The organism is Burkholderia sp. WAC0059 (assembly GCF_002870125.1).
Lineage (GTDB): Bacteria > Pseudomonadota > Gammaproteobacteria > Burkholderiales > Burkholderiaceae > Paraburkholderia.
Window position 1 is genome coordinate 1 of sequence record NZ_PNEO01000013.1, and the last position, 56,650, is coordinate 56,650.

The window sequence follows — 56,650 nt, forward strand, 5'->3', positions numbered from 1 at the left end:
CCACCCCTTCCCATCCCGAACAGGACCGTGAAACGACTCCACGCCGATGATAGTGCGGATCCCCGTGTGAAAGTAGGTAATCGTCAGGCTCCCCCCTCCTCACCAGACCCCGCCGGCCCTCATAAGACCGGCGGGGTTTCGTGTATTAGACCCCAGGATTGCTGATCCCGGGAGAGCAGCAATCCTGGGAGCAACTCAGAAGCAGGCCCGCAGCCTACGTCCGCGACAAAAAACGGGTTGCCAGTTTTACCCAATACGTCGATCCGACGGGCAACAGCGTATCGTTGAAGTCATAGCTCGCGTTGTGCAGCATGCAGGGGCCGGCTCCGTGTCCGGCTTCGCGATGGCCGCCGTCTCCGTTGCCGAGGAATGCGTAGCAGCCTGGGCGGGCCAGCAGCATGAACGAGAAGTCCTCGGCACCCATCGTCGGTTCGACCGAATCGTCGACGCGCTCCGCTCCGACCACCTCATTCATGACCTCGACGGCAAACTGCGTTTCGGCGCTGCTGTTTACAGTCGGAGGGTAATTGCGCAGAAACGTGATCTCGGCGGTGCAGTCATAGGCCGCGACCGTGTTTTCCACGATTTTGCGCATCCGCGTTTCGATCAGATCGAGCGTTTGTACCGTGAACGTCCGCACCGTGCCCGCAAGCCACGCTTCGTCCGGCACCACGTTGACGGCGTCGCCCGCGCGGATCTGCGTGATCGAAAGCACCGCGGTATCCACGGGTTTTTTGTTGCGCGTGATGATGCTCTGAAGGCCGTTGGCGATCTGCACGGCCGTGAACACCGGATCCCGTCCGTTGTGAGGCAGCGCCGCATGGGAGCCGACTCCCCTGATCTTGATCCGGAATTCGTTGCTCGACGCCATGATCGGCCCCTCGGTCACGCCGAAGTGGCCGGCCGGGATGCCCGGCCAGTTATGAATGCCGAAAACGGCATCGACGGGGAATCGCTCGAAAAGGCCGTCTTCGATCATCGATCGCGCGCCCGCTCCGCCTTCCTCCGCCGGCTGGAAAATGAAGACGATGGTGCCGTCGAACTCCCCATGCTTCGCCAGGTGTCGCGCCGCACCGAGCAGCATCGCCGTGTGGCCGTCGTGTCCGCACGCGTGCATCTTGCCGTCGTGGCGGGAACGGTGCTCGAACGTGTTCAGCTCCCGGATCGGCAGCGCGTCCATGTCGGCGCGCAGTCCGATCGAGCGGGTGCCGTTGCCCCGCTTCAGGACGCCGACCAGACCGGTTTTACCGAGCCCTCGATGGACTTCGATGCCCCACTCGGCCAGCTTGGCGGCGACGAGATCGGAGGTCTGTGTTTCTTCGTAGCGCAACTCGGGATGCGCATGGATCGTTCGTCGGAGGGCCTGGATTTCGCCCTGAGCGGCCTGAATTTCCGGAATCAATTTCATGATGGACTGTGCTAGAGCAGGTTTGTACCCGGCGCAGGGCACGGGTCTGGACGATCCATTCTACGCCCAACGTTTTTTTTCCCGGCAAGACGAAAGCGTCAGGCTCGGGAATTGAAGCCGGAACGTAATAAAATCGGGATAGCAATCGAAAGATCCCAGGACGCTCCTGCTCCCCATTTTCCAATGAATGCCCCGACCGAATTCGCCCGCGCCGTCTGCCCGCACGACTGTCCCGACACCTGCATGATGCGCGTGAGCGTCGAGAACGGCCGGGCCGTCAAGGTGACCGGCGACCCCGATCACCCGCCGACCCAGGGCGTGCTCTGTACCAAAGTCAGTCGCTATGCGGAGCGTGTTCATCATGCTCGCCGGCTGACTCAGCCGATGAAGCGCGTCGGGCCCAAGGGCGAGGGCCGTTTCGAGCCGATCGGCTGGGACGAGGCCTGTGCGCTCGCGGCCGGTCGGCTTGGGGAGATCGCGCGCCGCGCGCCGGAGGCGATCGTGCCTTACAGCTATGCCGGGACGATGGGGCTCGTGCAGGGCGACAGCATCGCCCAGCGCTTTTTCCACAAGCTCGGCGCGTCGCGGCTCGATCGGGCCATCTGCGCCTCGGCCGGCGCGGCCGGCCTGCGCTATACGTATGGCGCGAGCATCGGCATGCATACCGAATACTTTGCCGAGAGCGAAGTCATTTTGATCTGGGGCGCCAATCCGATTGCCTCGAACCTGCATTTCTGGACTCGCGCGCAGGAGGCCAGGCGTAACGGCGCAAAACTGATCGCCATCGATCCGTACCGCTCGCTGACGGCGGAAAAGTGCCATCAGCACGTCGCGCTGAAGCCGGGCACCGACGGCGCGCTCGCGCTGGGCATGATGCACGTGCTGATCACCGAAGATCGGCTCGATCACGCCTACATCGCCGCGCATACGTACGGCTTCGAGCAGTTGAAGGCGCGCGCGCTGACTTACACGCCGTCGCGCGTGGCGGCCATCTGCGGCATCGCGGAGCAGACCGTGATCGATCTGGCCCGCCTGTACGCCTCGACGCGCAAGGCCGCCATCCGGATGAACTATGGCCTGCAGCGCGTGCGCGGCGGCGGCAACGCGGTTCGTGCGATTGCCTGTCTGCCGGCGCTGACGGGTGCGTGGCGCGAACGGTCGGGCGGCGTGCTGCTGTCGTCGTCGGGATGGATGCCCGTCGATTCGAACGCGTTGCAGCGTCCGGATCTGATGCCGGGATGGCCCACGCGGTTGCCGCGCGTCGTCAACATGAACCAGATCGGCGACGCGCTCACGCATCCGGGCGGCGGCGCGTTCGGCCCGAAGATCGAGGCCATCGTGGTCTACAACTCCAACCCGGTCGCCGTCGCGCCGGATTCGGAGAAGGTGGCCGCCGGCTTCGCGCGCGAAGATCTGTTCACGATCGTGCTCGAGCAGTTCCAGACCGATACCGCCGACTATGCCGACCTCCTGTTGCCGGCGACGACCCAACTCGAACATCTCGACGTGCACAAGTCGTACGGCCACACGTACGTGATGGCGAATCTGCCCGCGATCGCGCCGGTCGGGCAGGCGCGGCCCAATACGGAAATCTTCCGCTCGATCGCCCGTGAAATGGGGCTTCAGGAGCCGGCGCTGTTCGAGAGCGACGACGAGGTCGCGGCGCGCGCATTCCGCTGGGACGATCCCGCGCTGGAGGGTGTCGACTGGGCCTCGCTCAAGCGCACGGGCTGGGCGCGGCTGAAACTGGACGACGCGCCGTTAGCCGACGGCGGCTTTCGCACGGCTTCGGGCAAATGCGAGTTCTACAGCGAGGCGCTTGCGAAGGAGGGGCTCGACCCGCTGCCCGACTACCTGCCGCCCCACGAATCGGCGGAAAACGCGCCGGCGCTTGCAGCGCGCTATCCGCTTGCGATGATCTCGCCGCCGGCCCGCAATTTTCTGAACAGCACGTTCGTGAACGTCGAGAGCCTGCGGGCGACCGAGGGCGAGCCGCACGTCGATCTGCATCCGTTCGACGCGGTGCGCCGCGGCATCGGGGACGGCGCGATGGTGCGCGTCTTCAACGACCGGGGCACGATGCTCGCCCGCGCGCGCGTGACCGACCGGGCGCGCGAGGGGCTTGTCGTCGGACTGTCGATCTGGTGGAAAAAGCTCGCGCCGGACGGCCGCAATGCGAACCAGGTCACGAGCCAGGCGCTGACCGATCTCGGCGGATCGGCGACGTTCTACGATTGTCTCGTCGAAGTGAGCCTGGTCTGAGAAGACGGACAAGCCCGGTTGTGTTCCGCGCAACCGGGCCGTGACGACTCGAGCGCCGTCGCTAACCCGCCTTCGCGCGGCTTGCGGGCGAAGCGTGCATGCTACGATCCGCGCTCCTGGACGATCATTCGAAAAGACGGGGAGACACGGCGCATGGAAAGAATCTGGCTGAAGTCCTATCCGCCCGGCGTCCCTACGGAAATCGATCCCTCCCGCTACGCGTCCCTCACCGCGTTGCTCGAAGAAAGCTTCGGCGCCTATCGCGGGAACCCTGCGTTCGCCTGCATGGGCAGGCAAATCGGCTACGGAGAGCTGGACGCGCTGTCGCGCCGGCTTGCCGCCTGGTTGCAGGCTCAAGGGATCGTGCGAGGCGCGCGCATCGCGATCATGATGCCCAACGTGCTGCAATATCCGGTCGCTCTCGTGGCGATACTGCGGGCGGGTTACGTGGTGGTCAACGTGAATCCACTCTATACGCCGCGCGAGCTCGAACATCAGTTGAAGGACAGCGGCGCCGAAGCCATCGTCATTCTCGAGAACTTCGCCCGCACGCTGGAGACCGTGATTGCCGGCACGGGCATCCGGCACGTCGTGGTCGCGGCGATGGGCGATCTGCTCGGGGCGAAGGGCGCGCTCGTGAACTTCGTCGTGCGCCGGGTGAAGAAGCTCGTGCCGGCCTGGCGCCTGCCGGGCCACGTCCGCTTCAACGACGCGCTCGCGGCCGGCGCAGGCCTGACGTTCACGCCGGTCGAACAGCGGCCCGACGACATCGCCTTCCTGCAGTACACCGGCGGCACGACCGGCATCGCGAAGGGGGCCATGCTGCTGCACCGCAATCTCGTCGCCAACGTGCTTCAGTCCGAGGCCTGGCTCGAGGCGGCCTACATGACGCGTCCGGACGTTACCCGGTACGTCACGGCTGCCGCGCTACCGCTTTATCACGTGTTCGCGCTGACCATCTGCGGGTTGTTGACGATCCGCACCGGCAGCCTTGCCGTGCTCGTCCCGAACCCGCGCGACATCGCGGGCATGATCCGGCAGTTGCGCGGTTACGCGGTCACGACCTTTCCGGCCGTCAACACGCTCTACAACGCGATGCTGAATCACCCCGATTTCGACCGGCTCGATTTTTCGCGACTGCTCGTCGCCAACGGCGGCGGCATGGCCGTGCAGGAGGCCGTCGCGCAGCGCTGGTACGAGAAGACGCACACGCCGATCGTGGAAGGCTACGGGCTGTCGGAGACGTCGCCGTCCGTCACCTGCAACCCGACCACGGTGACGCAATACGGCGGCACGATCGGCGTGCCGCTGCCCTCGACGGAAATTTCGATCCGCGACGACGACGGCAGCGAAGTCCCGCTGGGCGAAGCGGGGGAAATCTGCATTCGCGGTCCGCAGGTGATGGCAGGCTACTGGAAGCGTCCGGACGAGACGGCGCGGGCCATGACGCCGGACGGTTTTTTCCGCTCTGGCGACATCGGAACGATGGACGAGCGTGGTTACGTGAAGCTCGTGGACCGCAAGAAGGACATGATCCTCGTGTCGGGCTTCAACGTGTATCCGAACGAGATCGAGGACGTCGTCGCGAAGCTGCCGGGCGTGTTCGAGGTGGCCGCGGTGGGCGTGCCCGATGCGCATTCCGGTGAAGCGGTCAAGCTCTTCGTCGTGAAGCGGGACCCCGAGCTCACCGAGGCGGACGTGTTCGCCTTCTGCAAGAGCCAGTTGGCCGGCTACAAGCGCCCGAGATTCGTCGAATTTCGCGATGATCTGCCCAAAACCAATGTCGGAAAGATTTTGCGGCGCGAATTACGTAGCGGCAGCGCATAATCGCACGCGATCCGCGTACCAGCGCGAGTGGAAATAACGGGGTCAGCATTCTGTAATTTATTGTTTTGCCAGTATCCCGTCGGCTAAAATCTACGGTTAGCTATGAATCTGCCCCGGGTGGGCGGTGGTGATCCGCTGGTTCCTGTGGCGCGGAACGATGGCGCGGCTGTCCCGACGGCGCGCCGGATCGGAACGGCTGGGTATCGAAAGGAGGGAACTGGATGACGCTGGACGAGTTGATTACCGAATTCGATCGGGGGTTGCGCTCGATTACGGGCGTTTCCCGAATGACGCGGCCCATGCCTGTGCCGGACGACAGTAACGATGCGCAGGACAATCCGGAAGACGGCGAGCGCGCCGCCCTGTCGCCCGCCGAGCGGGCTCATGCCGCCGGACTGATGCGCGTGAACCATGTCGGCGAGGTGTGCGCCCAGGCGCTCTACCAGGCCCAGAAGCTCACGACGCGCTCCGCGGAGTTGAAAGAGGCGTTCGAGCGCGCGGCGCTCGAGGAAGAAGATCATCTTGCCTGGACTGCCCGACGCCTTGTTGCGCTCGATTCCCGCCCGAGCCTGCTCAATCCGCTCTGGTATGCCGGCGCACTCGCGATCGGTTTTGCGGCGGGTCGCCTCGGCGACAAGGTGAGCCTCGGCTTCATGGCCGAGACTGAACGCCAGGTCGAGCAGCATCTGGACGGCCATCTGGAAAGCCTGCCGGAAGGCGACCGCGAGTCCCGCGCGGTCGTCGAGCAGATGTGCATCGACGAAGCCGCCCATGCGAAAACCGCCGTGGATGCCGGCGGCATCGAGCTGCCGCTTCCCGTGCGCTCGCTCATGCGCGTCGCCTCGAAAGTGATGACCCGGACCGCGTATTACATCTAAAGCAGCCATGACGGAGCGGCGATCGCGCCGCTCCGTTTGCCCATGCAAGCTGCCTTTCCCTCCCGCCTTTCGTTCCCGCCCGAACGCCCGCGCCACGCCCGTTTCCCCTCCGCTTCTCAGGTTTTACCTTCACAACCTGCACTAGATCATTCATTCGTAACGGTTTTCGATTTTTCTTCCCGGACTTGAGGAAGCGGCGCTAAGTCTTTGTTCTAACGAACAAATTTAACGTCAAAACGGCGTTTCTCCCTTGACCCTCGTTAGGCGTTCCTCTAAAGTGGGAAGCAGTGTGAGAAAGTGTATTTTTGTGTGATTTCTGCGGTCCGTTCGGGTAGATTTCCTGGCTATTGACTGAACGGCCGCGGCTGGCGAATTGAGGGAGAGCGAATTGTTCCAGGGGGCGTCGGCGCTGACGCTCGATGCGAAAGGACGGATGTCGGTTCCGTCCCGCTATCGGGAGGCGCTGCAAGGACAGGCAGAAGGACGGGTGACGATTACCAAGCACCCGGACGGCTGCCTGTTGCTGTTTCCGCGCCCCGAATGGGAGGTGTTTCGCTCGAAGGTCGCCGCGCTGCCGATGGACGCGCACTGGTGGCGCCGCATCTTCCTCGGCAACGCGTCCGACGTCGATCTGGATAGCGCGGGCCGCGTGCTCGTGTCGCCCGAACTGCGTCTCGCCGCCGGTCTCGAGAAGGAAATCATGCTGCTCGGCATGGGAAGTCACTTCGAGTTGTGGGATGCGCAGACCTACGCCGCCAAGGAGCAGTCGGCCATGGCGCAGGGCATGCCGGACGCCCTGAAGAATTTCACGTTCTGATCGCGGTTTTCGATATGGCACCGGCGATGGGACGGGAACTGCAGCATCGCACGGTGCTGCTCGACGAGGCGGTTGAGGCGCTCGTGACGCGCGCGGACGGCATTTACGTCGACGGCACGTTCGGTCGCGGCGGCCACAGTCGGGCGGTGCTGTCGCAGCTCAGCGACGCGGGTCGGCTGATCGCGTTCGACAAGGACCCGCAGGCCATCGCGACGGCCGCCGGGATCGGCGACGCGCGGTTCGCCATCGTGCATGAGAGTTTTGCTTCGCTGCGCGACGCGCTGGCGTCGCGCGGGGTAGGGCGCGTGTCGGGAATCTTGCTGGATCTCGGCGTGTCGTCGCCGCAGGTCGACGACACGCAGCGCGGCTTCAGCTTTCGCGCCGACGGTCCGCTCGACATGCGGATGGACCCGACGCGGGGCGAATCGGCGGCGGCCTGGCTCGCCCGGGCCACGGTGCAGGAACTGACGGAGGTGATACGAGATTATGGGGAAGAACGGTTTGCTTTTCAGATTGCAAAGGCGATTGTTGCTCGCCGGTCAGAGTCCGACCGTCTCGGGCCTCTCGAGCGCACGGGCGAGCTTGCCCAAATCGTGGCTCACGTCGTCAAGACACGTGAGAAGGGTAAGGACCCGGCAACCCGCACCTTTCAGGCTATACGGATTCACGTCAATCAAGAGCTTGCGGAGCTGCAGGTCGTTCTAGAGGCGGCATTGGCGCTGTTGGAGCAAGGGGGGCGGCTGGTGGTCATCAGCTTTCATTCGCTCGAGGACCGGATCGTCAAGCGATTCATGCAGACGCACGCCCGTGCGCCTGTGGTCGACCGCCGCCTGCCGATTCGCGCCGTCGACCTGCCGAGTCCCCCGCTGCGGCTCCTCGGCCGCGTGTTCGCCGGCGACGCCGAAGTGGCCGCGAACCCGCGCGCCCGCTCGGCGGTGATGCGCGTCGCGGAGCGCATCACGCCATGAACCGCCTGAACATCTTCCTTCTGATCGTCGTGCTCGGGTGTGCGCTGTCGGTCGTCGACGCGACGAACCAGCAGCGGGAGGTGTTCATCCAGTTGCAGCGCGCCCAGGATCAGGAGCAGCAACTCCAGCAGGACTATGCTCAGCTTCAGTACCAGCAGAGCGCGCTTTCCAAGACCTCGCGCATCGAGGAAATCGCTACCGATTCGCTCAAGATGCTGCCCGTCACGACCGGCCGCACGCAATATCTGATTCTTCCGCCCGGCGCCGCCAGCGCCGAAGACGCTCCGATGCCGGTCTCGGCGCCGGCTTCGACCGCTCCGGCCTCGGCCGGTCGCCGGGGAGGCGCGCAATGAAAAAGGGCGCGAGCCGCAAGAGCGTGGCGTTCTCGGCGAACCCGATCCTCTCGGTCCGGCTGCCGATGTGGCGCTCGAAGCTCGTCGTGTTCATGCTGTTCATGGCGTTCGTCGCGCTGGCTGCGCGCGCGTTCTGGATCCAGGGCCCGGGCAACGCGTTCTATCAGAAGCAGGGCGAAAGCCGCTACCAGCGCACGCTCGAAATGCCGGCCACGCGCGGGAAGATTCTCGACCGCAACGGCCTCGTGTTGGCCACGAGCCTGCCGGCGCGCGCGATCTGGGCGATTCCCGATACGGTGCCCGACGATCTCGGCGGCGACAAGCTCGACCAGCTCGGGCAACTGCTCGACATGACGCCGACCGAGCTGCGGGCGAAGTTCTCGGAAGACCGAGGCTTCGTCTACATCAAGCGCCAGGTGTCGCCCGACGTCGCGGCCAAGGTGCTCGCGCTCGGCATTCCGGGCATCTATCAGCGCAACGAATACAAGCGGTTCTATCCCGAGGGCGAAATCACGGCTCACCTCGTCGGCTTCACCAACATCGAGGACCAGGGCCAGGAGGGCGTCGAGCTCAGCGACCAGAAGATCCTCGCGGGCGTGCCCGGCATCCGTCACGTCATCAAGGACCGGCTCGGACACATCGTCGAGGACGTCGACGAGCAGGTGGTGCCGCACGACGGGCAGGACGTCGTGCTGTCGATCGACAGCAAGATCCAGTACATCGCATACACGAACCTGAAAAACGCCGTGGAGCAGTTCCACGCGAAGGACGGCGCGGCGATGGTGGTCGACGTGCGCACCGGCGAAGTGCTCGCGCTCGTCAATTATCCGACCTACAACCCGAACGACCGCTCGCATCTCACCGGCGACCAGCTTCGCAACCGCGCGCTGACCGACGTGTTCGAGCCCGGCTCCATCATGAAGCCGTTCACGATTTCGCTCGCGCTCGATCTGCACCGCGTCTCGCCGACTACACTGGTGGATACGGGAAATGGGCGTCTCGTGCTGGACGGCGCGACCATCACCGACGACGCCCCGTTCGGCGTGCTGACCATCGGCGGCGTGATCCAGAAGTCGAGCAACATCGGCGCGACGAAGATCGCGATGACGCTCAAGCCCGAAGAGATGTGGGACATGTACACCACCATCGGACTCGGTCAGGCGCCGAAAGTCGGCTTCCCCGGCGCGGCGCCGGGGGTCGTGCGCCCCTGGCAGAGCTGGCGCCGCATCGAACAGGCGACGATGTCGTACGGCTATGGCCTGTCGGCGTCGCTGTTCCAGCTTGCACGCGGCTACACGGCGATCGCCCACGACGGGCAGCTCATGCCGGTGACGATCTTCAAGCGGCCCGACAACCAGCCGGTGTCGGGCCCGCAGGTGTTCTCGCCGACGACGGCGCGCGAGGTCCGAGCCATGCTCGAACTGGTGACGGCGCCGGGCGGCACCTCGCCCGAGGCCGCCGTGCCGGGTTATCGCGTGGGCGGCAAGAGCGGTACGGCGTACAAGCACGAGGGCCGCGGCTACGACAAGTCGAAGTACCGCGCGTCGTTCGTCGGCATGGCGCCGATGCCGAATCCGCGCATCGTCGTCGCCGTCACGGTCGACGAGCCGACGGAGGGCAGCCACTTCGGCGGCCAGGTCTCGGGTCCCGTGTTTTCGGCGATCGTCGGCGCCACGCTGCGCTCGCTGAACGTGCCGCCCAACATGCCGATCAAGCCGATGGTGGTGTCCGACCCGAACGCGCCGGACTCCGCCGCGCTGGCGGCGCGGCCCGTGAAGGTCGTCGACCGGCTGGGCGGAACGAAGGAAGCACTCGCCGCCCGGCGCATGACCGTCGCCGATGACGCGAGAAATCGTCCCGGAGTCGTCCGATGAGCGCAGTGCGCACCGCCCATCCGGCGCACGGGCAGATTGCCGGTGCGCTCGCCGCACTGCGCGCTCGCGTGCGGCCGCAGGCCGACCTGCACGCCGATACGCGCGCGCTGAAGCCGGGCGACGTTTTCTTCGCCTACGCCGTCGACGGTGCCGACAACCGGCCGTTCATCGCCGACGCGATCGGGCGCGGTGCGGCCATGGTGCTGTATCAGCCGGAAGGGTTCGACGGCGCCCCGGACGCGTCGCGCTCGCTCGCGGTGCCGGGGCTCGACGGGCTGGCCGGCGAGATCGCGAGCGGCTGGTACGGCGACCCGAGCGACGCGATGCTCGTCGTCGGCGTGACCGGCACGAACGGCAAGACGTCTTGCAGCCAGTGGATCGCCTCGGCGCTGACCGGGCTCGGCGCGCGCTGCGCGGTCATCGGCACGCTCGGCAGCGGGATGCCGGGACAGCTCGTGCACACGGGTTTCACGACGCCCGATGCGCCGCAGTTGCAACGCAGTCTCGCGCAGTTGCGCAGCGCCGGCGCCGACGCGGTGGCGATGGAAGTGTCGTCGCACGCGCTGCATCAGGGCCGCGCCAACGGCACGGCATTCGACGTCGCCGTCTTCACGAATCTGACCCAGGATCATCTGGATTATCACCGCACGTTCGAAGCCTACGAGGCGGCCAAGGCGCGCCTGTTCGCGTGGTCCGGGCTGCGCTGTGCGGTGATCAACGCCGACGACGCGGCCGGCCGCCGGCTGCTCGCGCAGACGCGCGGCAAGGTGCGCACGATCGCTTGCGGCGTGGACATGCGCGCGGCCGATACGCCCGCCGCCGACGCCTGGTTGCGGGCCTCCGGCGTGCGCGCGACGGAGGCGGGCACGGCGTTCCGTCTGCAGACGTCCGACTGGGGCGACGCGGACGTCGAGGTGCGGACGCTCGGCCTCTTCAACGTGAGCAATCTGCTCGGCGTGCTCGGCGCGCTGCTCGGCTCCGGCTTGCCGGGCGTGTCGCTCGAGCGCGCGCTGGCCGAACTCGCGCGGCTCGAACCCGTGAACGGGCGGATGCAGCGCCTCGGCGGCCGGCTCGATCGCGACGAGCCGCTCGTCGTGATCGACTACGCCCATACGCCCGACGCGCTGGAAAAGACGCTCGACGCCCTGCGCCCCATCGCGAAGGCGCGGGGCGGCCGGCTGATCTGCATGTTCGGCTGCGGCGGCGATCGCGACGCGGCCAAGCGGCCGTTGATGGGAGCGATTGCCGAGCGCCTCGCCGACTGCGTCGTCGTGACGAGCGACAACCCGCGCAGCGAGGCGCCCGCGGCGATCATCGACCAGATCGTCGGCGGCATGCGCGAGGTCGTGAAGGCGCGGCGCATCGAGGACCGCGCGAGTGCGATCCTGCAGGCGGTCCGCAGCGCGGCGCGCGAGGACGTCGTCGTGCTGGCGGGCAAGGGGCACGAGGCGACCCAGGAAATCATGGGCAAGAAGCGCGCGTTTTCCGATCAGGATCACGCGCGTCTGGCGCTCGCGGCCCGCGCGACGCAGGGGCGTGGAGGTGGCGAATGACGATGCTTTCCCTGCGTGAGGCGGTGGCGCTGATTCCGGGCGCGAGCGTGCTCGGCGACGCGTCGACGACGTTCGCGCGCGTGTCGACCGACAGCCGCACGGTCGGGCCCGGCGATCTGTTCGTCGCGCTCAGGGGCGAGCGCTTTGACGCGCACGATTTCCTGCCCGACGTCGCCGGTCGCCACGCGAGCGCGGCGCTCGTTTCGCGCAGCCCGAGCGACGGACGTCTGCCGGCGCTGCTCGTCGCGGATACGCGCGCGGCGCTCGGCGCGCTCGCGCAGGGCTGGCGCCGGCGCTTCACGCTGCCGCTCGTCGCGGTGACGGGCAGCAACGGCAAGACGACCGTGAAGGAAATGATCGCGTCGATCTTCGCGGCCGAGGTCGGCGAGCCCGCCCGGCTCGCGACGGCCGGCAACTTCAACAACGACATCGGCCTGCCGCTCACGCTGCTGCGTCTCGCTGCCGGGCATCGCCTCGCGGTGATCGAGCTCGGCATGAACCACCCGGGCGAAACGCAGCAACTTGCGCGTCTCGCTGCGCCGGCCGTGGCGGTCGTCAACAACGCCCAGCGCGAGCACCAGGAATTCATGGCGACGGTCGAGGCCGTCGCGCTCGAGCACGCGAGCGTAATCCACGCCCTGTTGCCGGGCGGCACGGCGGTGTTCCCGGCCGACGACGCCTACGCCGGCATCTGGCGCGTCGCCGCGACCGGCAATCCGGTCGTCGATTTCGCGCTGCACCTGCCCGGGCGCGCGACGGCGGCGGCCGTCACCGGCGTGCTGACGGGCAACCGGCTTGCCATCGACACGCCGCAGGGCCGCATCGAAGCGACGCTGCAGGCGCTCGGCGCCCACAACGCCCACAACGCGCTCGCGGCGACGGCGGCGGCGCTGGCCGCGGGCGTGTCGGCCGACGCGATCCGTCGTGGGCTCGAGGCATTCGAGCCGGTGAAAGGGCGGCTCCAGGTCAAGCGGGCCGCGCTCGGCGCGCTCGCGGGCGCAACGGTGATCGACGACACCTACAACGCGAATCCCGATTCGGCGCGCGCGGCCGTCGACGTGCTGGCGCAGCAGCCGTCGCCGCGCGTGCTCGTGATGGGCGACATGGGCGAAGTCGGCGACAACGGCCCCGAATTTCATCGCGAGGTGGGTGCCTACGCGAAGGAGCGCGGCATCGACGCGCTCTACACGCTCGGCGAAGCGTCGCGCGAAATGGCCGCCGCCTGGGGCGCCGGCGCCCGCCACGCGGCGAGCGCGGCCGAACTGGTCGAAATGCTGGAGCAGGCCGGGTACGGACCGGCCGCAACGATACTCGTGAAGGGCTCGCGTTTCATGCAGATGGAACGCGTGGTCGCGGGACTCGCGAGTCCGCACAACCCCGCGCCGGACACGACGTCCGGCGCGCATTGAAGGAAAGGACCCCGGGCATGCTACTGGCGCTGGCGCAATGGCTGCAGAATGACGCAAGCTTCTTGCGCGTGTTCAGTTATTTAACGTTCCGCGCGGTGATGGCCACCATCACCGCGCTGCTGATCGGGCTCGTCTGCGGCCCGTGGGTGATCCGCAAGCTGACCGCGATGAAGGTCGGTCAGGCGGTGCGCAAGGACGGCCCGCAGACGCATCTGGTGAAGTCGGGCACGCCGACGATGGGCGGCGTGCTGATTCTCATCGGCGTCGCGGTTTCCACGCTGCTCTGGGGCGATCTGACGAACCGCTTCATCTGGATCGTGATGCTCGTCACGTTCGGCTTCGGTGTGATCGGCTGGGTCGACGACTATCGCAAGGTCGTCCACAAGGACCCGCGCGGCATGTCCTCGCGCGAGAAATATTTCTGGCAGTCGGTGATCGGGCTCTTTGCCGCCGTTTATCTGGCGTTCAGCGTGTCGGAGGCGAGCAACGTGGGCGTGTTCGACCTGTTCATGGCGTGGGTGCGAAGCGGCCTCTCGATAGGTCTGCCGGCGCGCGCCGACCTGATGCTGCCGTTCCTCAAGTCGATCAGTTATCCGCTCGGCGTCTGGGGCTTCATCGCGCTCACCTACTTCGTCATCGTCGGGGCGAGCAACGCCGTGAATCTCACCGACGGCCTCGACGGGCTCGTCATCATGCCGGTCGTGCTCGTGGGCGCGTCGCTCGGCGTGTTCGCCTACGTGATGGGCAGCTCGGTCTACTCGAAATACCTGCTGTTTCCCCACATTCCCGGCGCGGGCGAGCTGCTGATCTTCTGCTCGGCGATCGGCGGCGCGGGGCTCGCGTTCCTCTGGTTCAACACGTATCCGGCCCAGGTGTTCATGGGCGACGTCGGCGCGCTCGCGCTGGGCGGCGCGCTCGGCACGGTCGCCGTGATCGTGCGTCAGGAAATCGTGCTCTTCATCATGGGCGGCGTGTTCGTGGCGGAGACGCTTTCCGTGATGCTGCAAGTCACCTGGTTCAAGTACACGAAGCGCCGTTACGGCGAGGGGCGGCGCATCTTCCGGATGGCGCCCCTGCATCACCATTTCGAGCTGTCGGGTTGGAAGGAGACCCAGGTGGTCGTGCGCTTCTGGATCGTCACGCTGATGCTCTGTCTGTTCGGTCTGTCCACGCTCAAACTGCGTTAAAGGGAAAGCAAGCGATGTTCGGCGAGAAGTTTCGGGATCGGCAAAAGCCGATGGTGCTCGTGCTGGGGCTCGGTGAGTCCGGGCTCGCGATGGCGCGCTGGTGTGCGCGGCACGGCTGCCGCCTGCGCGTCGCCGATACCCGGCAGGCTCCGCCCAACCTTCCGCAGCTCGCCGCGCACGGTATCGACGCCGACTTCGCCGGCGGGCCGTTCTCGACCGCGCTGCTCGCAGGCGTCGAGCTGGTGGCGATCAGTCCCGGGCTTTCGCCGTTCTCGGCCGATCTGCTGCCGCTCGTCACGGCGGCGCGCGAGCGCGGTATCCCGGTGTGGGGCGAACTCGAATTCTTCGCGCAGGCGCTGCGCCGGCTGGGCGAAAGCGGCTACGCGCCGAAGGTGCTCGCGATTACGGGCACGAACGGCAAGACCACGACGACGAGCCTGACCGGCAAGCTCTGCGAGCGCGCGGGCAAGCGCGTCGCGGTGGCCGGCAACATCAGTCCGGCCGTGCTCGACAAGCTGACCGGGGCGATCGACCAGAACGCGCTGCCCGACGTCTGGGTGCTCGAATTGTCGAGCTTCCAGCTCGAGACGGCGCACACGTTCGAACCCGACGCGGCGGCGCTTCTCAACATCACGCAGGACCATCTCGACTGGCACGGCGGGCTCGACGCCTACGCAGCCGCGAAGGGGCGCATTTTCGGGCCGCGGACCGCGCGCGTGCTCAATCGCGACGATGCGCGCGTCATGGCCTTCGCGTCGTCTGCCGATGGCGAAGAGCAGGCCCGGACGATCACGTTCGGCCTGAACGAGCCGCAGCGAGACGGCGATTACGGCGTGCTGCGCGAGAACGGCATGCTGTGGCTCGTCGAGGCGCACGACCGCGACGCGACCGACGAGCCGGTGTCGGCGCGGCGCCGCCGGCAGGCGCCGACGGCTGCTCCGGACCTCGGTCTCAAGCGCCTGATGCCGGCCGACGCGCTGCGCATTCGCGGGCTGCACAACGCGGCCAACGCGCTCGCCGCGCTCGCGCTCGCCCGCGCGGTCGGCTTACCCGCCGCGCCGCTCCTGCACGGCCTGCGCGAATACCGGGGCGAACCGCACCGCGTCGAGCAGATCGCGTCGATCGACGGCATCGACTACGTCGACGACAGCAAGGGCACGAACGTCGGCGCGACGGTAGCCGCGCTCGACGGGCTGGCCCAGCGTGCCGTGCTGATCGCGGGCGGCGACGGCAAGGGGCAGGACTTCGCGCCGCTCGCGGCGCCGGTGGCGCGCTGGTGCCGCACGGTCATGCTGATCGGGCGCGACGCGCCGCTCATCCGGGCGGCGCTTGCCTCGACGGGCATCGAGCTGCGCGACGAGCCGACGCTCGAGGCGGCCACGCGCGCGGCGACCGCGCTCGCGCAGCCGGGCGACGTCGTGCTGCTTTCTCCGGCCTGCGCGAGCTTCGACATGTTCAACGACTACGCACACCGGGCGGCGGTGTTTCGCGAAACGGTCGAGGAAATTGCCGCGGAACGGGGAACGATGATATGAGCTGGTCGGAACGTTTTGACTTCGGCGCCCGTCTGACGCGACAGGGCGGCGGAGCGCCGGTTGCCAGCGCGTCGCCGCGCACGGGCGGGATCGCGAGCGTCGTGAACGGCGTGCGCCCCGCGCGCTCGCGCATGCTCGACTACGACTATTCGCTGCTCTGGGTGGCGATCGCGCTGCTCGGCCTCGGCATTGTCATGGTTTATTCGGCGTCGATCGCGATGCCCGACGCGCCGCGGTATGCGGCGTATCACAACTATGCGTTCCTCGTGCGCCACGTCGTGTCGGTCACGATCGGCGCCGCGGCCGCCTTCGTGGTGTTCCGCATTCCGGTGTCGACCTGGGACCGCTACGCGCCGAAGCTCTTCCTCATCGTGCTGGCCGCGCTCGTGGTCGTGCTGATTCCTCACATCGGCAAGGGCGTGAACGGCGCGCGGCGCTGGATTCCGCTCGGCATTACGAACATGCAGCCGTCCGAGGTCATGAAGCTCGCGGTGACGATCTATGCCGCGAACTACACGGTGCGCAAGCAGGAATACATGCACAGCTTCGCGAAGGGCTTTTTGCCGATGGCGTTCGCGGTCGGGGCGGTCGGCCTGCTGCTGCTGCTCGAGCCGGACATGGGCGCGTTCATGGTGATCGCGGCGATCGCCATGGGCGTGCTGTTCCTCGGCGGCGTGAACGGCAAGCTGTTCGGCGGGCTCGTTGCGACGGCGATCGGCACGTTCTCGCTGCTCGTCTGGCTCTCGCCGTGGCGGCGCGCGCGAATTTTCGCCTACCTCGATCCGTGGGACGACCGCTACGCCCAGGGCAAGGCCTACCAGCTCACGCACTCGCTGATCGCGTTCGGCCGCGGCGAGTGGTTCGGCGTCGGCCTCGGCGGCAGCGTCGAAAAGCTCAACTACCTGCCCGAGGCGCACACCGATTTCATTCTCGCGGTGATCGGCGAGGAACTCGGCTTCGTCGGTGTGCTGGCCGTGATCCTGCTGTTTTACTGGATCGTGCGGCGCTCGTTCGAGATCGGCCGCCAGGCGCTCGCGCTCGACCGCACGTTCGCGGGGCTCGTCGCGAAGGGGCTCGGCGTGTGGTTCGGCGCGCAGGCGTTCATCAACATGGGCGTGAATCTCGGCTTGCTGCCGACCAAGGGGTTGACGCTGCCGCTCGTGAGTTACGGCGGCTCGGGCATTCTGATGAACTGCGTTTCGATCGCCGTCCTGATGCGCGTGGATTATGAAAATCGTGTGCTGATGCGTGGGGGGAAGGTATGACCCCCACGCAGCGGCACACGATTTCGGCGCAGGCTAACTTCGGGCGCGACGCGCGCGAAGTTAAGCGAAGCGGGCCGGAGCCCAAACGGTTTTGTCATGCAGTGCTGATGCGTGGGGGGAAGGTATGACCGCAACGCGCACGCTGATGGTGATGGCCGGCGGCACCGGAGGGCACGTGTTCCCCGGGCTCGCGGTCGCGCACCGCATGCGGGCGTGGGGCTGGCGCGTCGTCTGGCTCGGCAATCCGGCCGGCATGGAGGCGACGCTGGTCCCGAAGTACGACATCCCGATGGAGTTCGTGCGTTTCGGCGGCGTGCGCGGCAAGGGCGTCGCGACCAGGTTGATGTTGCCCCTCAACCTGTTGCGGGCCTGCATCCAGAGCCTCGCCGCGCTGCGGCGCGCGAAGCCCGACGTCGTGCTCGGCATGGGCGGCTACATCACGTTCCCGGCGGGCGTGATGAGCGTGCTGACGGGCCGTCCGCTCGTGCTGCACGAACAGAATTCGATCGCCGGGCTCGCGAATCGCGTGCTGGCGAAGCTGGCGAAGCGGGTGCTGGTCGCGTTTCCGGACGCGTTGCCGCATGCGGAGTGGACCGGCAATCCGATCCGCGAGGAACTGGCGCACGTCGCGGAGCCCGCGGCTCGCTATGCCGCGCGCGAGGGCCGGCTGCGGCTGCTGGTCGTAGGCGGCAGCCTTGGCGCGGCCGCGCTCAACGAAGTGGTGCCGCAAGCGCTCGCGCTGCTCGCGCCCGACGCGCGAGCGCGAGTCGTGCATCAGGCCGGCGCGAAGCACATCGACGCGCTGCGCGCCCATTACGCCGAAGCGGGCTTGCCCGCCGGCGACGACGTGCAGCTCGTGCCGTTCATCGACGACATGGCGCGCGCCTATGCGGAGGCCGATCTCGTGATCTGCCGCGCCGGCGCGATGACCGTCGCGGAGATCGCCGCCGTCGGCGTGGCCGCTTACTTCGTGCCGTTTCCGTACGCCGTGGACGATCACCAGACCACCAATGCCGCGTTTCTCGCCGGGGCGGGCGCGGCGCGGGTGGTGCAGCAACGCGACCTGTCGGCCGAGAAGCTCGCCGACTGGCTGCGCGGCCAGACCCGCGAAACGCTGGCCGCGATGGCCGTGCGCGCGCGCGAGCTCGCCAGGCCCGACGCCGCCGATCAGGTCGCGGGCATCTGCGCGGTCGCGGCTGGCGCGAGCCCGGGAGGAACACAATGAAACATATCGTCAAACACATTCACTTCGTCGGCATCGGCGGAGCGGGCATGAGCGGCATCGCCGAGGTGCTCGTCAATCTCGGCTATCAGGTGAGCGGCTCCGACCTCTCGCGCAACCCGGCGACCGAGCGCCTCGCCCGGCTCGGCGCGCGCGTCTCGATCGGTCACGACGCGCGCAACATCGACGGCGCGAACGCCGTGGTCGTCTCGACAGCCGTGCACGGCGACAACCCGGAAGTGCTTGCCGCACGCCAGCGGCACATCCCGATCGTGCCGCGCGCCGTGATGCTCGCGGAACTGATGCGGCTGAAACAGGGCATCGCGATCGCCGGCACGCACGGCAAGACCACGACGACCTCGCTCGTGGCGAGCGTGCTGGCCGCCGGCGGCCTCGACCCGACCTTCGTGATCGGCGGGCGGCTCATCAGCGCGGGCGCCAACGCGCGGCTCGGCACGGGCGACTTCATCGTGGCCGAGGCGGACGAGTCCGACGCGTCGTTCCTGAACCTGTTCCCGGTGATCGAGGTCATCACGAACATCGACGCCGACCACATGGACACCTACGGCCACGACTTCGCGCGGCTCAAGCAGGCGTTCATCGAGTTTACGCACCGGCTGCCGTTCTACGGCATCGCGGTGCTCTGCGTCGACGATCCGAACGTGAAGGAAATCCTGCCGTTCGTCTCGAAGCCGATCATCCGCTACGGTTTCGCGGCCGACGCGCAGGTGCGCGCCGTCAACGTCGTGGCGCGCGAGGGCCGCATGTACTTCACGACGATGCGCGAGGACGCGCCGCCGCTCGACATCGTGCTGAATCTGCCGGGCACGCACAACGTGCAGAACGCGCTCGCGGCCATCGCCATCGCGACCGAGCTCGAAGTCGCGGACGCCGACATCCAGCGCGCGCTCGCCGAGTTCAACGGCGTCGGCCGGCGTTTCCAGCGCTACGGCGAGATTGCCCTTGCCGACGGCGGAAGCTGGACGCTGATCGACGACTACGGCCATCACCCCGTGGAGATGGCGGCGACGATCGCAGCCGCGCGCGGCGCGTTTCCGCAGCGGCGTCTCGTGCTGGCTTTTCAGCCGCACCGCTTCACGCGCACGCGCGACTGCTTCGAGGATTTCGTGAAGGTGCTGTCCACCGTCGACGCGCTGGTGCTGACCGATGTCTACGCGGCCGGTGAGGCGCCGATCGTCGCCGCCGACGGTCGGGCGCTTGCGCGCGCGATTCGCGTGGCGGGCAAGATCGAGCCGGTGTTCGTCGAGACGGTCGACGAGGTGCCGGATGCGCTTTCCGCGGTGGTACGCGCGGGCGACGTGGTGATTACGATGGGCGCGGGTTCGATCGGCGGCGTGCCGGGCCGGATCGCACAGGAAGGTGTGAAATGAGCGGGATCGATCCTCAAAAATTCGGCAAGGTGGCGGTGTTGCTGGGCGGCGTGTCCGCCGAGCGCGAGGTGTCGCTCAATTCCGGCCGCCTCGTGCTGCAGGGATTGCGCAGCGCCGGCATCGACGCGCACGCGTTCGACCCGGCCGAACGGCCGCTCGCGGCGCTGACGGACGAAGGATTCGCGCGCGCGTTCAACGCGCTGCACGGCGGCTACGGCGAGAACGGCCAGATCCAGGGCGTGCTCGACCTCTACGGCATCCGCTACACGGGCAGCGGCGTGCTCGGGTCGGCGCTTGGTCTCGACAAGTTCCGCACCAAGCTCGTCTGGCAGCAGCTCGGCATTCCGACGCCGCCGTTCGAGACGGTGCTGCGCGGCGACGATTATGCGGCGCGCGCGGCGGAAATCGTCGCGAAGCTCGGCCTGCCGCTCTTCGTGAAGCCGGCGAGCGAGGGGTCGAGCGTCGCGGTCATCAAGGTCAAGCGCGCCGACGAGTTGCCGGCGGCGCTCGAGAAGGCCGCGCAGTTCGACCGGATCGTGCTCGCGGAAAAGAGCATCGAAGGCGGCGGCGAGTACACCGCGTGCATTGCCGGCGACCTCGACCTGCCGCTGATCCGCATCGTGCCGGCCGGCGAGTTCTACGACTACGACGCGAAATACATTCTCGACACGACGCAGTACCTGATTCCGTGCGGCGTCGAGCCGGACGTGGAGGCGCGGCTGAAGGTGCTTGCGCGCCGCGCGTTCGACGTGCTGGGCTGCACCGACTGGGGCCGCGCCGATTTCATGCTGGACGCGGCCGGCAATCCGTATTTCCTGGAAGTGAACACGGCGCCGGGCATGACCGACCACTCGCTGCCGCCGAAGGCGGCGCGCGCGGTCGGCATCAGCTACGAGGAACTGGTGGTGAAGGTGCTGTCGCTGACGCTCAACGACTGATCGACCGGACAACCGAAGTCATCGGACGCAACAACGGACATGTGGAACAACGTACGCCAGCTCAATCTCGCCGCCAGCGCATTGCATGCGCTGTTCGTGCTCATGCTGCTGGCGGCGGGCGGCTACTGGCTCGTGCAGCGCCCCAACTTCGCGCTGCGCGAGATCCGCATCGAGGGCGACACCGACCACATCAGCGCGCTCACCGTGCGCTCGACCGTGGTCGGACGGCTGAGGGGCAATTTCTTCACCGTCGATCTCGATGCCGCGCGCCAGGCGTTCGAGCAGATGCCGTGGGTGCGCAGCGCGAGCGTGCGCCGCGTCTGGCCGAACGAGCTGGCGGTCTCGCTGGACGAGTACAAGCCGCTCGGCACCTGGGGCAGCAACCAGTTGGTGAGCGTCGACGGCGATCTGTTCACGGTGAACCAGGGCGAGGTGGAAGGCGTGCTGCCCGCGTTCGACGGACCGGACGGCAGCGCGCCGGAGGTCGTCTCGCGCTATCACGATTTCCAGAAGTGGTTCGGCGTGATCGGTCTCGCGCCGGTGGCGGTCACGCTTTCGGCGCGCTACGCGTGGACCGTCAAGCTGTCGAACGGCACGCAGGTCGAACTCGGGCGCGAGCGCAACAGCAATACGCTCGCGGATCGCTCGCGCCGTCTGACCGCGGCCTGGGCAGCGGTGACGCAACGTTGGGGGAAGGACATCGAATATGCGGACTTGCGCTATCCGAACGGTTTCGCCGTTCGCGCGGCGGGCATGCGTTTCATCAGCGACCCCAACCAGGGCAGGAAGTAACAGGACATCACACGCAACGAGCACGCTATGAGTAAAGACTACAAGGATCTGCTGGTCGCCCTCGACATCGGAACGTCGAAGATAGTGGCCGTCGTCGCCGAGCTCAAGGGCGAAGGCCATTACGAGGTGATCGGTCTCGGCCAGAGCGAATCGAAGGGGCTCAAGAAGGGCGTCGTGGTGAACATCGAGGCCACGGTGCAGTCCATCCAGCGGGCGCTCGAAGAGGCGGAGCTGATGGCGGACTGCAAGATCACCAACGTCTTCACGGGCATCGCCGGCAGTCATATCCGCAGCTTCAACTCGAGCGGGATGGTCGCGATCAAGGAGAAGGAGGTGACGCAGGCCGACGTCGCGCGCGTGATCGAGACCGCGAAGGCGATCAACATCCCGACCGACCAGCAGGTGCTGCACATCCTCACGCAGGAATTCATCATCGACGGCCAGGAGGACGTGCGCGAGCCGATCGGCATGAGCGGCATCCGGCTGGAAGTGAAGGTGCACATCGTGACGGGCGCGGTGAGCGCCGCGCAGAACATCGTCAAATGCGTGCGCCGCTGCGGGCTCGAGGTCAACGACCTGATCCTGCAGCCGCTCGCCTCGTCGCTCGCGGTGCTGACCGACGACGAGAAGGAGCTCGGCGTCGTGCTCGTGGACGTGGGCGGCGGCACGACCGACATCGCGATCTTCAGCGAGGGTGCAATTCGGCACACGGCCGTGATCCCGATCGCGGGCGACCAGATCACGAGCGACATCGCGATGGCGCTGCGCACGCCGACGCCCGATGCCGAGGACATCAAGGTCGATTACGGCATCGCGAAGCAGGCGCTCGCCGATCCGGACGAGATGATCGAAGTGCCGGGGCTCGGCGAGCGCGGTCCGCGCACGCTGTCGCGCCAGGCGCTCGCGGCCGTGATCGAGCCGCGCGTCGAGGAACTGTTTTCGCTCGTGCAGCAGGTGGTGCGCGAGTCGGGGTACGAGGAGCTGCTGAGCTCGGGCGTCGTGCTGACGGGCGGCGCCTCGATGATGCCGGGCATGGTCGAGCTCGGCGAGGACATTTTTCTGAAGCCGGTGCGCATCGGCGTGCCGGAGTACGAGGGCGGTCTCGCCGACGTGGTGCGCAATCCGCGCTACTCGACGGCGATGGGACTGCTCGTCGAGGGGCGCGCGCAGCGCATGCGCGGACGCAAGGTTGCGGTGCAGTCGGGGTCGATGGGCCAGGTTTTCACGCGGATGAAGGAATGGTTCCTCGGCAACTTCTGACGGGTTGGAGCGTTTTCGAAATACGCGCGGGTGACGGCGGCCGGCGCGCGGTGGGAGGTTGCCCGACTTCCCGCCGGATAACGGCCGAGGCGTAGCACTTTTTTCTTGACGGAGGCAACATGGAATTCCAGATGCTGGAAACGGAAACCAACGGCACCATCATCAAGGTGGTGGGGGTTGGTGGCGCTGGCGGCAATGCCGTGCAGCACATGATCAATCGGGGTGTTCAGGGCGTCGATTTCGTCGTCATGAACACCGACGCACAGGCGCTTTCGCGCTCGCGCGCATCGGCGGTGATCCAGCTCGGCAGCACGGGGCTCGGCGCCGGCGCGAAGCCGGAGATGGGCCGCGCCGCCGCGGAAGAGGCGCGCGAGCGCATCGCGGACGCGCTGCGCGGCGCGCACATGGTGTTCATCACGGCCGGCATGGGCGGCGGCACCGGGACGGGCGCGGCTCCGGTCGTCGCGCAGATCGCGAAGGAAATGGGTATCCTGACCGTCGGCGTGGTCAGCAAGCCGTTCGAATTCGAGGGCGGCAAGCGCATGCGCGTGGCGGAGGCAGGTTCGCAGCAACTGGAGGATCACGTCGACTCGCTGATCGTCGTTCTGAACGACAAGCTGTTCGAGGTGATGGGCGATGACGCCGAGATGGACAAATGCTTCCAGTGCGCGGACGACGTTCTGAACAACGCGGTCGCGGGGATTGCCGAAATCATCAACGTCGACGGTCTCGTGAACGTCGACTTCGAAGACGTGAAGACGGTGATGGGCGAGCAGGGCAAGGCGATGATGGGCACGGCGACCGTCGCCGGCGTCGATCGCGCGCGCCTCGCGGCCGAGCAGGCCGTGGCGAGTCCGCTGCTCGAAGGCGTCGATCTTTCGGGCGCGCGCGGCGTGCTCGTGAACATCACGTCGAGCCGCTCGCTGCGTCTGTCGGAAACGCGCGAAGTGATGAACACGATCAAGAGCTACGCGGCGGAAGACGCGACCGTGATTTTCGGTGCCGTGTACGACGACGCGATGGGCGATGCGCTGCGCGTGACGGTCGTCGCGACGGGCCTCGGCCGCGCGGCGAAGAAGCAGCAATCGACGCCGATGACGCTGCTGCGCACCGGTACCGACAACCAGCCGGTCGGCGCGGCGCAGCAGGCGTATGCTCCGCAGAATACGGGCGTGGCCGACTACGGCGCGCTCGACACGCCGGCGGTGTGGCGCACCTCGCGCGACACGGCGGCCTCGCACGTGCAGGCGCTGCAGGAAAAGGGCGTCGACACGTACGATATTCCGGCGTTTCTGCGCAAGCAGGCGGACTGACGCGCCGGTCCGCCTGCGGCGCGGCGTGGCGCAGGGGCGCCCGCCCGCCGGTAGACGGGACGGCGCGCGACGTCGAGTGAGACCGGCAAGCCGCGTTTCGCAGGATGCGCGGCAGGGATCGTTGCCCGCTTCGCTTTCGCGAAGGGCCGGGCGGCGCGTCGCCAGCGCACGACGCCGGGCGAGTCGGCAGGGTGCGGGTAGCGAGTGGAATGCTTCGGTATCGAGACAAAGGACGAGCGATGATCAAGCCAGGAGACAGGTTGCCCGATGCGACGCTCTTCGAGTTCGTCGAAGTGGCGGGCGAGGGCTGCACGGTAGGACCGAACAGTTTCAGCGTGCGGGAACAGACGGCGGGCCGCCGGGTGGTGATCTTCGGCCTGCCGGGCGCGTTCACGCCGACCTGTTCGGCCAAACACGTGCCGGGCTATGTCGAACATGCCGCACAACTGCGCGCGGCGGGCGTCGACGAGGTTTGGTGCGTGTCGGTCAACGACGCGTTCGTGATGGGTGCGTGGGCCCGCGATCAGCACACCTCGGGCAAGGTGCGCATGGTGGCGGACGGCAGCGCGGCATTTACCCGTGCGCTCGGTCTGGAGCAGGATTTGTCGGCGCGTGGCATGGGCATTCGCTCCCAGCGCTACGCGATGGTGATCGACGACGGCGTGGTCAAGACGCTGCACGTCGAGGCGCCCGGCAAGTTCGAAGTCAGCGATGCGGCCAGCATTCTCGCCACATTGAGTCAGGCCTGACGGCGCGCGGCGCCCAGCGTTGCCCTCGCGCAACACGGTGCGGCGTGCGTTTGTGACGGGCCATTACGCGGGCCAATTGCCGGAAACGCCTCCATTTCGGCATTGGCCCGCCGTTTTCCGGCGGGGAGTAACACCGGGAAACAGATTGTCACGTTCCCTGCAACGACGGATCCGGTCGCTTGGAGTATAATTCGGGCTATGAAGTGAGAAATCCCAATTGGGGTTTTCAATCGAAGATAGAAAAAACATCATGTTGAAGCAGCGGACCATCAAATCGATCGTGAAGACAGTCGGCATCGGCCTGCACTCGGGCCGGAAAGTCGACCTGACGCTCCGTCCGGCGGCGCCGGGCACGGGCATCGTCTTTTCGCGCGTGGATTTGCCGACGCCGGTGGACATTCCGGCGTCCGCGATGTCGATCGGCGACACGCGCCTCGCTTCGGTGCTGCAGAAGGACGGTGCGCGGGTTTCGACGGTCGAGCACCTGATGTCGGCGTGCGCCGGCCTCGGCATCGACAATCTTTACGTCGACGTGACGGCCGAGGAAATTCCGATCATGGACGGCAGCGCCGCTTCGTTCGTGTTCCTGATCCAGTCGGCCGGCATCGAGGAGCAGAACGCGCCGAAGAAGTTCATCAAGGTGAAGAAGCCGGTGGAAATCCGCGAAGGCGACAAGTTCGCGCGCCTCGATCCGTATTTCGGCTTCAAGCTCAAGTTTACGATCGACTTTCGTCATCCGGCGGTCGACAAGACCGGCCAGGCCCTCGAGGTCGATTTCGCCAACACGTCCTACGTGCGCGAGATCGCGCGGGCGCGGACGTTCGGTTTCGCGCACGAAGTCGAGATGATGCGCGAGCTGGGGCTTGCGCGCGGCGGCAGCATGGACAACGCCATCGTGCTCGACGAGTACCGCATCCTGAACAACGACGGGCTGCGCTACGACGACGAGTTCGTCAAGCACAAGATGCTCGACGCGATCGGCGACCTGTACGTGATCGGGCATCCGCTTCTCGCGTCGTACACGGCGTACAAGTCGGGGCACGGCCTGAACAACGCGCTGCTGCGCGGATTGCTCGCCCAGGAAGATGCCTACGAAGTCGTGACGTTCGACGACACGCAGAAGGCTCCGCGCGGCTTCGGCTACGAAGCGCAGACGGCTTTCGCCTGATTCTTTCCTTCGATCCGCCAGCGGCGGATCGAACGGCATTTTTCCGCCTGCCCGATTCTCCGTCGTCCGAAAACCGGGCTGCCGTCCCGGCGATCTATCGGCCTTCGCCGTCTTTCCTCAAATGCCTCGCCGCCATTTTCGCCAGCGCCGTCTGGAGCGGCGACGGCGTGAGCGTTTCGCTCAGGGCCATGAGCGCGGCGGCCCCGGCGGGCGTCATGCGCGCCTGTTTCGGTTGCGGCGGCTCCTGCATCGACCGCGGACGCACGCGGATGCGCAGCGCGTTCAGCGACCAGCCGCGCGCCTGCAGGTCGCTCACGAGGCTCGGTTCGAGATGCCTGAGCCGCGCCGCCAGCGCGTTATGCGCGGCGAATAGAACCAGCGTGCCGTCCCGGATGAAGCCCGGTTCGACGCTCGACACCATGTAGTCGGGCAATAACCGCATCAGATCGCGCTCGATGGCCGCGATCTGTTCGACGCCCGCCCGCAGCGGCGCGAACGCTTCGGTGCGGCCGAGCACTTCGGCGACCGGCTGGGCGGACCGGGTCGCGTATCGCGTCGGGGACGGCCTTGCAAAGGGCGAAAAGCGACTCATGTGAAGAGGGAAGCGGGCGGTTGGCGTGCGCTGCACGCATCGTGCGATTGTAGCCTGACGAGGCGGGCGCGACGCATACGGCAAGCCGTTTCGCGCGAGGTTGTGCCGCCCCCTCCGGCGTGGCTTCCGACACAGGCGGGCACGAGGGCGCGTGCTAAAATGCCCGATTCGAATCCACCAATTTGGACTTAAGCCGCCGAGGTCCGATCCGGGTTGTTTGCAGCCACCCGGCTGAAGCCGCGACGCAGACATCGATCCGATGACCACCGGTTTCCTACAGAAAATTTTCGGCAGCCGCAATCAGCGACTGATCAAGCAATACCAGAAGACCGTCGCGGCGATCAACGCGCTCGAACCGCAGATCGAGCAATACACGGACGAGCAGCTCAAGGCGAAGACGGCGGAATTCCGTCAGCGCGTCGCCAGCGGCACGTCGCTTGACGAACTGCTGCCCGAAGCGTTCGCGGTTTGCCGGGAAGCGAGCCGCCGCGTGCTGAAAATGCGGCACTTCGACGTCCAGTTGATCGGCGGCATGGTGCTCCATTACGGCAAGATCGCCGAAATGCGCACGGGCGAGGGCAAGACGCTCGTCGCGACGCTCGCGGCCTACCTGAACGCGCTGTCGGGCCGCGGCGTCCACGTCGTCACGGTGAACGACTATCTCGCGCAGCGCGACGCCGAGTGGATGGGGCGCCTCTACAACTTCCTCGGGCTCACGGTCGGCATCAATCTCTCGCAGATGGACCACGCGATGAAGCAGCAGGCTTACGCGGCGGACATCACCTACGGCACCAACAACGAGTTCGGCTTCGATTACCTGCGCGACAACATGGTCTACGAGACCGAGGCGCGGGTGCAGCGCGCGCTGAACTTCGCGATCGTCGACGAGGTGGACTCGATCCTGATCGACGAGGCGCGCACGCCGCTCATCATTTCGGGCCAGGCCGAGGATCACACCGAACTCTACGTGCGGATGAACGCGCTGCCGCCGCTGCTCGAGCGCCAGATCGGCGAGGAGAAGGCCGACGGCACCGGCGTCGAGAAGCCCGGCGACTACACGCTCGACGAGAAGGCCCGCCAGGTGTTCCTGACCGAATCGGGGCACGAGAAGGCCGAGCGCATGCTGGCCGAGTGGGGGTTGATCGGCGAGGGCGAGAGCCTGTACGCGCCGCAGAACATCACGCTGATGCACCACGTGTACGCGGCGCTGCGCGCCCACACGCTGTTCTATCGCGACCAGCACTACGTGGTGCAGAACGGCGAGGTGATCATCGTCGACGAGTTCACGGGCCGGCTCATGGGCGGACGCCGCTGGTCCGACGGCCTGCACCAGGCCGTCGAGGCGAAGGAGCACGTGAAGATCCAGAGCGAAAACCAGACGCTTGCCTCGATCACGTTCCAGAACTACTTCCGCATGTACGCGAAGCTCTCGGGCATGACCGGCACCGCCGACACGGAAGCCTACGAGTTCAACGAAATCTACGGCCTCGAAACAGTCGTGATTCCGACCAACCGCACGCCCAGGCGTCTCGACCGTCAGGACCAGATCTACAAGACCGCGCGGGAGCGTTACGACGCGCTGATCCGCGACATCCGCGACTGCTACGAGCGCGGCCAGCCCGTTCTCGTCGGCACGACCTCGATCGAGAATTCCGAGCTGCTGTCGAACCTGCTCGACAAGGCCAGCCTGCCGCACGAGGTGCTCAACGCGAAGCAGCACGCGCGCGAGGCCGCGATCGTCGCCGAAGCCGGGCGGCCGAGGCGCATCACAATCGCGACCAACATGGCCGGCCGCGGCACCGACATCGTGCTCGGCGGCAACGTCGAGAAGCAGGCTTCGCTGCTCGAGGCCGACCCGTCGATTCCGGCCGACGAAAAGGCGCGCCGCATCCAGCAACTGCACGACGAATGGCAGACGCTGCACGACGAGGTGAAGGCGGCGGGCGGCCTGCACATCATCGGCACCGAGCGCCACGAGTCGCGCCGCATCGACAACCAGTTGCGCGGCCGCGCGGGCCGTCAGGGCGACCCGGGCTCGTCGCGCTTCTATCTGTCGCTCGAGGACCCGCTTTTGCGCATCTTCGCGGGCGACCGCGTGCGCGCGATCATGGATCGCCTGAAGATGCCGGACGGCGAGGCGATCGAGGCCGGCATTGTCACGCGCTCGATCGAATCGGCGCAGCGCAAGGTCGAGGCGCGCAACTTCGACATCCGCAAGCAGTTGCTCGAATACGACGACGTCGCGAACGACCAGCGCAAGGTGATCTACCAGCAGCGCAACGAGTTGCTCGAGGCGAACGACATCACCGAGACCATCGGCGCCATGCGTCATGGCGTGATCACGGACATCGTCCACCAGTTCGTGCCGCAGGCCAGCATCGAGGAGCAGTGGGAAGCGCCCGAGCTCGAAAACGAGCTGCGCAACGAGTGGCAGCTCGACCTCGCGATTCAGGAGATGATCAACGAATCGCAGTCGATCGACGCGGACGAGATTCTCGAGGCGGTGCTCGCCGCCTCGGACGAGGCCTACGAGCAGAAGGTCGAGCTGGTCGGCCGCGAGTCGTTCAGCGGGTTCGAACGCTCGGTGATGCTCCAGACGCTCGACCGTCACTGGCGCGAACACCTCGCGGCGCTCGAGCATCTGCGCCAGGGCATCCATCTGCGCGGCTACGCGCAGAAGAATCCGAAGCAGGAATACAAGCGCGAGGCGTTCGAACTGTTCGCCGCGATGCTCGACTCGGTGAAGCAGGAAGTTACGCGCATCGTGATGAACGTGCGCATCCAGTCGCCGGAGCAGCTCGAACAGGCCGCCGAGCAGATCGAGGAAAGCGGCAACAGCCAGCTCGGCCAGGTCGAATTCCGTCACGCCGAATTCGCGGAGTCCGTCATGCCGGCGGCGGATGCCGCGGCCGCGATGGTCGGCGAAGCGATGAGCCGCGGCGCCCAGGCGTCCGCACCGGCGCCGGCGGCGCCCGGCCAGGAGATTCCGAAGGTCGGCCGCAACGACCCATGCCCTTGCGGCAGCGGCAAGAAATACAAGCAGTGTCACGGCAGGATCGTATGATGCCGGTGGCGGCGCGCGGCATGCGCGGCCGGCGGCACTGCCGCTGATTCTCCGGCGGTCCGGACGACGTTCCGGGCCTTGTACCTCGTTTTTCCGATGCCCGGACCGCGACGGCTCGCTGCCGTAGTCCGGGCATGACTTTTCGACAGGACGCCATCATGGCTGTCAATTTCCCTTCGATCGATCCCGCACAACTCCATCCGGTCGCCGGCGTGACGCTCGGCTGGGCCGAGGCGAACATCCGCAAGCCGAACCGCAAGGACGTGCTCGTCATCTCCCTCGAGGAAGGGGCGACCGTGGCGGGCGTGTTCACGCTGAACCGTTTCTGCGCCGCGCCCGTCACGGTGTGCCGCGAGCATCTGGACCAGGTGCGCACGGGCGGCAAGGGAATCCGGGCGCTCGTCGTCAACACGGGCAACGCGAACGCGGGGACCGGCGAGCCGGGCCTCGCCGACGCCCGCGCGACTTGCGCCGAGCTCGCGCGTCTTGCCGATATCGAGCCGCAGCAAGTGCTGCCGTTCTCGACGGGCGTGATTCTCGAGCCGCTGCCCGTCGAGCGCGTGAAGGCCGGCCTGCCGGCCGCGCTCGCGAACCGCGCGGCGGCGAACTGGTATGACGCGGCGCAGTCGATCATGACGACCGACACGCTGCCGAAGGCGGCTTCGCGCCAGGTGAGCATCGACGGCCATACGGTGACGCTGACCGGCATCAGCAAGGGCGCCGGCATGATCAAGCCGAACATGGCGACGATGCTCGGCTTTCTCGCCTTCGACGCGGCCGTCTCCCAGCCGGTGCTCGACGCGCTCGTCAAGCACGTGGCGGACCGCTCGTTCAACTGCATCACGATCGACGGCGATACGTCGACCAACGACTCCTTCATCCTGATCTCGTCGGGCAAGTCGGGGCTGTCGGTCACCTCGACCGACTCGCCCGCCTACGCGGCGCTGCGCGACGCCGTGACCGGGGTCGCGCAGACGCTCTCGCAACTCATCGTGCGCGACGGCGAAGGCGCGACGAAGTTCATGACGGTGCGTGTCGAGGGCGGGGCGAACGTGGCCGAATGCCGGCAGATCGCCTACGCGATCGGCCATTCGCCGCTCGTGAAGACCGCGTTCTACGCGTCGGACCCGAACCTCGGGCGGATTCTCGCCGCCATCGGCTACGCGGGCGTGACCGATCTCGACGTCGGCAAGATCGACCTCTACCTCGACGACGTGCTGGTCGCGACGGCCGGCGGGCGTCATCCCGACTATCGCGAGGAAGACGGCCAGCGCGTGATGAAGCAGAGCGAAATCGCGATTCGCGTCGTGCTGGGCCGCGGCGCCGCCGACGCCACCATCTGGACGTGCGACCTCTCGCACGATTACGTGAGCATCAATGCCGATTACCGTTCCTGATTGCTGATTATTGTCTTCTCATGGATAAGCTCGAACAATTTTTGACGCGCGCCGAGACCCTGCTCGGCCGACTTGAAGCGATGCTGCCGCCGGCGGCGCCCGAAATCGACTGGAATGCCGCCGTCGCATTCCGCTGGCGCCGGCGCCAGGGCCGCGGCTTCCTGCAGCCCGTGCCGGCCATCTCCTCCATTTCGCTCGACGACCTGCAGAACATCGACCGGCAGAAAGCGCTGATCGAGCAGAACACCCGCCAGTTCGTGCATTGCCAGCCGGCCAACAACGTGCTGCTGACGGGCGCGCGAGGCACCGGCAAGTCGTCGCTGATCAAGGCGTGCCTGAACGCGTTCGCGAAGGACGGCCTGCGCCTCATCGAGGTCGACAAGGACGACCTGCACGATCTCGGCGACATCGTCGATCTGATCTCCACGCGGCCCGAGCGTTTCGTCGTGTTTTGCGACGACCTCTCGTTCGAGGACGGCGAGTCGGGCTACAAGGCGCTGAAGGTCGCGCTCGACGGCTCCGTGGCGGCCCAGTCGGACAACGTGCTGATTTACGCGACGTCGAACCGGCGTCATCTGCTGCCCGAGTACATGAGCGACAACGAGAGCTACAAGCACACGTCCGACGGCGAGATTCACCCCGGCGAGGTGGTCGAGGAGAAGATCTCGCTGTCCGAGCGTTTCGGGCTCTGGGTCAGCTTCTATCCGTTCAAGCAGGACGACTACCTGACCATTGTGGAGCACTGGCTGCGCCATTTCGGCTGCGACGACGCCGAGGCTGAGGCGGCCCGCGGCGACGCGCTCGTGTGGGCGCTGGAGCGCGGTTCGCGCTCGGGCCGCGTGGCGTACCAGTTCGCGCGCGACTGGTCCGGCAAGAAGGCGCAGGCGTGAGCGGCGATCAGGCGGCGGGCGAGCCCAGTGCCCCATCGCCAGGGTCGCCGCGCCCGGTGACCGAGGTGGCCGTCGGCGTGCTGGTGCAGCCCGACGGCCGCTATCTGCTGGCGCAACGCCCGGAAGGCAAGCCGTACGCCGGCTACTGGGAGTTTCCGGGCGGCAAGCTCGAGGCCGGCGAATCGGTCGAGGCCGCGCTCGCGCGCGAGCTTCACGAAGAACTCGGCATCGACGTGAAGGCCAGTCAACGCTGGCGCACGCTCGAGCACGACTATCCGCATGCCTATGTCCGCCTGTATTTCTGCAAGGTGACGGACTGGGGCGGGGAGCCCAGCGGGCGCGAAGGGCAGGCGCTGGCCTGGCAGGCGCTGCCGGCTACGGTCGAACCGCTGCTGCCGGCCACGATTCCGGTGCTGGAGTGGCTAGCGCAGGGGTAAGACGGCCGAAACGGCGCGTTCGCGGGTGGGGAGCGAAGCCGGCGTCCGGGCCGGAAGGGAATCGGCCGGAACCGGGCAGCGGCGGTCGAACCTTATTGCCGCGTATCGATGGGGGGCGCGTCGTCGGAGGGCGGTTCCTCGTCGGTGCCGCCGATCCGGTATTTTTCGGCGGCCCAGGCCCCGAGATCGATCTGCTTGCAGCGCTCGGAACAGAAGGGGCGGAAGCGGTTTTCGGGGACCCAGCGGACATCCTTGCCGCAGGTTGGACATTGGACGACGGTGATCATTCGGTCTGGCGTCAGGCTCTGCCGCATGTCATTTGCGGCGCGGTTTGCAAATTTTTCATGCCGTCGAAGCACCCGGCGCGGGTGCCGGGACGACGGCTACAGGCTGCACAGCGTCAACTGGAACGGCACGTCGACATCCACCGCGCGGGGCCGCAAATCGCCGTCCTGCACGGTAAAGCGGACCCACAGCATGTACTTGTTGGCGCTGGCTTCCGGAATCACGCGCAAATCCGGTGCCACGCGGACCTGCATCAATTGATAGGAGCGGCCCGACAACATCTGCTGGTAGCTGCCCTGCATGGCCATCACCTTCGACGCCTGACCCGATTCGCGCGCGAGCCGCAGCACGATGGACGCCGCGTCGCGTAGCGGCAGCAGCGGCGTGACCCATTTCGCGATGTCCTGCCGGCGCTGGTCCGGATGCGTCTGCTGCCAGGCATAGTACGAGGGCAGATCGAACCGGCAGGTGCCGCCAGGGATGATGGTGCGGCTGCGGATGCTCGCGAGCCACTCGTTGTCGGTGAGATGCTGGCCCGTTTTGCCTTGCATCTGGGTGAGGCCGGCAAGCGTCTGCTCGATTTCGCCGAGCACGGCTTCGAGCGCATTCTGCTCGATGCCGGGATTGCCCCGAAACGGCGCGAGCGTCTGGCGCTGGCGCTCGAGTTCCTTCATCAGGTCGGACTTCAGGTCGGCACGGCCCGCTACCTCGACAATTTCAAACAGGGTGGTCAGCGCGACATGGTGTTCCCTCGCATCCTCCTGGGTCAGGAAGAACGTGAAGCGCTCGAACAGGTCTTCGAGGCGTAGCAGCGTCCGGATTCGCTCGTTGAAGGGATACTCGTAAAGAATCAAGCGCGCTCGCCTCTGGCGTGGTCGGTGACGGGAGACTGGATTTGCAGGACATTCTAATGCTGCGGGAGCACCGTCGCAATCTCGGTCTCGCCGGGCGCCCGCCGCTCAGCCGGACGGCGGCTGCCGGGCGTCCGGCGCGCCGGGCGAGCCGTCCGGCCGGGTGGTTGCCGAAGCGGCAAGCGACAGATATTTCCGATGCAGCGCGTCTACCTCGTCCGACAGCTTTTCGAGCGGGACGTCGTGGTCGTTGACGATGACTTCGTCGGCCGCGGCAAGGCGGGCCTCGCGCGGAGCCTGACGCGCGACGATAGCGAGTACCTGCTCGCGTGCAAACCCGTTGCGGCGCATGACTCGCGCGATTTGCGTCTCCACGCTGCAATCCACGTCGAGCACGCGATGCACGCGGGTTTTCCAGGTACCCGACTCGATCAATAGCGGCACGACGACGATGAGGTAGGGCCCCCTGGCCGCCTCGCAGGCGAGGACGGTTTCCGCGCGAATCAGCGGATGGGTGATGGCTTCGAGCTGTTTGCGGGCCGTTTCGTCGCTGAAAACGAGCGAGCGCATCTTCGCGCGGTCGAGCGAGCCGTCCGGCGTGACGTAGTCCATGCCGAATTGCGCGGCGATCGGTTCGATCGCCGCGCCGCCCGGCGCCGTGATTCGATGCGCGATGACGTCGGTATCGACGATGGGCACGCCGCGTGCCGCGAACAGGTCCGCCACGGTGGATTTGCCGCTGCCGATGCCGCCCGTCAGTCCCACGGTCATCATCGTCAACTCCCGAGCGGTAAATAAAACGGCGTACCCAGAAACAGCGTGATCACGGCACCTAGCGCGAGACTTGGCCCGAACGGCAGCGGCTCCTCGAAGCGCATCCGTCCGGACCAGGTGGCCGCGAGGCCGATGACGGCGCCGGCCACGGCCGCGATGAGGACGATTTGCGGCACGGCGGCCCAGCCGAGCCAGGCGCCGAGCGCGGCCAGCAGCTTGAAGTCGCCGTAACCCATGCCCTCGATGCCCCGCACCAGCCGGAACAGCCAGTACACGCACCACAGGAGCAGGTAGCCGGCGATGGCGCCGAGCACGGCGTCGTGCAGGCTCACGAACGTGCCGGAGAGATTGACGGCCAGTCCGACCCACAGAAGCGGCAGGGTAAGCAGATCCGGCAGCAACTGGTGTTCGAGGTCGATCGCACTGGCCGCGACCAGCGCCGCACAAAACGCAAACGCGGCAACGGCCTTGCCGGTGGGGCCGAACGCCGCGAACGCGCCGGCGGCGCAGGCTGCGCCCGCGAGCTCGATCAGCAGGTAGCGAACGCTGACCGGGGCACGGCAGTGCGAACAGCGACCTCGCAGCACCAGCCAGCTAACGACCGGGATGTTTTCCCATACCGGCAGCATATGGCCGCAATGCGGGCAGGCGCTGCGCGGCAGACACAGGTTGTAGCGTGCCGGCAGGCCGTCGTCGGGGAAGGTCTGGCCGGTCGTGTCAGAGACGTCGGCCCGCCATGCGCGCTCGATCATGATCGGCAGCCTGTGTACGACCACGTTCAGGAAGCTGCCGACGATGAGGCCCACGACGATCGCGAAGGCGGCGAGTACGGCTTGCGGCAGCGCGGCGAGCGCGTTGGCCAGCGACGCGGCGAAGTTGCCCGCCATGCCGAGCGGGCCGTCGGAGAAAAGGGCGGACGTAGGCAGGAAATGTGCGGACATGGTGTGGAACCGGAATCTGGCAGCGATGCTACACCACGTTGCCCAGTTCAATGACAGGAAGATACATCGCGACGACGAGGCCGCCGACAAGCGCGCCCAGTACCACGACGACCAGCGGTTCGCAAAGGCTCGAGAGCAGGCCGATCTTTTCGTCAACCTGACGGTCCGCGAGCGCCGCGACGTCGAGCAGCATGGCGTCGAGCGCGCCCGATTCTTCCGCGACGGCGACGGGCTGGATGACGTCGGCCGGAAAGCAGCCCGCGGCCCGCATCGCGGCCGCGAGCCGTTCGCCGCGCCGGAGGCGGGGGCTGATGCCGGCGCTGGCGAGATCGAAAAAGGCGTTGCCGCTTGCGTGGCGCAGCGATTCGAATGCGTCGGCGAGCGGCGTTCCGGCCGCGAGTAGCGTGCCGAGCGCGTGGCTCCAGCGTGCCGCGCACAGCGTGGTCAGCAGCGAACCGACGATCGGCAGGCGGAGGACGGTTCGCCCGAACGCCACGCGGGCCTGGGACGAGCGTTTCAGCAGAAAGCCGAATGTGCCGGTGACGGTCAGCGCCAGTGCGGCAAGCGGCACGCTCCAGCGCGCCGCAGCCGCCGAAAGGGCCAGCACGAACCGCGTGGGCGCGGGCAGCGCTGCGCCGAAGCCGTCGAAAATCTGCTTGAACGTCGGCACGACCCAGATCAGCAGGGCGGCGGTGATCGCGATCGCGAACAGCAAAACGGCGATCGGGTACGTGAGCGCGGAGCGGACCTTCGCGCGCTGGGCGGCCGTGCGCTCGCGGTCGTCCGCGAGGCGGGCAAGCACGGTGGCCAGCGTGCCGGAGCCTTCGCCGACGGCGACGAGCTGGCAATACATCGCGCCGAACTGGGCCGGGTGACGCGCCAGCGCGTCGGAAAACCGTGTGCCCGACGCGATGTCGCGCGCGAGTATGTCCGCGATACGCGGCATCTCGCGCGGCCCCGGCGCCTGGGCCAGCAGGTCGAGCGCCGGCGCGAGCGGCAGGCCGGCGCGCAGCAGGCTGGCGAGCTGGCGCGTAAAGCGCGTCACGTCACCTGATCGTGCCCGTGGGCGAGGTGCCGCGTCGCGCGCCGAGAGTTCGACGACGACAATCCGGTCGCGGCGGAGCGCATGGCGCGCCGCCGTTGCATCGGCGGCGATCAGTATTCCTCGTCTTTGGGTGCCGAAGGCATCGACACCGCGCCACGCATAGCGCCATCCGGCGGGTGCGCTCGACGCCTGTTTCTCGCGCGTCGTCATGGCATCTCGGTCGTGCCGAGTGCTTCGGCGAGGCTCGTCGTGCCGTCGCGTACGCGGGCCAGCGCGGCGTCGCGCAATGTTGCGATCCGCTCCGCCCGTGCCTGTCGGGCAATGTCCTGAGCGCTTGCGCCGGTCACGATCCGCTCGCGCATTGCCGCCGAAACCGGCATCACCTGATGGATGCCGATCCGCCCGCGATAGCCAATGCCGTGGCAGGCTGCGCACCCGGGCGCTTCGTAGGGCTGCCAGTCGAGGTCGTTGCTACCCTCGTCGAGGCCGGCGGCACGCAATGCCGCGACGGACTCCGAGGCCGGTATCCGGCAAACCGGGCACAGACGCCGGACGAGCCGCTGAGCCGTGACCATGCGTAACGCGGCCGCGAGGTTGTACGGTTCGATGCCGATGTCGATGAGCCGGGTGACGGCGGCGGGCGCATCGTTCGTGTGGAGCGTCGAGAGCACGAGATGGCCCGTTTGGGCGGCCTTGACCGCGACGTCGGCGGTTTCCTCGTCGCGGATCTCGCCGACCATGATGACGTCCGGATCCTGGCGCAGAAAGGCGCGCAGCGCGGAGGCAAAGGTGAGCCCGGCCTTCTCGCGGACGTTGACCTGGTTGACGCCGGCGAGCTGGATTTCGGCCGGATCCTCGACCGAGCAGAGGTTGTGCGAGCCCGTGTTGAGCATTTGCAGGAAGCAGTACAGCGACAGCGTCTTGCCGCTTCCCGTCGGACCGGTGACGAGCACGAGTCCGTGCGGCGCGCGGATCGCCGCGGCGACCTGATCCTGCTGGGCGGCGTCGAGCCCGAGCGCGGCGAGCGACAGGTCGGACGGCAATGCTTCGAGCCGCCGCAGCACCAGCTTCTCGCCGAACAGCGTCGGCAGCGAATTGACGCGGTAGTCGTCGGCCTCTTTCGAGGTCGCCGCCGCGAGGCGCAGACGGCCGTCCTGCGGGACGCGGCGTTCGGCGATGTCCATGCGCGCCAGCACCTTGATGCGCGTGACGAACGCATCGCGCAGATGCGCGGGCGGGCGCGCGATTTCATGCAGCACGCCGTCGATGCGCAGGCGGATGCGCCAGCCGTGCTCGAACGGCTCGACGTGCAGGTCGGACGCGCTGCGGCAGGCCGCTTCTTTCAGCGTTTCCGCGAGCAGCCGGACCGCCGGGCCGTCGTCGGTCGCCGTAGTGGGGAGGGCGGCCGGAAGCGGCGTCATGGCGGCGTTCGCCGGTACGCCGACGGCCCGCACGGCTTGACCGGCAGTCTGATTATTGGGCGGCGAGCCGGAAAGCGCACGACGCAGCGCGGAGGAATCGCCGGGATGGGGCGCCGTATCGGACGGCGCCGCGCGGTGGGACGGAATGGACATCGAACGCCGGCATCAAGCCGCCTGAGCAACGAGGACGACTCATCATCGGCCGGCGGTCATTTCCGTGCCATTCCGTCGGATGGCTAACGATCGGAGCGTTGCGTCGCCGCCTGAGGCCTGAACAGCTTCACCGTGCGCACGGCCTGATCGTCGCTGCGCATCACTTCGAGCCGGACGCCGCCGACCTGCAGGCAAACGTCGCCCTCGGGAATTTCCTCGAGCACCTCGAGGATCAGGCCGTTCAGCGTCTTCGGGCCGTCGGTCGGCAGGCTGAACTGGAGCCAGCGGTTCAGTTCGCGCAGCGGCATGCTGCCCGGCACGATGCATTCGCCGTCGTCGTTCCAGCCGCCGCGGTCGTTGCCGCTGCGCGGCATCGACGTCGTGAATTCACCGATCAGCTCCTCGATGATGTCCTCGGGCGTCATGAGCCCCTGCAGCTCGCCGTACTCGTTGACGACGAGCGCGATGCGTTGCCTGCTTTCCTGGAAGTACTGCAGTTGCTGGAACACGGGCGTGCCGGTCGGCACGAAGTACGGTTCCGCGAGCAGCTCGCGCAGCGTGTCGCGCTCGAGTTCCTGGTTGTGCAGCGCGGAGAGCGTCTTGCGCACGTGCAGGACGCCGAGCACGCGATCGATGTCGCCCCGGTAGACGACGAGCTTGTTGTGATAGCAGGTCTCGAGCTGGTGCAGGATGTCCTCGAGCGGCGCGTCGAAATCGAGCGCCTCGATGCGTCGGCGCGGGATCATCACGTCGTCGACCGTGATGTTCTCGAGGTCGAAGAGGTTCAGCAGAATGCTGCGGTGCTTGGTCGGCATGAAGCTGCCCGACTCGAGCACGATGGTGCGCAGTTCCTCGGTGGACAGGCGCTGGTCGTGCGCCTTGCGCGTATTGATGTGCAGGAGGCGCAGCAGGCCGTTCGCGAACAGATTGACGAACCAGACGAGCGGCCGCGTGACGCGCATCAGCGGCGCGATGAGCAGGCTCGCGGGCAGCGCGATGTGCTCCGGGAACGTCGCTCCGACGATTTTCGGCGTGATCTCGGCGAACACGATGATGAGGAACGCCACGATGCCCGTCGCGACCGACAGCACGAGGTTGTTGTGGCCGAACGTGCGCAGCGCGATCGACGTGGTCAGCACCGGGATGATGGTGTTGAAGAGGTTGTTGCCGATCAGGATGACCGAGAGCAGCAGGTCCGTGCGCGCGAGCAGGCGCTGCGTGGTCTTCGCGCCGAGCGCGCCGTGGTTCGAGAGGTGTTTCAGGCGGTGGCGATTGAGCGCCATCATCGCCGTTTCCGAAATGGAGAAGAAGCTGGAGCAGATGAGCAGGATGAAGACGGCGCAAATCTGCGCCCATAAGGGAAGTTGTTCCACGCGTCGTGAAAATGAAAGAAGCGGATGGGGAGACTATAGCAGAGGGGTTTTGCCGCGCCGATTTCGGGGCGGGGGCGTGGCGCGTGGGCGCTGTGGGTTGGAGCGGTTCCGCTGGGGCGCTTCGGTGCTGCCCGGTTGGGACCAGCTTCTCGACACGCATGAAGCGCGTGGGCGAAAAAAAACCGCGCTTCGGCTGCGCGGTTTTCTGCAAATCTGGTCGGGGTGAGAGGATTCGAACCTCCGGCCTCTACGTCCCGAACGTAGCGCTCTACCAGGCTAAGCTACACCCCGATCTACTCATCGTGGACGCTTCGGGTATTTCAGTCCGGATCAGGACTGGCGCGTCGTCGAGTAAGAACATAATTCTAGCAGGCTTTCCTTGTAAATGGAACCCGGGAAGAGTGAAATCGCCTCCGCGGCGGCCTGGGCCTCGGCGCGCGCGCATTGCAGCGTATGGTCGAGTGCGCCCGAGCGCGTGATGGCCGCAAAGATCTCGTCGAACCGCGTCGTGCCGCCCTGTTCGATGGCCTCGCGCGCGAGCGCCGCCTCGGCCGGCGTGCCGTGCTCGATCAGCCAGATCAGCGGCAGCGTCGGCTTGCCTTCGCGCAGGTCGTCGCCGGCGTTCTTGCCCATCGATTCCGCCGTGCCCGTGTAGTCGAGCCAGTCGTCCATGATCTGGAACGCGGTGCCGATGCGCCGGCCGAATTCGGCCGCCGCCGTCTCGGTTTTCGCGTCGGCGCCCGAGAGCACCGCGCCGAGCTGGGCCGAGGCTTCGAAGAGCTTGGCGGTCTTGTAGCGGATCACCTGCATGTAGCGCGACTCGTCCACGTCGGCGTCGTGCATGTTGAGTAGCTGCAGCACTTCGCCTTCGGAGATGATGTTGGTCGATTCGGACAGAATCTCCATCACGCGCATCTTGCCGACGCCCACCATCATCTGGAACGAGCGCGAGTAGAGAAAGTCGCCGACGAGCACGCTCGCCGCGTTGCCGAACAGCGCGTTAGCCGTCTGCCGGCCCCGCCGCAGGTCGGATTCGTCGACGACGTCGTCGTGCAGCAGCGTCGCCGTGTGGATGAACTCGATGACCGCCGCCAGCTCGTAACGATGCGCGCTCCGGTCGCCGAGCGCGCCCGACACGAGCAGCAGCAGCGCCGGCCGCAGCCGCTTGCCGCCCGCGCCGATGATGTATTCGGAAATCTGGTTGATCAGCATCACCTCGGACGCCAGACGCTGCCGGATGACGCGGTTCACCTGTTCCATGTCTTCGGCGATCGGGGCCAGTACGTTGGCGGCGTTGGGGGAATGGGTGGCGGTGGACGGCATGATGGGTAATGGAGGTCGTGCCGCGAATTATAAGGCGAATCCCTTTCGTCCCGAACGCCGCGGGACGCTTTCCCCGCGCCGGCCGGGGCGATGCGCGGGGCGCCGTCCGGCGGCTTTGACCTGACGGCTAACTCCATGTATAATCGAGAGTTTCCGCGCGTGGTGCGCCGGAAAAATGAATCCAGTGAGGTTTTCAATGTACGCGGTCATAAAAACCGGCGGCAAGCAGTACAAGGTTGCCGTTGGCGAAAAACTTAAAGTAGAACAGATACCGGCAGACATTGACGCAGAAATCACGCTCGACCAGGTTCTCGCAGTGGGCGAAGGCGAATCGATCAAATTCGGTACGCCGCTGGTCAGTGGGGCTTCCGTCAAGGCTACCGTGGTGTCGCACGGACGTCATGCCAAAGTGACCATCTTCAAGATGCGTCGCCGGAAGCACTACCAGAAGCACGGCGGCCACCGCCAGAACTACACCGAGCTGCGCATCGACGCGATCAACGCGTAACGCGCGCACGGGCAAGGTAAAGGAGCTAAGCAAATGGCACACAAAAAGGCAGGCGGTTCGTCACGCAACGGCCGCGACTCCGAGTCGAAGCGCCTCGGCGTGAAGGTGTTCGGCGGCCAGGCGATCCTCGCGGGCGGCATCATCGTGCGCCAGCGCGGCACGCGCATGCATGCGGGCGAGAACGTCGGCATCGGCAAGGACCACACGCTGTATGCGCTGATCGACGGGCACGTCACGTTCTCGACGAAGGGCGCGGCAAAGAAGCATATGGTCAACGTCGTCCCGGCTGCGGTCTGAGTTTTCGTCAGACAGGCACGCAACCGACGCAAGGAAGGCCCCGCGAAGTTTGCGGGGCTTTTTCATTGGCGGCCGGGCGTTTGGCCAATCGCCGCCGCGCGCGCAAAATAGCGGCATCCACGGGACGGAGTCACGCATGAAGTTCATTGACGAAGCGAAGATCGAAGTCAGCGCCGGCGACGGGGGCGATGGCAGCGCGTCGATGCGGCGCGAAAAGTTCGTCCCGTTCGGCGGTCCGGACGGCGGCGACGGCGGCCGCGGCGGCAGCGTCTACGCCGTCGCCGACCGCAACATCAATACCCTGATCGACTACCGCTACACGAAGAAGCATCAGGCCCGCAACGGCGAGAACGGCCGCGGCTCGGACTGCTACGGCAAGGGCGGCGACGACGTCACGCTGCGCATGCCGGTCGGTACCGCGATCACCGACCTCGACACGGGCGAGTTGATCGCCGACCTCACCGAGCACGATCAGCGCGTGCTGGTCGCACAGGGCGGCGCGGGCGGGCTCGGCAATCTGCACTTCAAGTCCTCGACCAACCGCGCGCCGCGCCAGAAGACGGAGGGCAAGCCCGGCGAGCGGCGCATGCTGCGTCTCGAACTGAAGGTGCTCGCCGACGTCGGCCTGCTCGGTATGCCGAACGCGGGTAAGTCGACGTTCATTTCGGCGGTCTCGAACGCGAAGCCCAAGATTGCCGACTATCCGTTCACGACGCTCGCGCCGAATCTCGGCGTGGTGCGCGTCGGTCCGAGCCGCAGCTTCGTGATTGCCGACATTCCGGGCCTGATCGAGGGTGCCGCCGAAGGCGCGGGGCTCGGCCACCAGTTCCTGCGCCATCTGCAGCGTACCGGTTTGCTGCTGCATCTCGTGGACCTCGCGCCGTTCGACGAAAGCGTCGACCCCGTCGCGGAGGCGAAGGCGATCGTCGGCGAGCTGCGCAAGTACGACGAAACGCTCTACGAAAAGCCGCGCTGGCTCGTGCTCAACAAGCTCGACATGGTGCCCGAGGCCGATCGCGCCGCGCGCGTGGCCGATTTTATCGAGCGTTTCGGCTGGGACGGTCAGGTGTTCGAAATTTCGGCGCTGACGGGGCTCGGCTGCGAGAACCTCTGCTACGCGGTGTACGACCATATCGCGGCGCACTCCGACGCGCGGCGCGCGGCCGACGCCGAGGATCTGGCCGCCGACGTCCGCTTCCGCGACGAGCCGCCGGCCTCCGCCGACGGCGCCGCGCCGCAGGCGTAACGGCCGCCGTCGGCCTCATCCGTCATCTGGGAGACCGCGCAGCATGCGTTCCGTCATCGCCGCTTCCCGGCGTCTCGTCGTGAAAGTCGGGTCGAGCCTCGTCACCAACGACGGACGCGGGCTCGACCACGCCGCCATCGGCCGCTGGGCCGCGCAGATCGCCGCATTGCGCGCGGCGGGCAAGGAGGTCGTGCTCGTGAGTTCTGGCGCGATCGCCGAGGGCATGCAGCGGCTCGGCTGGAGCCGGCGGCCGCGCGAGATCGACGAGCTGCAGGCCGCTGCCGCCGTGGGGCAGATGGGGCTCGCGCAGGTCTACGAAAGCCGTTTCGCCGAACACGGCATCCGCACCGCGCAGATCCTGCTCACGCACGCCGACCTCGCGGACCGCGAGCGCTATCTGAATGCCCGCTCGACGCTGCTCACGCTGCTGCGTCTCGGCGTCGTGCCGATCATCAACGAGAACGACACGGTCGTGACCGACGAAATCAAGTTCGGCGACAACGACACGCTGGGCGCGCTCGTCGCGAATCTGATCGAAGGCGATGCGCTCGTCATCCTGACCGACCAGCGCGGTCTCTACACGGCGGATCCGCGTCGGGACCCGGCGGCGACGCTTGTATCCGAAGCCGATGCCGGCGCGCCCGAGCTCGAGGAGATGGCGGGCGGCGCCGGCTCGAGCATCGGCCGCGGCGGCATGCTGACGAAAATTCTCGCCGCGAAACGCGCCGCTCATAGCGGCGCGAACACCGTGATCGCGAGCGGCCGCGAAGCCGACGTGCTGGTGCGGCTCGCCTCGGGCGAGGCGATCGGCACGCAGTTGATCGCGCGCACCGCGCGCATGGCGGCGCGCAAACAGTGGATGGCCGATCACCTGCAGGTGCGCGGCCACGTCGTCGTCGACGACGGCGCCGTCGAGAAGCTGACCGCCGACGGCAAGAGCCTGCTGCCGATCGGCGTCGTCGAGGTGCGGGGCGCCTTCGCGCGCGGCGAGGTGATCGCGTGCCTGAACGGCGCGGGCTTGGAGATCGCGCGCGGCCTGACCAACTACAGCAGCGCGGAAACGAAGCTGATCCAGCGGCGTCCGAGCGGCGAGATCGAGGCCGTGCTCGGCTACATGCTCGAACCCGAGCTGATCCATCGCGACAATCTCGTGCTCGCCTGAACCGTCCGAAACCGGGGCGACCGGGTAGACGGAGACGGAAAAAAGCCGTTCCCGCTCATCGAGCGAGAACGGCTTTTTCGCAGCAGCGGGCCGATCGTGCCGCCGAAGGCGACGCTCACGCTCAGTGCGCGTCTTCCAGCATCATGAGCGTCTTGTGCTCGCGCAGGTGGTTCACGATGGTCGCCGGCTTGGTGGTGGCCGGCATCTTGTCCGAGCAGAAGTAATCCTGGTACAGCGACGCCTGATATCCGTTCGAACCGCCCTCGATACCGGCCCAGTCGTTGGCCACGGTCTGGTCCCAGCCGTCGTGGGACGCGTTCATGGTCGCGTACAGACGCCACTCGTAAGTGGCGCAGTGGATGCCCTCGTAGTTCACGTTGCGCGCGCCGCTGGGGCTCGTGACCACGACCGTGTAGCGCACGACGCCGTCGCTGCCGACCGACAGCGAGTTGGGATCGACCGCGAACGTCAGCGGCGTGGTGTTCGAGACGTCGAACGCGAGCAGGGCGTTGCCGGACGGCAGCGGCGGCAGCGACACCAGTCGGTTTTCGGTCCAGTTGCCGCCCGTTCTGTCGAGCAGATAGGTGAACGTGCTGTTGTTCTTGTTGGCGGGCTGTCCGGAGCTGGAGCATGCGGCCAGCAGCACGCCGGCAGCGGCGCAGGCGGCGGCAAAAGCAAGTCGTTTCAAATCGGTTTCCTCAAAACGCCGATGCGCCGGGATGGGCGGCGCATCGGTCATGACGGTGCCTGCGATGGGGTGGCTTGTCCGGACGCTCCGATGGCGGGGCGTCCGGACCGCGGTTTTTCCCGCGCGAGTCACGCTCCGTGCGGCGTGCGCACGATCATACTCCCGGCAGGCCCGCATTCGCTTTCAACGGCGGGGAGCGCCGGCGACGGCCCCCGCACCGTTTCGAGCGCGACCAGCACGGGCTGACCCTGCGGGTCGCCGCCGGGCGTCGGCATGGCTATGCCCGGCGGACGCGTCTCGCGCGGTGCGCCCTGGGTTTCGTCGCGCTCGCCGCGCGGCGCGGGACGGCGCAGGAACCGGGACAGCTCCGTGAGCGCCAGTTGATAGACGTCGCGCTTGAACTCGATCACCGCGTCGAGCGGGACCCAGTATTCGTTCCAGCGCCAGGCGTCGAACTCGGGATGTCCCGTCGCGCGCAGGCAAATGTCGCAGTCGCGACCGACCATGCGCAACAGGAACCAGATCTGTTTCTGGCCGCGGTAGTGACCGCGGACTTCCCGCTTGATGAACTTGTCGGGCACCTCGTAACGCAACCAGTCGCGCGTGCGACCGATGACCTTGACGTGCTCTGGAGCGAGACCCGTTTCCTCGTGCAACTCCCGATACATCGCCTGCACGGGGGTTTCACCGTACTTGATGCCCCCTTGCGGAAACTGCCAGGAATGTTCGCGAATCCGCTTGCCCCAAAACACCTCGTTGCGCGCGTTCAAGAGGATGATGCCGACGTTCGGGCGAAAGCCTTCACGATCCAGCATACAACCACCTTCGAATCCTTTAAAATTGCTTTGATTATAAACAGATAACGTCCCTGACGCACCGGGCAGGCACCAAATTGGAACGATTTGCCGCGAGACTCGCCGCAGACGCGCATCGCGGCGTCGAAGCGCGCCGCTTGTGCAGTTGCCGCGGCGGCCGCGCGCCGGTATCGTGCCGACCTGGGAATCCCACCTTCTCTTTTTGGGCGGCCTCTCGCCGGGCCGCCGCTTTTGGACATTCTTGAATGAAAGCTTCGCGTTTCTTTATCGGCACCCTCAAGGAAGCTCCCGCCGACGCCGAAATCGTCAGCCACAAGCTGATGGTGCGCGCCGGCATGATCCGGCGCGTGGCCGGCGGCATCTACAACTATCTGCCGGTCGGTCTGCGTTCGATCCGCAAGGTCGAGGCGATCGTGCGCGAGGAAATGAACCGCGCGGGCGCCATCGAGCTGCTGATGCCGGCCGTGCAGCCCGCCGAGCTGTGGCAGGAGTCGGGGCGCTGGGAGAAATACGGGCCGGAATTGCTGCGCTTCAAGGACCGCAAGCAGAGCGACTTCGTGATCGGGCCGACCCACGAAGAGGTGGTCACCGATATCGCGCGCAACCAGATCAGGAGCTATCGGCAACTGCCGGTGAATTTCTACCAGGTCCAGACGAAGTTCCGCGACGAGATCCGTCCACGCTTCGGCGTGATGCGCGGGCGCGAATTCATCATGAAGGACGCGTATTCGTTCGACAAGGACATGGACGGCCTGCGCGAGTCGTACCGGAAGATGTACGACGCCTACGTGCGGATCTTCACGCGCCTCGGGCTAGAGTTCCGCGCCGTGGCGGCCGACAACGGTTCGATCGGCGGCAGCGGTTCGCACGAGTTTCACGTGATCGCCGACACGGGCGAGGACGCGATCGCCTATTGCCCGACCTCCGACTTCGCGGCCAACGTCGAGGCTGCCGACGCCTTGCCGCTCATCGCGAGCCGCGCGGCGCCGGCCGAGGCGATGCAAAAGACGGCGACGCCCGACGCGTCCAAGTGCGAGGCCGTGGCCGCGATGCTTGGCATCGCGCTCGAGCGCACGGTCAAGTCGATCGTGCTCGCGACCGGGGACGAGGGCGCTGCGCCCACGATCTGGCTGCTGCTGCTGCGCGGTGACCACGAGCTGAACGAGATCAAGGCCAGCAAGCTGCCGGGACTCGCCGACTTCCGTTTCGCGACCGAAGCCGAGATCGTCGAGTGGTTCGGCACGCCGCCCGGTTATCTCGGGCCGGTCGGCACGAAGAAGCCGGTGAAGGTCGTGGCCGACCGCACGGTCGCGAACATGAGCGACTTCGTGGTGGGCGCGAACGACGCCGGCTATCACCTCACGGGCGTGAACTGGGGACGCGATCTGCCGGAGCCCGTCGTCGCCGACATCCGCAACGTGAAGAAGGGCGACCCGTCGCCGGACGGCAAGGGCGCACTCGACATCTGCCGCGGCATCGAGGTCGGCCACGTGTTCCAGCTCGGCACGAAGTATTCGGAAGCGATGAACGCGACGTTCCTCGACGAGAACGGCAAGCCGCAGCCGATGGTGATGGGCTGCTACGGGATCGGCGTCACGCGCATTCTCGGCGCGGCGATCGAGCAGAACTTCGACGCACGCGGCATCATCTGGCCCGAGGCGATCGCGCCGTTCGAGGTCGTGCTGTGCCCGATGGGCTATGACCGCAGCGAGGCCGTGCGCGAGGCGACCGACCGTCTGTATGCCGAGCTGTCGGCGGCGGGTGTCGACGTGATTCTCGACGACCGCGGCGAGCGTCCCGGCGTGATGTTCGCCGACTGGGAGCTGATCGGCGTGCCGCATCGGCTCGTGATCGGCGAGCGCGGCCTGAAGGACGGCAAGATCGAGTACCAGGGTCGCCGCGACGCCGAGGCGACGCTGCTGCCGGCCGGTGAGGCGGCGGCGGTCGTGGCGCAGAAGGTTCGCGCGGCGCTCGCGCACTGAGCGGCGAGGAAGTCCCCGTAGTGGAATACAGCTTTCTCTCCGCGACCGTCCTGCTGCTGCTGATTACCGATCCGCTCGGCAACATCCCGCTCTTCATCGGCTGCCTGCGCGGCGTCGCACCGCAGCGCAGGCCCGTCGTGATCCTGCGCGAGGTGGCGATCGCGTTCGCGATCCTGCTGGTGTTCATGGTGGCCGGCAACGGGTTCCTGCGCATGATGGGCCTCACGGACACGTCGCTGCGCATCGGCGGCGGCATCGTCCTGTTCCTGATCGCGCTGCGGATGATTTTCCCGACGCCGGGCGGCCTCTTCGGCAACGACGGGAAGAATGCCGAGCCGCTCATCGTGCCGCTCGCGACGCCGGCACTCGCCGGTCCGTCCGCGCTCGCGACGGTGATGCTGCTTACGTCCCAGGCGCCCGGCCGGATGATCGAGTGGATCGGGGCGCTGACCGTCACGATGGTCGTCTGCGCGATCGTGCTGGTGCTGGCCGGGCGGATTCAGCAGTGGCTCGGCGAGCGCGTGGTGACGGCGTTCGAGCGGTTGATGGGGCTCGTGCTCGTGGCGATTTCGGTGGAGATGATTCTCGGCGGGATCAAGGCGTTCGTGCATCAGCTATGAGGCGTTTCGGGTGCTGCGCCCCGGCAAGCAAGCCTGCAACGAAAAAGCGGCCCGCGGGCCGCTTTTCTTCTTGCGCGTTCCGGCGGCGCAGGGCGGACGTCACGCGTCGACGGTCAGCGCGCGGATCGTCGGCAGGTTGCGCCAGTAGCCCTTCGCGTCCATGCCGCAGCCGAACACGTAGCGGTCCGGCACCTCGAAGCCGCAGAAGTCGGGACGCAGCGGCTTGGCCTTCGCGATGATCTTCTCGCAGAGCACGGCCGACAGGAAGCGCTTCGCGCCCATCGCGAGGATGCGGTCGCGGATCGCGGCCATCGTCTCGCCTTCGTCGAGGATGTCGTCGAGCACGAGCACCACGCGGTCCTTCACCGATTCGGCCGGCGCGACGCGCCATTGCATCTCGCCGCCCTTCGTCGTGTTGCGGTAGCGCGTGAGATGGATGTAGTCGAACTCGAGCGGGAAGTCGAGGTGCGGCAGCAGCATGCCCGTGAACACGGCGGCACCGCCCATCACCGAAAGCACGAGCGGAAAGTCCCCGCTGATTTCGGCGCCGATGGCGCTCGCCATCCGGTCGATCGACTGGGAGACGTCGCCGGCCGGGACGATCTCTTCGGACTGTCGGAAAATGTGAAAGGCTTCTTCGCGGTTCATGGCGTCTGACGGGCGGTGTCGATCGTGATCGGTGGATGAAAGAGCGGTGGCGCGGTCCATAGCATAAACCCGCGGACCCGGCGCCGCGAAGTCGCGCCCGGGCGAAAACGAAAAACGAAAAAAACCGGATTCGGTGCGCGGCGGATGCGTTCGCCGCGCGCCGGCTGATCGGATCAGCGCATGCCGGGCATCATGCCCTTCATGCCGCGCATCAGCTTCTGCAGATTGCCGCCCTTGAGCTTCTTCATCATCGTGCGCATCTGGTCGTACTGGTTCAGCATGCGGTTCACCTCCTGCACCTGGACGCCCGCGCCGGCCGCGATGCGGCGCTTGCGGGCGGCCTTGATGAGGTCGGGCTTCGCGCGTTCGGTCGGCGTCATCGAGTTGATGATGCCTTCCATGCGGCGCATCTGCTTTTCGGCGAGACCCATGTTCGCGCCGGCCGCGGCCTGCTGGAACTGCGCGGGCAGCTTGTCCATCAGCGACGAGAGCCCGCCCATCTTCTTCATCTGCGAGAGCTGCGCGCGGAAGTCGTTGAGGTCGAAGTCGCCGCCCTTTTTCACCTTGTCGGCGAGCTTTTGCGCGGCCTCTACGTCGACGCCGCGCTGCGCCTCCTCGACGAGGGCGAGAATGTCGCCCATGCCGAGAATCCGGTTCGCCATGCGCTCCGGATAGAAGATTTCGAGGCCGTCGAGCTTTTCGGCGACGCCGACGAACTTGATCGGCTTGCCCGTGACGTGCCGCACCGACAGCGCGGCGCCGCCGCGCGAGTCGCCGTCGAGCTTGGTGAGCACGACGCCCGTGAGCGGCAGCGCGTCGCTAAACGCCTTCGCGGTGTTGACGGCGTCCTGGCCGAGCATCGCGTCGACCACGAACAGCGTCTCGGCCGGTTTGAGCGTGGCGTGCAGCGCGGCGATTTCCTGCATCATCGCCTCGTCGATGCCGAGGCGGCCGGCCGTGTCGACGATCAGCACGTCGTGATAGTGGCGCTTCGCCCAGTCGAGCGCGGCGTCCGCGATCTCGACCGGCTTCTGGTCGGGCTGCGACGGGAAGAACTCGGCGCCGACCTGCTCGGTGACGGTCTTCAACTGCGCGATGGCCGCCGGACGATAGACGTCGCACGAGACGGTGAGCACCTTCTTCCGGTACTTCTCGCGCAGGAGCTTCGCGAGCTTGCCGACCGTCGTGGTCTTGCCCGCGCCCTGCAGGCCCGCCATCAGGATAATGGCCGGCGGCGTGACGGCGAGGTTCAGCTCGGCGGCCTTGCCTTCGTAGTCGCCGCCGATCACGGCGGTCAGCTCGCGCTGCACCACGCCGACGAGCGCCTGCCCCGGCGACAGGCTGCTGATGACTTCCTCGCCGAGCGCCTTTTCCTTCACCTTCGCGATGAAGTCCCGTACCACGGGCAGCGCGACGTCGGCCTCGAGCAGCGCGAGCCGCACTTCGCGCAGCATTTCCTGCGTGTTAGCCTCGGTCAGCCGGGCCTCGCCGCGCAGCGTCTTGACGACGCGCGCCATCCGTTGGGTGAGATTGTCGAGCATGGGGAACGGTGAACAGTGCGGCCCGAGGCGCGTCGGGAACGAACCGTCGCGCGGGGAGGGCCTATAGTAAACTTCGAACATGGATATTGTACTGTATGCCCTCACCGTGCTCCTGTACGGCAGCGTGTGCGTGGCCGACTGGCGCTCGCTGCGCCACGCCGCCGCGCAGCCGTTGCTCGGCAGCGTGCCGCCGGTGCCGGCCGCGCCGGCGGTCGGGGCGCCCGGCTTCGGGCACGGGTTGCGCGCGCTGCTGCTCGCGGCGCTCGTCGCGCACGGCGTGCTGCTCCATATGACGATCTTTCCCCAGAACGAGATGGTGTTCGGCTTCGCGTTCGCGTTGTCGGCGATGTTCTGGCTCGGCGCCGGCATCTACTGGATCGAGAGCTTTTTCTTCTCGCTCGACGGGCTGCGGATCATGCTGCTGCCGCTCGCCGTCTTCGCGTCGCTGCTGCCGCTCGTGTTCGGCGGCGTGCGCGTGCTGCCGTACGCGGCCGCGCCGATGTTCAAGCTGCATTTCGTGATCGCCAACATCGCCTACGGCCTCTTCGCGATCGCCGCGCTCCACGCGGTGCTGATGCTCGCGGTGGAGCGCCGGCTGCACGCGCTGCGCGGCGGCCGGCGCCAGGTCGCGGCGGGCGCGGTCCGCGCGAACGAGGGCTGGCTTTCGAGCTGGCTCGAAACGCTGCCGCCGCTGCTCACGCTCGAGAAGCTGCTGTTCCGGCTCATCGGCGCGGGTTTCGTGCTGCTCACGCTGACGCTCATTTCCGGTATCGTGTTCAGCGAGCAACTGGTCGACCGCGCGCTGAGCTTCGATCACAAGACTGTGTTCGCGATCCTCTCGTGGGTGATGTTCGGCTCCCTGCTCATGGCGCGCCGGCTCTCGGGCTGGCGCGGCCGCGCCGCGCTGCGCTGGGTGCTGGCGTCGTTCCTTGCGTTGCTGCTCGCCTACGTGGGCAGCCGGTTCGTCTTCGAGGTGCTGCTGCACCGTCCCGTGGTTTGAGTTTCGATGAGACAGATTCTTTTACTGGTCCTGCTGTTCGTCGTCGGTCAATGGTTCGTGAAGGCGCTGCGCCGCGCGCAGTCGACGGCGCGGCCCGACGCGCGACCTGACGTGCGGTCCGGTGGCGCGCGGCCCGGTCAGGGCGCCGATTCGCGCGCGCGGCCTGCGGGCGCGTCCAGTGCGTCCAGTGCCAATAGCGGAACCGGTTCGAACAGGACCACCGGCGCGCTGCCCGAACCGATGGTGCGCTGCGCCGAGTGCGGCGTCCATGCGCCGAGAAGCGAGTCGCTTGCCGTGGCAGGGCAGTCGTTCTGCTGCGAAGAGCACGCGCAACGCCACGCGGCGCGCGCGGCCGGCCGCGACACCGCCGCGCGATGACCGGCGCGCCGGTCGTGCCGATCGCCGTCGATGCGTCCGGCTGGACGGACGCGGCGCGCCGGCTCGCGTCGCCGAATTTCGAGGCCCGTCCCGCAGGCGTCGAGCCGACGCTGATCGTCGTGCACAACATCAGCCTGCCGCCGGACGCGTTCGGCGGCTCCGCCATCGCCGACCTGTTCCTCAACCGTCTCGATTGCGATGCCCATCCGTACTACGACGCGCATCTGCGCGGCGTGCGGGTATCGGCGCACTTCCTGATCGGGCGCGACGGCGCGCTCGTCCAGTTCGTCTCGTGCAACGCGCGCGCCTGGCATGCCGGCGTGTCGAATTTTTTCGGCCGCGAGCGCTGCAACGATTTCTCGATCGGCATCGAACTCGAAGGCAGCGACACGCGCGCGTTCGAGGCCGCGCAATACGTCACGCTCGCGGCGCTCGTGCAGGCGCTCGTCGCGCGCTATCCGATCGACGCGCTCGCCGGACACTCGGACATCGCGCCGGGCCGCAAGACCGACCCGGGCCCGCATTTCGACTGGGCGCGACTCGAACGCGACACCGGGCTCGCCTCTACCTGTTTTCCCTACCTTCATGGGCGCGGCCCGCGGCCCGCGGCGCCGTGACTCGCGGGCCGTCGTCCCGCAAGGCGGTCCGTACCGCTTGTCTCGCAGCGAGTCCGCGCGGCGTCGGCACATGTGAAAAGTCAAGCGCGCGGTCTTAAATAAATCAATTTGACCTGCCCGCAATCTCCACTATACTTGGTGCCAGAAAACGAACATTGCACTATATGTTGTGTTGTCCGGCGGCGCCCCACTCCATGAGTACGGCGCCGCCTGCATTCCCGGCATAGGAAATTTCGTGCGGTGCGCCAGCAGGCAGTCAGCAGGGGAACCGGCGCACCGGCTGCAATCGAGAAAAAGGGCACAGCCAATGATCGCGACATCCACGATGAAGACCGTCGTCCCGTCTGCCTTGTCGCATCCGGCCACCTCGCCAGGCTAGCCCTCTTTCTCCCTCTCTTCGTCCGCTTCCCTGCGGCGGCCGTATTAATCCGCGAAATTCCCTCGCACCTTTCCAGAACCAGGAGCTTTGCACATGCAGACGACCGATAACGCCACGACCCGGTACGACGGCGCGCCGATTGGCCATTCGCTGGGCGGCACGCAGCAGGCCGGCCAGGCGCTCGCGCCGCAGGCTACGTTCGCCGACTACAAGGTGATCCGCCGTAACGGGAGCGTCGTGTCGTTCGAGCCGTCGAAGATCGCGATTGCCGTGACGAAGGCGTTTCTGGCGGTCAACGGCGGCCAGGGCGCGGCGTCGGCGCGTGTGCGCGAGCTCGTCGAGCAGATCACGCAAAGCGTCGTGCGCGCGCTCCTGCGCAGCCGTCCGAACGGCGGTACGTTCCACATCGAGGACATCCAGGATCAGGCCGAACTCGCGCTGATGCGCGGCGGCGAGCACAACGTCGCGCGCGCCTACGTGCTGTATCGCGAGAAGCGCAACCAGGAGCGCGGCCATGCCCAGGACGCGGCGGCGCCCGCCGCGCCGGGTCTGAACGTCACCGACAACGGCGTGACCCGTCCGCTCGACCTGGACGCGCTGCGCGCGCTGATCGTGTCGGCCTGCGACGGTCTCGGCGACGCGGTGAACCCCGAGCCGATCGTCGCCGAAACGGTGAAGAACCTCTACGACGGCGTGCCGATGAGCCAGGTCTACGACTCGGCGATCCTCGCGGCCCGCACGATGATCGAGAAGGACCCGGCATACAGCCAGGTGACCGCCCGCATCCTGCTGCACACGATCCGTCGCGAAATCCTCGAAGAGGAAGTGATCCAGGCGCAGATGGGCGAGCGCTACGCCGAATATTTCCCGCAGTTCGTCAAGCGCGGCGTGAATGCCGAACTGCTCGACGACAAACTGCTGCAGTACGACCTGAAGCGTCTCGGCGCCGCGCTCGACGCGAGCCGCGACCTGCAGTTCGGCTATCTCGGCCTGCAGACGCTCTACGACCGCTACTTCCTGCACAGCGACGGCGTGCGTATCGAGTTGCCGCAGGCGTTCTTCATGCGCGTCGCGATGGGCCTCGCGTTGAACGAGATCGACCGCGAAGCGCGCGCGATCGAGTTCTACAACGTGCTTTCGAGCTTCGACTTCATGAGCTCGACGCCGACGCTTTTCAACTCCGGCACGCGCCGCTCGCAGCTCTCGTCGTGTTACCTGACGACGGTCGAGGACGACCTCGACGGCATCTACGAGGCGCTCAAGGAAAACGCGCTGCTTTCGAAGTTCGCCGGCGGCCTCGGCAACGACTGGACCCGCGTGCGCGCGCTCGGCTCGCACATCAAGGGTACGAACGGCAAGTCGCAGGGCGTCGTGCCGTTCCTGAAGGTGGTCAACGACACCGCCGTCGCCGTGAACCAGGGCGGCAAGCGCAAGGGCGCGGTCTGCGCGTACCTGGAAACGTGGCACCTCGACATCGAGGAATTCCTCGAGCTGCGCAAGAACACGGGCGACGACCGCCGCCGCACGCACGACATGAACACGGCGAACTGGATTCCCGATCTGTTCATGAAGCGCGTGATGGAGGGCGGCGACTGGACGCTGTTCTCGCCGTCCACCTGCCCGGACCTGCACGACAAGTTCGGCGCCGAGTTCGAAGCCGCCTACACGGCCTACGAAGACAAGGTCGCGCGCGGCGAGCTCAAGCTCTTCAAGCGGATTCCGGCGGCGCAGCTCTGGCGCAAGATGCTCGGCATGCTGTTCGAGACCGGCCATCCGTGGATCACGTTCAAGGATCCGTGCAACATCCGCTCGCCGCAGCAGCACGTCGGCGTCGTCCACTCGTCGAACCTGTGCACGGAAATCACGCTGAACACGAGCGACACCGAAATCGCCGTCTGCAATCTCGGCTCGGTGAACCTCGTCGCGCACCTCGCGAAGCAGGCCGACGGCAGTTACGCGCTCGACCAAGACAAGCTCAAGCGCACCGTGAGCGTCGCGATGCGCATGCTCGACAACGTGATCGACATTAACTATTACGCGGTCCCGAAGGCGCGCAACTCGAACCTCAAGCACCGTCCGGTCGGCATGGGCATCATGGGCTTCCAGGACTGCCTGCACCTGCTGCGCACGTCGTATGCGTCGGAGGATGCGGTCGAATTCGCCGATCGCTCGATGGAGGCGGTCTGCTACTACGCGTACTGGGCATCGACCGAGCTCGCCGAGGAGCGCGGCCGCTATTCGAGCTACCGCGGTTCGCTCTGGGATCGCGGCATCCTCCCGCAGGACAGCATCAAGCTGCTGGCCGAGGCGCGCGGCGGTTACGTCGAGGTGGACGCGAGCGAGTCGATGGACTGGACGTCGCTGCGCGCGCGCATCGCCACCCACGGGATGCGCAACTCGAACTGCATCGCGATCGCCCCGACGGCGACGATCTCGAACATCATCGGCGTGTCGGCCTGCATCGAGCCGACGTTCCAGAACCTCTACGTCAAGTCGAACCTGTCGGGCGAGTTCACGGTGGTCAACGACTACCTCGTGCGCGACCTGAAGGCGCGCGGCCTCTGGGACGAGGTGATGGTCGCCGACCTGAAGTACTTCGACGGCACGCTTTCGCGCATCGACCGGATTCCGGCCGACCTGCGCGCGATCTACGCCACGGCGTTCGAGGTCGATCCGAAGTGGCTCGTCGAGGCGGCGTCGCGGCGCCAGAAGTGGATCGACCAGGCGCAGTCGCTCAACATCTACATGGGGGGCGCGTCGGGCAAGAAGCTCGACGAGGTCTACAAGCTCGCCTGGGTGCGCGGCCTGAAGACGACCTACTACCTGCGCACGATGGCGGCCACGCACGTCGAGAAGTCGACGGTCGCACACGGCGCGTTGAACGCCGTGCCGACCGGCGAGGGCGGGGCGGGTGGCGCCGGCGGTGCGCTGGGCGGCGCCTCCGGCGGCGGTCGCGGAGCGACGGGCGGGTCGACGGGTGCGGACGGGCTGCAATCGGCTCCGGCCGGCGTTGCTGCTGCGCCGGCCGTGGCGGCGGCGCCGGAAGCCGATGGTCCTGTCTGCATGATGCGTCCCGGCGATCCCGGCTTCGACGAATGCGAGGCCTGCCAGTAAAAAGACGGGTGTAAAGCCGGCAGGGAGTGCGCGACATTTTCCCGCCGGCAGCTAAAGACTAAGGATCAAGCGCAAGCGCGATTTTCCCAGCAGTACCCGTTAGGCCGGTAACCAGGAGTCTCTCGTCAGTTCGTCTCGTGCGGACGGCAGAGGCTTCCGATGCCGGCCGATTTTTTTGTGGGTCTCCCGGGCTGGGATGTCGGCTCACTCCTCACTCGTCGGGCGGAGCGATCGAAGCGGATGTCTGTAGACGCCCGGTCTGGTCCGGCGCGAACGAATAAAAAAGCCCCGCTACCGGTTGCCTGGTAGCGGGGCTTTGTCAAAGCGCACAACGAACGAACAGGAAGCGCGTCTCGCGCCTCCTGTTCAGTGCAGCTTACGGACGGCTGCCGGTCGGAAACGGCCATGCAGCGGCCGGGTTCAACGCGGTCTTCACCGTCGCGGCAGGCGCAGCCGGTTGCGCAGCGGGAGCAGGCGCAGCCTTTTTCGCGGGGGCCTTTTTGGCGGCTTTCTTGGCCGCAGCCTTCTTCGCGGGGGCCTTCTTGGCCGCGGTCTTCTTGGCGGCAACCTTCTTGGCTGCAGCCTTCTTCGCGGGGGCCTTCTTGGCGGCGACCTTCTTCACCGCGACTTTCTTCGCTGCGACCTTCTTGGCAGCGGCCTTCTTCGCGGGGGCCTTCTTGGCGGCGACCTTCTTCACCGCGACTTTCTTGGCGGCGACTTTCTTCGCTGCAACCTTCTTGGCGGCGACTTTCTTCGTCGCAACCTTCTTGGCAGCAACCTTCTTCGCCGCAACCTTCTTCGCCGCAACCTTCTTCACGGCGACTTTCTTGGCTGCAACCTTCTTCACGACGACCTTCTTCGCGGCCGCCTTCTTGGCCGGCGCGGCCTTCTTCGCCGCAACCTTCTTCACCGCCGCTTTCTTCGCGGCCGGCTTTTTCTT

At 66.9% G+C, this 56,650-nt stretch carries 50 protein-coding genes, 1 tRNA gene and 1 rRNA gene (1 of these 52 cut by a window edge); 36 read left to right on the forward strand and 16 right to left on the reverse strand.

Going from position 1 to position 56,650, the window contains the following annotated elements; all coding sequences use genetic code 11:
• Nucleotides 1-89 (forward strand): 5S ribosomal RNA (gene rrf / locus CY652_RS25205); the annotation flags it as partial.
• Between the two features lie 125 nt (nt 90-214).
• Here rrf and CY652_RS14460 read toward each other — a convergent pair.
• Entirely contained in the window at nt 215-1,408 is a 1,194-nt protein-coding gene (locus tag CY652_RS14460; protein WP_102131406.1) for a M20 aminoacylase family protein, read from the reverse strand.
• A gap of 183 nt (nt 1,409-1,591) precedes the next feature.
• Between CY652_RS14460 and CY652_RS14465 the strand changes: the two genes are divergently transcribed.
• From CY652_RS14465 to lpxC, 20 genes are all read left to right on the forward strand, one after another.
• Nucleotides 1,592-3,670: a molybdopterin-containing oxidoreductase family protein gene (locus CY652_RS14465; RefSeq protein WP_102131407.1), complete on the forward strand. Its 2,079-nt coding sequence runs from the start codon at nt 1,592-1,594 to the stop codon at nt 3,668-3,670.
• 153 nt (nt 3,671-3,823) lie between these two features.
• The gene (locus CY652_RS14470; RefSeq protein ID WP_102131408.1) at nt 3,824-5,497 is read left to right on the forward strand and encodes a long-chain fatty acid--CoA ligase; all 1,674 of its coding nucleotides are present in this window, start codon (nt 3,824-3,826) and stop codon (nt 5,495-5,497) included.
• Between the two features lie 221 nt (nt 5,498-5,718).
• Nucleotides 5,719-6,375, forward strand: coding sequence for a 2-polyprenyl-3-methyl-6-methoxy-1,4-benzoquinone monooxygenase (gene coq7 / locus CY652_RS14475; protein ID WP_102131409.1), 657 nt, complete (start codon nt 5,719-5,721; stop codon nt 6,373-6,375).
• 388 nt (nt 6,376-6,763) lie between these two features.
• Nucleotides 6,764-7,192 (forward strand): division/cell wall cluster transcriptional repressor MraZ, encoded by a 429-nt coding sequence (gene mraZ / locus CY652_RS14480; RefSeq protein WP_102131410.1) that lies wholly within the window; start codon nt 6,764-6,766, stop codon nt 7,190-7,192.
• A 26-nt stretch (nt 7,193-7,218) separates the two neighbouring features.
• Nucleotides 7,219-8,160: a 16S rRNA (cytosine(1402)-N(4))-methyltransferase RsmH gene (gene rsmH, locus CY652_RS14485; RefSeq protein WP_102131411.1), complete on the forward strand. Its 942-nt coding sequence runs from the start codon at nt 7,219-7,221 to the stop codon at nt 8,158-8,160.
• Nucleotides 8,157-8,513 carry a cell division protein FtsL gene (ftsL, locus tag CY652_RS14490; RefSeq protein WP_102131412.1) on the forward strand — a complete coding sequence of 119 codons (357 nt, stop codon included), beginning with the start codon at nt 8,157-8,159 and terminating at the stop codon, nt 8,511-8,513. The genes rsmH and ftsL overlap by 4 nt, the downstream gene beginning before the upstream one ends.
• Nucleotides 8,510-10,387, forward strand: a complete 1,878-nt coding sequence (locus CY652_RS14495) for a peptidoglycan D,D-transpeptidase FtsI family protein (RefSeq protein WP_102131413.1) — start codon at nt 8,510-8,512, stop codon at nt 10,385-10,387. Before ftsL ends, CY652_RS14495 begins: the two co-directional genes overlap by 4 nt.
• On the forward strand, nt 10,384-11,940 hold the full coding sequence (locus tag CY652_RS14500) for a UDP-N-acetylmuramoyl-L-alanyl-D-glutamate--2,6-diaminopimelate ligase (protein ID WP_102131414.1): 1,557 nt from the start codon (nt 10,384-10,386) through the stop codon (nt 11,938-11,940). Before CY652_RS14495 ends, CY652_RS14500 begins: the two co-directional genes overlap by 4 nt.
• Nucleotides 11,937-13,349 carry a UDP-N-acetylmuramoyl-tripeptide--D-alanyl-D-alanine ligase gene (locus CY652_RS14505; protein WP_102131415.1) on the forward strand — a complete coding sequence of 471 codons (1,413 nt, stop codon included), beginning with the start codon at nt 11,937-11,939 and terminating at the stop codon, nt 13,347-13,349. The genes CY652_RS14500 and CY652_RS14505 overlap by 4 nt, the downstream gene beginning before the upstream one ends.
• Nucleotides 13,350-13,366: 17 nt before the next feature.
• A complete protein-coding gene (mraY, locus tag CY652_RS14510) occupies nt 13,367-14,536 on the forward strand; it encodes a phospho-N-acetylmuramoyl-pentapeptide-transferase (protein ID WP_102131416.1) in 1,170 nt (389 codons plus the stop codon).
• Nucleotides 14,537-14,550: 14 nt separating this feature from the next.
• Nucleotides 14,551-16,071, forward strand: a complete 1,521-nt coding sequence (gene murD, locus CY652_RS14515; protein WP_102131417.1) for a UDP-N-acetylmuramoyl-L-alanine--D-glutamate ligase — start codon at nt 14,551-14,553, stop codon at nt 16,069-16,071.
• Nucleotides 16,068-17,336, forward strand: a complete 1,269-nt coding sequence (gene ftsW / locus CY652_RS14520) for a putative lipid II flippase FtsW (RefSeq protein WP_102131418.1) — start codon at nt 16,068-16,070, stop codon at nt 17,334-17,336. The genes murD and ftsW overlap by 4 nt, the downstream gene beginning before the upstream one ends.
• Before the next feature lie 124 nt (nt 17,337-17,460).
• The gene (gene murG / locus CY652_RS14525; protein ID WP_102131419.1) at nt 17,461-18,561 is read left to right on the forward strand and encodes an undecaprenyldiphospho-muramoylpentapeptide beta-N-acetylglucosaminyltransferase; all 1,101 of its coding nucleotides are present in this window, start codon (nt 17,461-17,463) and stop codon (nt 18,559-18,561) included.
• Nucleotides 18,558-19,949 carry a UDP-N-acetylmuramate--L-alanine ligase gene (gene murC / locus CY652_RS14530; protein ID WP_102131420.1) on the forward strand — a complete coding sequence of 464 codons (1,392 nt, stop codon included), beginning with the start codon at nt 18,558-18,560 and terminating at the stop codon, nt 19,947-19,949. The genes murG and murC overlap by 4 nt, the downstream gene beginning before the upstream one ends.
• Entirely contained in the window at nt 19,946-20,887 is a 942-nt protein-coding gene (locus CY652_RS14535; RefSeq protein WP_102131421.1) for a D-alanine--D-alanine ligase, read from the forward strand. The genes murC and CY652_RS14535 overlap by 4 nt, the downstream gene beginning before the upstream one ends.
• Nucleotides 20,888-20,926: 39 nt before the next feature.
• Complete coding sequence (locus tag CY652_RS14540; RefSeq protein WP_102131422.1) at nt 20,927-21,679, forward strand: cell division protein FtsQ/DivIB; 753 nt, start codon at nt 20,927-20,929, stop codon at nt 21,677-21,679.
• A gap of 27 nt (nt 21,680-21,706) precedes the next feature.
• Entirely contained in the window at nt 21,707-22,939 is a 1,233-nt protein-coding gene (gene ftsA / locus CY652_RS14545; RefSeq protein WP_102131423.1) for a cell division protein FtsA, read from the forward strand.
• A 119-nt stretch (nt 22,940-23,058) separates the two neighbouring features.
• On the forward strand, nt 23,059-24,252 hold the full coding sequence (ftsZ, locus tag CY652_RS14550) for a cell division protein FtsZ (protein ID WP_102131424.1): 1,194 nt from the start codon (nt 23,059-23,061) through the stop codon (nt 24,250-24,252).
• Nucleotides 24,253-24,491: 239 nt separating this feature from the next.
• Nucleotides 24,492-25,001 (forward strand): peroxiredoxin, encoded by a 510-nt coding sequence (locus CY652_RS14555; RefSeq protein WP_102131425.1) that lies wholly within the window; start codon nt 24,492-24,494, stop codon nt 24,999-25,001.
• A gap of 250 nt (nt 25,002-25,251) precedes the next feature.
• Nucleotides 25,252-26,169: a UDP-3-O-acyl-N-acetylglucosamine deacetylase gene (lpxC, locus tag CY652_RS14560; RefSeq protein ID WP_102131426.1), complete on the forward strand. Its 918-nt coding sequence runs from the start codon at nt 25,252-25,254 to the stop codon at nt 26,167-26,169.
• A gap of 94 nt (nt 26,170-26,263) precedes the next feature.
• Here the strand turns inward: lpxC and CY652_RS14565 are convergent, their stop codons facing one another.
• Nucleotides 26,264-26,761: a DciA family protein gene (locus tag CY652_RS14565; protein ID WP_102131427.1), complete on the reverse strand. Its 498-nt coding sequence runs from the start codon at nt 26,759-26,761 to the stop codon at nt 26,264-26,266.
• A gap of 259 nt (nt 26,762-27,020) precedes the next feature.
• Between CY652_RS14565 and secA the strand changes: the two genes are divergently transcribed.
• The 4 genes from secA to CY652_RS14585 all read left to right on the forward strand — a co-directional run bounded on the left by secA (nt 27,021) and on the right by CY652_RS14585 (nt 32,549).
• Nucleotides 27,021-29,825, forward strand: a complete 2,805-nt coding sequence (secA, locus tag CY652_RS14570; protein ID WP_102131428.1) for a preprotein translocase subunit SecA — start codon at nt 27,021-27,023, stop codon at nt 29,823-29,825.
• Between the two features lie 158 nt (nt 29,826-29,983).
• Nucleotides 29,984-31,222, forward strand: coding sequence for a bifunctional glutamate N-acetyltransferase/amino-acid acetyltransferase ArgJ (argJ, locus tag CY652_RS14575; protein ID WP_102131429.1), 1,239 nt, complete (start codon nt 29,984-29,986; stop codon nt 31,220-31,222).
• 20 nt (nt 31,223-31,242) lie between these two features.
• Nucleotides 31,243-32,112: an ATP-binding protein gene (locus CY652_RS14580; protein ID WP_102131430.1), complete on the forward strand. Its 870-nt coding sequence runs from the start codon at nt 31,243-31,245 to the stop codon at nt 32,110-32,112.
• Nucleotides 32,109-32,549 (forward strand): NUDIX domain-containing protein, encoded by a 441-nt coding sequence (locus tag CY652_RS14585; protein ID WP_102131431.1) that lies wholly within the window; start codon nt 32,109-32,111, stop codon nt 32,547-32,549. The genes CY652_RS14580 and CY652_RS14585 overlap by 4 nt, the downstream gene beginning before the upstream one ends.
• A gap of 92 nt (nt 32,550-32,641) precedes the next feature.
• Here the strand turns inward: CY652_RS14585 and CY652_RS14590 are convergent, their stop codons facing one another.
• The 7 genes from CY652_RS14590 to CY652_RS14620 all read right to left on the reverse strand — a co-directional run bounded on the left by CY652_RS14590 (nt 32,642) and on the right by CY652_RS14620 (nt 39,392).
• Nucleotides 32,642-32,836, reverse strand: a complete 195-nt coding sequence (locus tag CY652_RS14590) for a DNA gyrase inhibitor YacG (RefSeq protein WP_102131432.1) — start codon at nt 32,834-32,836, stop codon at nt 32,642-32,644.
• Nucleotides 32,837-32,932: 96 nt separating this feature from the next.
• Nucleotides 32,933-33,688 carry a cell division protein ZapD gene (gene zapD, locus CY652_RS14595; RefSeq protein WP_102131433.1) on the reverse strand — a complete coding sequence of 252 codons (756 nt, stop codon included), beginning with the start codon at nt 33,686-33,688 and terminating at the stop codon, nt 32,933-32,935.
• A gap of 105 nt (nt 33,689-33,793) precedes the next feature.
• Nucleotides 33,794-34,459 (reverse strand): dephospho-CoA kinase, encoded by a 666-nt coding sequence (gene coaE / locus CY652_RS14600; protein ID WP_102131434.1) that lies wholly within the window; start codon nt 34,457-34,459, stop codon nt 33,794-33,796.
• Between the two features lie 2 nt (nt 34,460-34,461).
• On the reverse strand, nt 34,462-35,346 hold the full coding sequence (locus CY652_RS14605; RefSeq protein ID WP_102131531.1) for a prepilin peptidase: 885 nt from the start codon (nt 35,344-35,346) through the stop codon (nt 34,462-34,464).
• Nucleotides 35,347-35,428: 82 nt separating this feature from the next.
• Entirely contained in the window at nt 35,429-36,655 is a 1,227-nt protein-coding gene (locus tag CY652_RS14610; RefSeq protein WP_102131435.1) for a type II secretion system F family protein, read from the reverse strand.
• Nucleotides 36,652-37,866, reverse strand: a complete 1,215-nt coding sequence (locus CY652_RS14615; RefSeq protein WP_102131532.1) for a GspE/PulE family protein — start codon at nt 37,864-37,866, stop codon at nt 36,652-36,654. The genes CY652_RS14610 and CY652_RS14615 overlap by 4 nt, the downstream gene beginning before the upstream one ends.
• Before the next feature lie 236 nt (nt 37,867-38,102).
• Complete coding sequence (locus CY652_RS14620; protein ID WP_102131436.1) at nt 38,103-39,392, reverse strand: HlyC/CorC family transporter; 1,290 nt, start codon at nt 39,390-39,392, stop codon at nt 38,103-38,105.
• On the opposite strand from CY652_RS14620, the gene CY652_RS24500 reads away from it, so the two are divergent.
• Complete coding sequence (locus tag CY652_RS24500; RefSeq protein WP_180970624.1) at nt 39,292-39,618, forward strand: hypothetical protein; 327 nt, start codon at nt 39,292-39,294, stop codon at nt 39,616-39,618. The genes CY652_RS14620 and CY652_RS24500 overlap by 101 nt on opposite strands.
• Here the strand turns inward: CY652_RS24500 and CY652_RS14625 are convergent.
• Together CY652_RS14625 and CY652_RS14630 are read right to left on the reverse strand one after the other, a co-directional pair.
• Nucleotides 39,607-39,683 (reverse strand) — tRNA-Pro (locus CY652_RS14625). The genes CY652_RS24500 and CY652_RS14625 overlap by 12 nt on opposite strands.
• Before the next feature lie 39 nt (nt 39,684-39,722).
• Complete coding sequence (locus tag CY652_RS14630; protein WP_102131437.1) at nt 39,723-40,715, reverse strand: polyprenyl synthetase family protein; 993 nt, start codon at nt 40,713-40,715, stop codon at nt 39,723-39,725.
• Between the two features lie 196 nt (nt 40,716-40,911).
• Here CY652_RS14630 and rplU point away from each other — a divergent pair, with 196 nt between their 5' ends.
• The 4 genes from rplU to proB all read left to right on the forward strand — a co-directional run bounded on the left by rplU (nt 40,912) and on the right by proB (nt 43,928).
• Nucleotides 40,912-41,223, forward strand: a complete 312-nt coding sequence (gene rplU, locus CY652_RS14635; protein WP_006025184.1) for a 50S ribosomal protein L21 — start codon at nt 40,912-40,914, stop codon at nt 41,221-41,223.
• 33 nt (nt 41,224-41,256) lie between these two features.
• A complete protein-coding gene (gene rpmA / locus CY652_RS14640; protein WP_102131438.1) occupies nt 41,257-41,520 on the forward strand; it encodes a 50S ribosomal protein L27 in 264 nt (87 codons plus the stop codon).
• A 136-nt stretch (nt 41,521-41,656) separates the two neighbouring features.
• Nucleotides 41,657-42,766 carry an Obg family GTPase CgtA gene (gene cgtA, locus CY652_RS14645; RefSeq protein WP_102131439.1) on the forward strand — a complete coding sequence of 370 codons (1,110 nt, stop codon included), beginning with the start codon at nt 41,657-41,659 and terminating at the stop codon, nt 42,764-42,766.
• A 43-nt stretch (nt 42,767-42,809) separates the two neighbouring features.
• Complete coding sequence (gene proB / locus CY652_RS14650) at nt 42,810-43,928, forward strand: glutamate 5-kinase (RefSeq protein WP_102131440.1); 1,119 nt, start codon at nt 42,810-42,812, stop codon at nt 43,926-43,928.
• Between the two features lie 121 nt (nt 43,929-44,049).
• Here the strand turns inward: proB and CY652_RS14655 are convergent, their stop codons facing one another.
• Both CY652_RS14655 and CY652_RS14660 read right to left on the reverse strand, forming a co-directional pair.
• The gene (locus CY652_RS14655) at nt 44,050-44,667 is read right to left on the reverse strand and encodes a CNP1-like family protein (protein ID WP_180970612.1); all 618 of its coding nucleotides are present in this window, start codon (nt 44,665-44,667) and stop codon (nt 44,050-44,052) included.
• 77 nt (nt 44,668-44,744) lie between these two features.
• Complete coding sequence (locus CY652_RS14660) at nt 44,745-45,431, reverse strand: RNA pyrophosphohydrolase (protein ID WP_102131441.1); 687 nt, start codon at nt 45,429-45,431, stop codon at nt 44,745-44,747.
• A 245-nt stretch (nt 45,432-45,676) separates the two neighbouring features.
• Here CY652_RS14660 and CY652_RS14670 point away from each other — a divergent pair, with 245 nt between their 5' ends.
• Entirely contained in the window at nt 45,677-47,413 is a 1,737-nt protein-coding gene (locus CY652_RS14670; RefSeq protein ID WP_102131442.1) for a proline--tRNA ligase, read from the forward strand.
• A 20-nt stretch (nt 47,414-47,433) separates the two neighbouring features.
• Complete coding sequence (locus CY652_RS14675) at nt 47,434-48,033, forward strand: MarC family protein (RefSeq protein ID WP_102131443.1); 600 nt, start codon at nt 47,434-47,436, stop codon at nt 48,031-48,033.
• Between the two features lie 99 nt (nt 48,034-48,132).
• On the opposite strand, the gene CY652_RS14680 is transcribed toward CY652_RS14675, so the two are convergent.
• Complete coding sequence (locus CY652_RS14680; protein ID WP_102131444.1) at nt 48,133-48,681, reverse strand: hypoxanthine-guanine phosphoribosyltransferase; 549 nt, start codon at nt 48,679-48,681, stop codon at nt 48,133-48,135.
• A gap of 173 nt (nt 48,682-48,854) precedes the next feature.
• Nucleotides 48,855-50,222: a signal recognition particle protein gene (ffh, locus tag CY652_RS14685; RefSeq protein ID WP_102131445.1), complete on the reverse strand. Its 1,368-nt coding sequence runs from the start codon at nt 50,220-50,222 to the stop codon at nt 48,855-48,857.
• A 79-nt stretch (nt 50,223-50,301) separates the two neighbouring features.
• On the opposite strand from ffh, the gene CY652_RS14690 reads away from it, so the two are divergent.
• The 4 genes from CY652_RS14690 to CY652_RS14705 all read left to right on the forward strand — a co-directional run bounded on the left by CY652_RS14690 (nt 50,302) and on the right by CY652_RS14705 (nt 55,710).
• Entirely contained in the window at nt 50,302-51,222 is a 921-nt protein-coding gene (locus CY652_RS14690; RefSeq protein WP_102131446.1) for a cytochrome C assembly family protein, read from the forward strand.
• A gap of 6 nt (nt 51,223-51,228) precedes the next feature.
• Complete coding sequence (locus CY652_RS14695; RefSeq protein ID WP_102131447.1) at nt 51,229-51,600, forward strand: PP0621 family protein; 372 nt, start codon at nt 51,229-51,231, stop codon at nt 51,598-51,600.
• The gene (gene ampD, locus CY652_RS14700) at nt 51,597-52,217 is read left to right on the forward strand and encodes a 1,6-anhydro-N-acetylmuramyl-L-alanine amidase AmpD (protein WP_102131448.1); all 621 of its coding nucleotides are present in this window, start codon (nt 51,597-51,599) and stop codon (nt 52,215-52,217) included. The genes CY652_RS14695 and ampD overlap by 4 nt, the downstream gene beginning before the upstream one ends.
• A gap of 472 nt (nt 52,218-52,689) precedes the next feature.
• Entirely contained in the window at nt 52,690-55,710 is a 3,021-nt protein-coding gene (locus CY652_RS14705; RefSeq protein ID WP_102131449.1) for a ribonucleoside-diphosphate reductase subunit alpha, read from the forward strand.
• A 376-nt stretch (nt 55,711-56,086) separates the two neighbouring features.
• Here the strand turns inward: CY652_RS14705 and CY652_RS14710 are convergent, their stop codons facing one another.
• A protein-coding gene (locus tag CY652_RS14710; protein WP_102131450.1) for a histone H1-like DNA-binding protein crosses the window boundary here: on the reverse strand, nt 56,087-56,650 show its 3' portion. 12 nt of this gene lie beyond the right edge of the window; 564 of the gene's 576 nt are visible here — the last part of the coding sequence; its start codon lies beyond the right edge, outside the window; the stop codon is at nt 56,087-56,089.

Excerpts from the sequence above, each read along its gene's own strand:
- mraY (WP_102131416.1), top strand. The coding sequence starts at position 13,367 with ATGCTACTGGCGCTGGCGCAATGGCTGCAGAATGACGCAAGCTTCTTG.
- CY652_RS14630 (WP_102131437.1), bottom strand. The coding sequence starts at position 40,715 with ATGCCGTCCACCGCCACCCATTCCCCCAACGCCGCCAACGTACTGGCC.
- ampD (WP_102131448.1), top strand. The coding sequence starts at position 51,597 with ATGACCGGCGCGCCGGTCGTGCCGATCGCCGTCGATGCGTCCGGCTGG.
- rpmA (WP_102131438.1), top strand. The coding sequence starts at position 41,257 with ATGGCACACAAAAAGGCAGGCGGTTCGTCACGCAACGGCCGCGACTCC.
- CY652_RS14495 (WP_102131413.1), top strand. The coding sequence starts at position 8,510 with ATGAAAAAGGGCGCGAGCCGCAAGAGCGTGGCGTTCTCGGCGAACCCG.
- rsmH (WP_102131411.1), top strand. The coding sequence starts at position 7,219 with ATGGGACGGGAACTGCAGCATCGCACGGTGCTGCTCGACGAGGCGGTT.
- CY652_RS14465 (WP_102131407.1), top strand. The coding sequence starts at position 1,592 with ATGAATGCCCCGACCGAATTCGCCCGCGCCGTCTGCCCGCACGACTGT.
- coaE (WP_102131434.1), bottom strand. The coding sequence starts at position 34,459 with ATGATGACCGTGGGACTGACGGGCGGCATCGGCAGCGGCAAATCCACC.
- ftsW (WP_102131418.1), top strand. The coding sequence starts at position 16,068 with ATGAGCTGGTCGGAACGTTTTGACTTCGGCGCCCGTCTGACGCGACAG.
- secA (WP_102131428.1), top strand. The coding sequence starts at position 27,021 with ATGACCACCGGTTTCCTACAGAAAATTTTCGGCAGCCGCAATCAGCGA.
- CY652_RS14655 (WP_180970612.1), bottom strand. The coding sequence starts at position 44,667 with ATGACCGATGCGCCGCCCATCCCGGCGCATCGGCGTTTTGAGGAAACC.
- cgtA (WP_102131439.1), top strand. The coding sequence starts at position 41,657 with ATGAAGTTCATTGACGAAGCGAAGATCGAAGTCAGCGCCGGCGACGGG.
- CY652_RS14505 (WP_102131415.1), top strand. The coding sequence starts at position 11,937 with ATGACGATGCTTTCCCTGCGTGAGGCGGTGGCGCTGATTCCGGGCGCG.
- CY652_RS14500 (WP_102131414.1), top strand. The coding sequence starts at position 10,384 with ATGAGCGCAGTGCGCACCGCCCATCCGGCGCACGGGCAGATTGCCGGT.
- argJ (WP_102131429.1), top strand. The coding sequence starts at position 29,984 with ATGGCTGTCAATTTCCCTTCGATCGATCCCGCACAACTCCATCCGGTC.
- CY652_RS14605 (WP_102131531.1), bottom strand. The coding sequence starts at position 35,346 with ATGGCGGGCAACTTCGCCGCGTCGCTGGCCAACGCGCTCGCCGCGCTG.
- ffh (WP_102131445.1), bottom strand. The coding sequence starts at position 50,222 with ATGCTCGACAATCTCACCCAACGGATGGCGCGCGTCGTCAAGACGCTG.
- CY652_RS14580 (WP_102131430.1), top strand. The coding sequence starts at position 31,243 with ATGGATAAGCTCGAACAATTTTTGACGCGCGCCGAGACCCTGCTCGGC.
- CY652_RS14535 (WP_102131421.1), top strand. The coding sequence starts at position 19,946 with ATGAGCGGGATCGATCCTCAAAAATTCGGCAAGGTGGCGGTGTTGCTG.
- CY652_RS14565 (WP_102131427.1), bottom strand. The coding sequence starts at position 26,761 with ATGAGTCGCTTTTCGCCCTTTGCAAGGCCGTCCCCGACGCGATACGCG.
- lpxC (WP_102131426.1), top strand. The coding sequence starts at position 25,252 with ATGTTGAAGCAGCGGACCATCAAATCGATCGTGAAGACAGTCGGCATC.
- proB (WP_102131440.1), top strand. The coding sequence starts at position 42,810 with ATGCGTTCCGTCATCGCCGCTTCCCGGCGTCTCGTCGTGAAAGTCGGG.
- CY652_RS14680 (WP_102131444.1), bottom strand. The coding sequence starts at position 48,681 with ATGAACCGCGAAGAAGCCTTTCACATTTTCCGACAGTCCGAAGAGATC.
- ftsL (WP_102131412.1), top strand. The coding sequence starts at position 8,157 with ATGAACCGCCTGAACATCTTCCTTCTGATCGTCGTGCTCGGGTGTGCG.
- ftsA (WP_102131423.1), top strand. The coding sequence starts at position 21,707 with ATGAGTAAAGACTACAAGGATCTGCTGGTCGCCCTCGACATCGGAACG.
- rplU (WP_006025184.1), top strand. The coding sequence starts at position 40,912 with ATGTACGCGGTCATAAAAACCGGCGGCAAGCAGTACAAGGTTGCCGTT.
- CY652_RS14705 (WP_102131449.1), top strand. The coding sequence starts at position 52,690 with ATGCAGACGACCGATAACGCCACGACCCGGTACGACGGCGCGCCGATT.
- murD (WP_102131417.1), top strand. The coding sequence starts at position 14,551 with ATGTTCGGCGAGAAGTTTCGGGATCGGCAAAAGCCGATGGTGCTCGTG.
- CY652_RS14615 (WP_102131532.1), bottom strand. The coding sequence starts at position 37,866 with ATGACGCCGCTTCCGGCCGCCCTCCCCACTACGGCGACCGACGACGGC.
- CY652_RS14695 (WP_102131447.1), top strand. The coding sequence starts at position 51,229 with ATGAGACAGATTCTTTTACTGGTCCTGCTGTTCGTCGTCGGTCAATGG.
- CY652_RS14610 (WP_102131435.1), bottom strand. The coding sequence starts at position 36,655 with ATGACGACGCGCGAGAAACAGGCGTCGAGCGCACCCGCCGGATGGCGC.
- CY652_RS14660 (WP_102131441.1), bottom strand. The coding sequence starts at position 45,431 with ATGCTGGATCGTGAAGGCTTTCGCCCGAACGTCGGCATCATCCTCTTG.
- murC (WP_102131420.1), top strand. The coding sequence starts at position 18,558 with ATGAAACATATCGTCAAACACATTCACTTCGTCGGCATCGGCGGAGCG.
- murG (WP_102131419.1), top strand. The coding sequence starts at position 17,461 with ATGACCGCAACGCGCACGCTGATGGTGATGGCCGGCGGCACCGGAGGG.
- ftsZ (WP_102131424.1), top strand. The coding sequence starts at position 23,059 with ATGGAATTCCAGATGCTGGAAACGGAAACCAACGGCACCATCATCAAG.
- CY652_RS14540 (WP_102131422.1), top strand. The coding sequence starts at position 20,927 with ATGTGGAACAACGTACGCCAGCTCAATCTCGCCGCCAGCGCATTGCAT.
- CY652_RS14470 (WP_102131408.1), top strand. The coding sequence starts at position 3,824 with ATGGAAAGAATCTGGCTGAAGTCCTATCCGCCCGGCGTCCCTACGGAA.
- CY652_RS14670 (WP_102131442.1), top strand. The coding sequence starts at position 45,677 with ATGAAAGCTTCGCGTTTCTTTATCGGCACCCTCAAGGAAGCTCCCGCC.
- CY652_RS14590 (WP_102131432.1), bottom strand. The coding sequence starts at position 32,836 with ATGATCACCGTCGTCCAATGTCCAACCTGCGGCAAGGATGTCCGCTGG.
- coq7 (WP_102131409.1), top strand. The coding sequence starts at position 5,719 with ATGACGCTGGACGAGTTGATTACCGAATTCGATCGGGGGTTGCGCTCG.
- CY652_RS14690 (WP_102131446.1), top strand. The coding sequence starts at position 50,302 with ATGGATATTGTACTGTATGCCCTCACCGTGCTCCTGTACGGCAGCGTG.
- CY652_RS14460 (WP_102131406.1), bottom strand. The coding sequence starts at position 1,408 with ATGAAATTGATTCCGGAAATTCAGGCCGCTCAGGGCGAAATCCAGGCC.
- CY652_RS14555 (WP_102131425.1), top strand. The coding sequence starts at position 24,492 with ATGATCAAGCCAGGAGACAGGTTGCCCGATGCGACGCTCTTCGAGTTC.